Annotated in this window: 54 protein-coding genes (1 of these 54 only partly in view); 9 read left to right on the top strand and 45 right to left on the bottom strand. The window is 73.0% G+C overall.

Annotated features, from left to right (window positions below; all coding sequences use genetic code 11):
- The 8 genes from ASF78_RS16195 to hisD all read right to left on the bottom strand — a co-directional run.
- A protein-coding gene (locus ASF78_RS16195) for an imidazole glycerol phosphate synthase subunit HisH (RefSeq protein ID WP_235518635.1) crosses the window boundary here: on the bottom strand, positions 1 to 445 show its 5' portion. Its footprint begins 236 nt before the window's first position; only the first 445 of its 681 coding nucleotides appear in the window; its start codon is at positions 443 to 445; the stop codon falls past the left edge of the window.
- 59 nt (positions 446 to 504) lie between these two features.
- The gene (locus ASF78_RS16190; protein ID WP_056591633.1) at positions 505 to 996 is read right to left on the bottom strand and encodes a hypothetical protein; all 492 of its coding nucleotides are present in this window, start codon (positions 994 to 996) and stop codon (positions 505 to 507) included.
- On the bottom strand, positions 996 to 1610 hold the full coding sequence (hisB, locus tag ASF78_RS16185; RefSeq protein WP_056591630.1) for an imidazoleglycerol-phosphate dehydratase HisB: 615 nt from the start codon (positions 1608 to 1610) through the stop codon (positions 996 to 998). The genes ASF78_RS16190 and hisB overlap by 1 nt, the downstream gene beginning before the upstream one ends.
- Positions 1607 to 2722, bottom strand: a complete 1116-nt coding sequence (locus ASF78_RS16180; RefSeq protein WP_056591628.1) for a histidinol-phosphate transaminase — start codon at positions 2720 to 2722, stop codon at positions 1607 to 1609. The genes hisB and ASF78_RS16180 overlap by 4 nt, the downstream gene beginning before the upstream one ends.
- Before the next feature lie 9 nt (positions 2723 to 2731).
- Positions 2732 to 3727, bottom strand: a complete 996-nt coding sequence (locus ASF78_RS16175; protein ID WP_255354832.1) for an NAD(P)-dependent oxidoreductase — start codon at positions 3725 to 3727, stop codon at positions 2732 to 2734.
- Positions 3724 to 6279, bottom strand: a complete 2556-nt coding sequence (locus ASF78_RS16170) for an alpha/beta fold hydrolase (RefSeq protein ID WP_369816342.1) — start codon at positions 6277 to 6279, stop codon at positions 3724 to 3726. The genes ASF78_RS16175 and ASF78_RS16170 overlap by 4 nt, the downstream gene beginning before the upstream one ends.
- Positions 6273 to 7295: a 3-oxoacyl-ACP synthase III gene (locus tag ASF78_RS16165; protein WP_056591621.1), complete on the bottom strand. Its 1023-nt coding sequence runs from the start codon at positions 7293 to 7295 to the stop codon at positions 6273 to 6275. The genes ASF78_RS16170 and ASF78_RS16165 overlap by 7 nt, the downstream gene beginning before the upstream one ends.
- 76 nt (positions 7296 to 7371) lie before the next feature.
- A complete protein-coding gene (hisD, locus tag ASF78_RS16160) occupies positions 7372 to 8694 on the bottom strand; it encodes a histidinol dehydrogenase (protein WP_056591811.1) in 1323 nt (440 codons plus the stop codon).
- 111 nt (positions 8695 to 8805) lie between these two features.
- Between hisD and ASF78_RS16155 the strand changes: the two genes are divergently transcribed.
- Positions 8806 to 9036, top strand: coding sequence for an RNA-binding S4 domain-containing protein (locus ASF78_RS16155; RefSeq protein ID WP_056591618.1), 231 nt, complete (start codon positions 8806 to 8808; stop codon positions 9034 to 9036).
- A 4-nt stretch (positions 9037 to 9040) separates the two neighbouring features.
- Here the strand turns inward: ASF78_RS16155 and ASF78_RS16150 are convergent, their stop codons facing one another.
- Positions 9041 to 9538 (bottom strand): SRPBCC family protein, encoded by a 498-nt coding sequence (locus ASF78_RS16150; protein ID WP_056591615.1) that lies wholly within the window; start codon positions 9536 to 9538, stop codon positions 9041 to 9043.
- The gene (locus ASF78_RS16145; protein ID WP_056591612.1) at positions 9528 to 9851 is read right to left on the bottom strand and encodes a helix-turn-helix transcriptional regulator; all 324 of its coding nucleotides are present in this window, start codon (positions 9849 to 9851) and stop codon (positions 9528 to 9530) included. The genes ASF78_RS16150 and ASF78_RS16145 overlap by 11 nt, the downstream gene beginning before the upstream one ends.
- A 72-nt stretch (positions 9852 to 9923) precedes the next feature.
- Here ASF78_RS16145 and ASF78_RS16140 point away from each other — a divergent pair, with 72 nt between their 5' ends.
- Positions 9924 to 10490, top strand: a complete 567-nt coding sequence (locus ASF78_RS16140; protein ID WP_056591609.1) for a peroxiredoxin — start codon at positions 9924 to 9926, stop codon at positions 10488 to 10490.
- Here ASF78_RS16140 and dnaE read toward each other — a convergent pair.
- From dnaE to mraZ, 22 genes are all read right to left on the bottom strand, one after another.
- Positions 10471 to 14010 carry a DNA polymerase III subunit alpha gene (dnaE, locus tag ASF78_RS16135; protein ID WP_056591606.1) on the bottom strand — a complete coding sequence of 1180 codons (3540 nt, stop codon included), beginning with the start codon at positions 14008 to 14010 and terminating at the stop codon, positions 10471 to 10473. The two genes, ASF78_RS16140 and dnaE, sit on opposite strands and share 20 nt — an antisense overlap.
- A 10-nt stretch (positions 14011 to 14020) precedes the next feature.
- The gene (locus ASF78_RS16130) at positions 14021 to 14542 is read right to left on the bottom strand and encodes a GNAT family N-acetyltransferase (protein WP_056591603.1); all 522 of its coding nucleotides are present in this window, start codon (positions 14540 to 14542) and stop codon (positions 14021 to 14023) included.
- Positions 14539 to 15477: an RluA family pseudouridine synthase gene (locus tag ASF78_RS16125; protein ID WP_056591600.1), complete on the bottom strand. Its 939-nt coding sequence runs from the start codon at positions 15475 to 15477 to the stop codon at positions 14539 to 14541. The genes ASF78_RS16130 and ASF78_RS16125 overlap by 4 nt, the downstream gene beginning before the upstream one ends.
- The gene (locus tag ASF78_RS16120) at positions 15470 to 16093 is read right to left on the bottom strand and encodes a signal peptidase II (RefSeq protein ID WP_056591597.1); all 624 of its coding nucleotides are present in this window, start codon (positions 16091 to 16093) and stop codon (positions 15470 to 15472) included. The genes ASF78_RS16125 and ASF78_RS16120 overlap by 8 nt, the downstream gene beginning before the upstream one ends.
- Before the next feature lie 20 nt (positions 16094 to 16113).
- Positions 16114 to 16575, bottom strand: a complete 462-nt coding sequence (locus ASF78_RS16115; protein WP_056591594.1) for a TraR/DksA family transcriptional regulator — start codon at positions 16573 to 16575, stop codon at positions 16114 to 16116.
- Positions 16576 to 16738: 163 nt separating this feature from the next.
- Positions 16739 to 17422, bottom strand: a complete 684-nt coding sequence (locus ASF78_RS16110; protein ID WP_056591809.1) for a DivIVA domain-containing protein — start codon at positions 17420 to 17422, stop codon at positions 16739 to 16741.
- 129 nt (positions 17423 to 17551) lie between these two features.
- On the bottom strand, positions 17552 to 17836 hold the full coding sequence (locus tag ASF78_RS16105; RefSeq protein WP_056591591.1) for a YggT family protein: 285 nt from the start codon (positions 17834 to 17836) through the stop codon (positions 17552 to 17554).
- Between the two features lie 3 nt (positions 17837 to 17839).
- Entirely contained in the window at positions 17840 to 18334 is a 495-nt protein-coding gene (locus ASF78_RS16100) for a cell division protein SepF (RefSeq protein ID WP_056591588.1), read from the bottom strand.
- A 151-nt stretch (positions 18335 to 18485) separates the two neighbouring features.
- Positions 18486 to 19262: a peptidoglycan editing factor PgeF gene (pgeF, locus tag ASF78_RS16095; protein WP_082495126.1), complete on the bottom strand. Its 777-nt coding sequence runs from the start codon at positions 19260 to 19262 to the stop codon at positions 18486 to 18488.
- On the bottom strand, positions 19259 to 20524 hold the full coding sequence (gene ftsZ / locus ASF78_RS16090) for a cell division protein FtsZ (protein WP_056591585.1): 1266 nt from the start codon (positions 20522 to 20524) through the stop codon (positions 19259 to 19261). Before ftsZ ends, pgeF begins: the two co-directional genes overlap by 4 nt.
- Before the next feature lie 222 nt (positions 20525 to 20746).
- Positions 20747 to 21742: a cell division protein FtsQ/DivIB gene (locus ASF78_RS16085; RefSeq protein WP_082495125.1), complete on the bottom strand. Its 996-nt coding sequence runs from the start codon at positions 21740 to 21742 to the stop codon at positions 20747 to 20749.
- Positions 21739 to 23160 (bottom strand): UDP-N-acetylmuramate--L-alanine ligase, encoded by a 1422-nt coding sequence (murC, locus tag ASF78_RS16080; protein ID WP_056591582.1) that lies wholly within the window; start codon positions 23158 to 23160, stop codon positions 21739 to 21741. The genes ASF78_RS16085 and murC overlap by 4 nt, the downstream gene beginning before the upstream one ends.
- The gene (murG, locus tag ASF78_RS16075) at positions 23157 to 24293 is read right to left on the bottom strand and encodes an undecaprenyldiphospho-muramoylpentapeptide beta-N-acetylglucosaminyltransferase (RefSeq protein WP_056591579.1); all 1137 of its coding nucleotides are present in this window, start codon (positions 24291 to 24293) and stop codon (positions 23157 to 23159) included. Before murG ends, murC begins: the two co-directional genes overlap by 4 nt.
- Positions 24286 to 25533: a putative lipid II flippase FtsW gene (ftsW, locus tag ASF78_RS16070; RefSeq protein WP_056591576.1), complete on the bottom strand. Its 1248-nt coding sequence runs from the start codon at positions 25531 to 25533 to the stop codon at positions 24286 to 24288. Before ftsW ends, murG begins: the two co-directional genes overlap by 8 nt.
- A gap of 19 nt (positions 25534 to 25552) precedes the next feature.
- On the bottom strand, positions 25553 to 26989 hold the full coding sequence (murD, locus tag ASF78_RS16065) for a UDP-N-acetylmuramoyl-L-alanine--D-glutamate ligase (protein ID WP_056591573.1): 1437 nt from the start codon (positions 26987 to 26989) through the stop codon (positions 25553 to 25555).
- Positions 26990 to 28072 (bottom strand): phospho-N-acetylmuramoyl-pentapeptide-transferase, encoded by a 1083-nt coding sequence (mraY, locus tag ASF78_RS16060; RefSeq protein WP_056591570.1) that lies wholly within the window; start codon positions 28070 to 28072, stop codon positions 26990 to 26992. It abuts the gene before it with no gap.
- Positions 28069 to 29520 carry a UDP-N-acetylmuramoyl-tripeptide--D-alanyl-D-alanine ligase gene (gene murF / locus ASF78_RS16055; protein WP_056591567.1) on the bottom strand — a complete coding sequence of 484 codons (1452 nt, stop codon included), beginning with the start codon at positions 29518 to 29520 and terminating at the stop codon, positions 28069 to 28071. Before murF ends, mraY begins: the two co-directional genes overlap by 4 nt.
- A complete protein-coding gene (locus ASF78_RS16050; RefSeq protein ID WP_056591565.1) occupies positions 29517 to 31094 on the bottom strand; it encodes a UDP-N-acetylmuramoyl-L-alanyl-D-glutamate--2,6-diaminopimelate ligase in 1578 nt (525 codons plus the stop codon). The genes murF and ASF78_RS16050 overlap by 4 nt, the downstream gene beginning before the upstream one ends.
- Before the next feature lie 49 nt (positions 31095 to 31143).
- Positions 31144 to 33045: a penicillin-binding protein 2 gene (locus ASF78_RS16045; protein WP_235518632.1), complete on the bottom strand. Its 1902-nt coding sequence runs from the start codon at positions 33043 to 33045 to the stop codon at positions 31144 to 31146.
- A complete protein-coding gene (locus tag ASF78_RS16040; protein ID WP_056591562.1) occupies positions 33042 to 33464 on the bottom strand; it encodes a hypothetical protein in 423 nt (140 codons plus the stop codon). Before ASF78_RS16040 ends, ASF78_RS16045 begins: the two co-directional genes overlap by 4 nt.
- A complete protein-coding gene (gene rsmH, locus ASF78_RS16035) occupies positions 33461 to 34486 on the bottom strand; it encodes a 16S rRNA (cytosine(1402)-N(4))-methyltransferase RsmH (protein ID WP_056591559.1) in 1026 nt (341 codons plus the stop codon). Before rsmH ends, ASF78_RS16040 begins: the two co-directional genes overlap by 4 nt.
- 147 nt (positions 34487 to 34633) lie before the next feature.
- A complete protein-coding gene (mraZ, locus tag ASF78_RS16030) occupies positions 34634 to 35110 on the bottom strand; it encodes a division/cell wall cluster transcriptional repressor MraZ (protein ID WP_055921977.1) in 477 nt (158 codons plus the stop codon).
- 370 nt (positions 35111 to 35480) lie between these two features.
- Between mraZ and ASF78_RS16025 the strand changes: the two genes are divergently transcribed.
- From ASF78_RS16025 to ASF78_RS16015, 3 genes are read left to right on the top strand one after another with little or no spacing between them, the layout of a single operon-like run.
- Positions 35481 to 36482 (top strand): MoxR family ATPase, encoded by a 1002-nt coding sequence (locus tag ASF78_RS16025; RefSeq protein ID WP_056591557.1) that lies wholly within the window; start codon positions 35481 to 35483, stop codon positions 36480 to 36482.
- A complete protein-coding gene (locus tag ASF78_RS16020) occupies positions 36482 to 37723 on the top strand; it encodes a DUF58 domain-containing protein (protein ID WP_056591551.1) in 1242 nt (413 codons plus the stop codon). The genes ASF78_RS16025 and ASF78_RS16020 overlap by 1 nt, the downstream gene beginning before the upstream one ends.
- An 8-nt stretch (positions 37724 to 37731) precedes the next feature.
- Entirely contained in the window at positions 37732 to 40005 is a 2274-nt protein-coding gene (locus tag ASF78_RS16015) for a DUF3488 and transglutaminase-like domain-containing protein (protein ID WP_156374196.1), read from the top strand.
- Here ASF78_RS16015 and ASF78_RS16010 read toward each other — a convergent pair.
- Genes ASF78_RS16010 through ASF78_RS16000 form a run of 3 tightly spaced genes read right to left on the bottom strand, consistent with a single transcriptional unit; the run spans position 39950 to position 42168 of the window.
- Positions 39950 to 40354: a DUF3040 domain-containing protein gene (locus ASF78_RS16010; RefSeq protein ID WP_056591545.1), complete on the bottom strand. Its 405-nt coding sequence runs from the start codon at positions 40352 to 40354 to the stop codon at positions 39950 to 39952. The two genes, ASF78_RS16015 and ASF78_RS16010, sit on opposite strands and share 56 nt — an antisense overlap.
- A gap of 40 nt (positions 40355 to 40394) precedes the next feature.
- A complete protein-coding gene (locus ASF78_RS16005) occupies positions 40395 to 41666 on the bottom strand; it encodes a DNA polymerase IV (RefSeq protein ID WP_056591542.1) in 1272 nt (423 codons plus the stop codon).
- 43 nt (positions 41667 to 41709) lie between these two features.
- On the bottom strand, positions 41710 to 42168 hold the full coding sequence (locus ASF78_RS16000; protein ID WP_056591539.1) for an SAV_6107 family HEPN domain-containing protein: 459 nt from the start codon (positions 42166 to 42168) through the stop codon (positions 41710 to 41712).
- A gap of 98 nt (positions 42169 to 42266) precedes the next feature.
- On the opposite strand from ASF78_RS16000, the gene ASF78_RS15995 reads away from it, so the two are divergent.
- On the top strand, positions 42267 to 43145 hold the full coding sequence (locus ASF78_RS15995) for a spermidine synthase (protein WP_056591536.1): 879 nt from the start codon (positions 42267 to 42269) through the stop codon (positions 43143 to 43145).
- Between the two features lie 44 nt (positions 43146 to 43189).
- Here ASF78_RS15995 and ASF78_RS15990 read toward each other — a convergent pair whose 3' ends face one another.
- From ASF78_RS15990 to ASF78_RS15970, 5 genes are all read right to left on the bottom strand, one after another.
- The gene (locus ASF78_RS15990; protein WP_055921997.1) at positions 43190 to 43393 is read right to left on the bottom strand and encodes a cold-shock protein; all 204 of its coding nucleotides are present in this window, start codon (positions 43391 to 43393) and stop codon (positions 43190 to 43192) included.
- Positions 43394 to 43665: 272 nt separating this feature from the next.
- On the bottom strand, positions 43666 to 44601 hold the full coding sequence (locus ASF78_RS15985) for a PAC2 family protein (RefSeq protein ID WP_056591534.1): 936 nt from the start codon (positions 44599 to 44601) through the stop codon (positions 43666 to 43668).
- A 64-nt stretch (positions 44602 to 44665) separates the two neighbouring features.
- Positions 44666 to 45106 carry a response regulator gene (locus ASF78_RS15980; protein ID WP_082495124.1) on the bottom strand — a complete coding sequence of 147 codons (441 nt, stop codon included), beginning with the start codon at positions 45104 to 45106 and terminating at the stop codon, positions 44666 to 44668.
- A 14-nt stretch (positions 45107 to 45120) separates the two neighbouring features.
- Positions 45121 to 46692 (bottom strand): ATP-binding protein, encoded by a 1572-nt coding sequence (locus ASF78_RS15975; RefSeq protein ID WP_056591796.1) that lies wholly within the window; start codon positions 46690 to 46692, stop codon positions 45121 to 45123.
- Positions 46689 to 47870 carry a PP2C family protein-serine/threonine phosphatase gene (locus ASF78_RS15970; RefSeq protein ID WP_156374195.1) on the bottom strand — a complete coding sequence of 394 codons (1182 nt, stop codon included), beginning with the start codon at positions 47868 to 47870 and terminating at the stop codon, positions 46689 to 46691. The genes ASF78_RS15975 and ASF78_RS15970 overlap by 4 nt, the downstream gene beginning before the upstream one ends.
- Before the next feature lie 253 nt (positions 47871 to 48123).
- Here ASF78_RS15970 and ASF78_RS15965 point away from each other — a divergent pair, with 253 nt between their 5' ends.
- A complete protein-coding gene (locus ASF78_RS15965; protein ID WP_235518651.1) occupies positions 48124 to 50352 on the top strand; it encodes an AAA family ATPase in 2229 nt (742 codons plus the stop codon).
- 73 nt (positions 50353 to 50425) lie between these two features.
- Complete coding sequence (serA, locus tag ASF78_RS15960) at positions 50426 to 51625, top strand: phosphoglycerate dehydrogenase (RefSeq protein ID WP_056591530.1); 1200 nt, start codon at positions 50426 to 50428, stop codon at positions 51623 to 51625.
- 55 nt (positions 51626 to 51680) lie between these two features.
- Here the strand turns inward: serA and ASF78_RS15955 are convergent, their stop codons facing one another.
- Positions 51681 to 51881 (bottom strand): DUF5302 domain-containing protein, encoded by a 201-nt coding sequence (locus ASF78_RS15955; RefSeq protein WP_056591528.1) that lies wholly within the window; start codon positions 51879 to 51881, stop codon positions 51681 to 51683.
- A 113-nt stretch (positions 51882 to 51994) separates the two neighbouring features.
- Between ASF78_RS15955 and ASF78_RS15950 the strand changes: the two genes are divergently transcribed.
- Complete coding sequence (locus ASF78_RS15950; RefSeq protein WP_235518629.1) at positions 51995 to 53017, top strand: aldo/keto reductase; 1023 nt, start codon at positions 51995 to 51997, stop codon at positions 53015 to 53017.
- Here the strand turns inward: ASF78_RS15950 and ASF78_RS15945 are convergent, their stop codons facing one another.
- The 4 genes from ASF78_RS15945 to ASF78_RS15930 form a co-directional block, all read right to left on the bottom strand.
- A complete protein-coding gene (locus ASF78_RS15945) occupies positions 53018 to 53512 on the bottom strand; it encodes a hypothetical protein (protein WP_056591524.1) in 495 nt (164 codons plus the stop codon).
- A gap of 56 nt (positions 53513 to 53568) precedes the next feature.
- The gene (locus ASF78_RS15940) at positions 53569 to 55557 is read right to left on the bottom strand and encodes a S9 family peptidase (RefSeq protein WP_056591521.1); all 1989 of its coding nucleotides are present in this window, start codon (positions 55555 to 55557) and stop codon (positions 53569 to 53571) included.
- A 55-nt stretch (positions 55558 to 55612) separates the two neighbouring features.
- The gene (gene nrdR / locus ASF78_RS15935) at positions 55613 to 56125 is read right to left on the bottom strand and encodes a transcriptional regulator NrdR (protein WP_056591786.1); all 513 of its coding nucleotides are present in this window, start codon (positions 56123 to 56125) and stop codon (positions 55613 to 55615) included.
- Positions 56126 to 56563: 438 nt separating this feature from the next.
- Positions 56564 to 56962 (bottom strand): LysM peptidoglycan-binding domain-containing protein, encoded by a 399-nt coding sequence (locus tag ASF78_RS15930; RefSeq protein ID WP_056591518.1) that lies wholly within the window; start codon positions 56960 to 56962, stop codon positions 56564 to 56566.
- Positions 56963 to 57170: the final 208 nt, after the last annotated feature.

The following is a 57170-nucleotide window of genomic DNA, read 5'->3' as shown; positions in this document are numbered from 1 at the left end:
GGGGGGCGCGCGCATCGGGGAGGTGGAAGCCGGCACCGTCGAGCCCTTCGAACAGGGCGGAGCCGGCCGGCACCTGCACCGCGACCTCACCGGGCGGCGCGTCGACGGAGTCCACGACCCCCGCCCACTCCCCCAGGCCCTCCGTCACGGCACCGTCACGGACGACGTCGGTGAACATCACGTGCATGCCGACACCGAGCGCGAGCACCGCGCGGCCTCCGGCCAGCCGGCGGTCGACCACCTGGTCGGCACCGATCGCCCGCAGGGCCGGCATGACGTCCGCGGCCGGCGCGCGGCCGGCGATGACGAGCCCGTCGGCGACGAGGGCTGTCCGCTTGTCCGCGGTGACCACGACGTGCGCACCCGCGCTGGTCAGGGCCTGCGCGAGCGGTCCGTGGTCGTCGGCGCCGTGGTCGAGCACGACGACGAGGGGCTGAGCAGGCACCGGGACACGGTACCCGCGGCTCCGGCGCGGCATGCACGGACGCCGGTCCGCGAGACGACCTACTTGCGCTTGGCGGAGCTCGCGATCGTGCGCATGGCCTGCCAGCGGGACATGCCGACGCTCGTGACGACGCCCTCGACGTCACCCGCCTGCACGGAACCCAGGAGCAGGTCCTCCAGGACCGGCGGCGCGTCGGACAGGACGAGCCCCGCCGGCAGGTCGCCGTCGCGCTCCCCGCCGGCCCAGCGCGACGCGGTGATCTGCCCCTCGCGCCGCTCCAGCAGGATCACCGGGACGGTGCGCAGCAGCTTCGAGATCGCCGCTGCCCCGTCGGCCGCCGCCCGCGGGTCGCGCAGCGCCGCGATGGCACCGATCGGGGTCGGCACGACGTCGACGTCGACCTTCGCGATCGCGCACGCCGCGGCGAGCGGTGCCGGGGCGGCCACCTGCGTGATCACGAGGACCACCGACGGGTCCTCCGCCGGGCCGTCCAGCAACGAGGAGAGGTCGTCGGGGACCTCGAAGTCGTCGGGCAGGTCGTCGCCCGCCATCACAGGGCGCCCTTCGTCGACGGGATGCCCTCGACGCGCGGGTCGAGCGCGACGGCGAACCGCAGCGCCCGGGCGAGCGCCTTGAACTGCGCCTCGACGATGTGGTGGGGGTCCCGGCCCGCGAGCACGCGCACGTGGATGCTGAAGGCGGCGTGGTGCGCGATGGACTCCAGCACGTGCCGCGTGAGCGAACCCGTGAAGTGCCCGCCGATGAGGTGGTACTCCTGACCGGGAGGTTCCCCCGTGTGCACGAGGTACGGACGGCCGGACACGTCGACGACCGCCTGGGCGAGCGCCTCGTCGAGCGGCACCGTGGCGTCCCCGAACCGGGAGATGCCGCGCTTGTCGCCGAGCGCCTGCCGCAGCGCCTCCCCGATCGTGATCGCGACGTCCTCGACCGTGTGGTGCGCGTCGATGTGCGTGTCGCCCGTGGCCTTGACCGTGAGGTCGATCAGCGAGTGCTTGCCCAGGGCGGTGAGCATGTGGTCGTAGAACGGCACGGTCGTGGAGATGTCCGTGCGGCCGGTGCCGTCGAGGTCGAGCTCGACCAGCACGCTCGACTCGCTCGTCGCACGCTCGATGCGCGCGGTACGCCCCGCGTTCTTCGGGCTCACAGTCCTGCCACCTCCACCAGGGCGTCCTGGAACGCCGTCATGTCCTGCGGTGTGCCGACCGACACCCGCAGCCACCCGTCCGGCCCCACCTCGCGGATCAGGACCCCACGGTCGAGCAGACCCTGCCAGATCGAGCGGCGGTCGTCGAACAGGCCGAACAGCACGAAGTTCGCGTCGGAGTCCGCGACGGTCAGGCCGCGCTCCCGGAGCCAGACCACGAGGGCGTCCCGCTCGTCGCGCAGCGACCCGACCTGCGCCATCAGCGCGGGTGCGTGCCGGAGCGCCGCCCGGGCGACCGCCTGCGTCACGGCCGACAGGTGGTACGGCAGCCGCACCACGCGCAGGGCGTCGACCAGCGTCGGCGACGCCGCCAGGTAGCCGACGCGCGCACCGGCCAGGCCGAACGCCTTGGACATCGTCCGGCTGACCGCAAGGTGCGGGTGGCCGGGCAGCAGCTCGAGCGCCGACGGCGTGCCTGCGCGGCGGAACTCGCCGTAGGCCTCGTCGACGACGACGACGCACCCGCCCGGGACCCGCGCCGCGGCGTCGAGCACCGCCAGCACCGTCGCGGCCGGCAGCGCCGTCCCCGTCGGGTTGTTCGGACTGGCCAGGAGCACGACCGACGGCGCGTGCTCGGCGATCGCTGCGCGTGCGACGTCGGGGTCGAGGCTGAAGTCCGCCTCGCGCCGACCGGCGACCCACCCGGTGAACGTGTCGCGGGCGTACTCGGGGTACATCGAGTACGTCGGAGCGAAGGACAGCACGGTGCGACCCGGACCGCCGAACGCCTGCAGGACGTGCAGCATGATCTCGTTCGAGCCGTTGGCGGCCCAGAGCTGGTCCGACGTCAGGTCGGCGCCGGACTCCACCCGCAGGTAGCCGGCGAGGTCGGCGCGCAGGTCCTCGAAGTCGCGGTCGGGGTACCGGTTGAGGCCGGCCGCGGCCTGCGCGACGGCCTCCGCGATGTCGGCGACGACGTCGGCCGCCGGTGCGTACGGGTTCTCGTTGACGTTGAGCAGGTGCGGCACGTCGAGCTGGGGGGCGCCGTAGGGCTCGAGGCCGACGAGGTCCGGGCGCAGCGGCAGCACGCCGCGAGCGAGGTCAGAGGTCACCGGACGAGTCTAGGGAGCCGTCGCGGACGCCTGCCGCGCTGTCCACTCCGCCAGGCGGGCGAGACCGTCGTCCAGCCCGATCTGCGGCGACCAGCCGAGGGCCTCACGCGTGCGCCGCTGGTCGAACCAGTGCGCGGTCGAGAGCTGTTCGGCGACGAACCGGGTCAGCGGGGGCTCGCCCGCCAGCGGGAGCGCGCGCCACGCGGCGTCGAACAGCCCTCCCGCACCGCGGGCGAGGGCGGCAGGGACGTGCCGGTGCGGCACCGGCACCCCGCTGGCCGCACAGATGCCCGCGAGGAGCTCCACGACCGGGCGCGGCTCCCCGTTGGTGACGACGTACGCCTCGCCATAGGCGGCCGGGTCGGCGTGCAGGGCCGCGACCAGGGCGTCCACGGCGTTGTCGACGTACGTGGTGTCGATGAGCGCGGCGCCGTCGCCGAGCACCGGCAACCGCCCCGCCCGCGCACGGTCCACGATCCGGCCGACCAGCTGGGTGTCGCCGGGACCCCAGACGACGTGCGGTCGGACGACGATCACGCGCAGCCCGTCGGGGCCGTGCGCCGCGAGCGCCAGGAGCTCGGCGGTGGCCTTGGTGCGGGCGTAGTGGCCCCGCGCGTGCTCCGGGTCGGCGGGGCCGGCCGCCGCACCGGCCAACGAGCGACCCTGGTGCGCGACGGACGGCGTCGAGACGTGCACGAACCGTCCGACGCCCTCGGTCCGCGCGGCGTCGAGCAGGAGGCGGGTCCCGCCGACGTTGACGGTCTCGAACTCCTCGAGCGGTCCGACGATCGTCACCTTGGCCGCGAGGTGGACGACGGCCTCGCGGTCGCTGACCGCTGCACGGACGACGTCGGGGTCGGTGACCGACCCGGTCACGTCCTGCGCCCCGGCGACCTGGGACGGGCTGCGCTGCAGCGTGCGGACGTCGTGACCTTCGGCGACGAGCCGTGCGGCGACCGCCCGCCCGAGCATGCCGCTCGCCCCGGTGACCAGCACGCGGGTCACAGTCGGGCCTTCTCCCCCGCCAGCACGCGCTCGGCCCACGCGGCGACGCGGGACCGGTCGACCTTCGAGCTGTGCCGGACGTCCGTCGGGAGCTGCTCCACGACCAGCACCGCGGCGACGGTGGTGCCCGCCAGCGCTGCGCGGACCGACGCGGCCAGGCCGCGCTCGGCGACGACCGGACCGTGCGCGTACACCTCCGGCTGCACGACCACGACGACCTGCTGCGCGCCGCGCGGCCCCACCCCGACCACCGCGGCGGAGACCACAGAGTCGACCGTCTGCACCTGCTGCTCCAGCCCGACGGGTGTCCGCACACCGTCCGCGGTCACCAGGACGTGTGCGAGCCTGCCCTCGATCCAGAGCCTGCCGTCGGCGTCGAGGTGCCCGACGTCGCCGGTCCGGTGCCAGCCGGGGTCTCGCGCCGAGGCGTGCTGGGTGAGCCAGAGGGTGTCGTACCGGTCCTTGACGTGCGCGGCCGCGACGAGCACCTCGCCGGTGACGCCGGGCTCCTGGTCGGGCGCCCCCGTCGGTTCGCCGTCGGCGTCGAGCGTGCTGAGCGAGACGCGGACTCCCGCGACAGGCTTCCCGACGCAGACGCCGTCCCCGGGGCCGGCGTCGCGGAGCTCGTCCAGCGACACGTCGGCGACGACGAGCGCCTCCGTCATGCCGTACGGCGTGTGGGCCTGCGCGGCGGGCATCAACGCCGCCGCGGCCTCCAGCAGGTCGATGCCGACGGGGGCGCCCGCCGAGAGGAACAGCCGGACACCGGCGAGCGCCGCGAGCTCCGACCCGTCGGCCGTGCGGACGACCGAGCGCAGCGCGGCGGGCGACGCGAAGACGACCGCCGCGTCGATCGCCCGGACGGCCTCGGCCAGCGCACCGGCCGTGAGGGTGCCCGGTGACGTGACGTCCATGTCGGGGCTCGCACTCGTCGCACCCAGCGCGGGGCCGAGCAGGACGAACGGCGCGAAGGCCGCGACGAGGGGGCTGTCGGGGCCGATCCCGTAGGTGCGCGCCACGACGTCGCGCATCGCGGCGAGCCGGCGGTGCGTGTACACGACACCCTTCGCCGGGCCGGTCGACCCGGAGGTGAACAGGACCGCCGCGTCGGCGTCGGCGTCGGGCCACGGGAGGTCGTCGGTGGAGGCGCGGCCGAGGGCGGCGAGGTCGTCCAGGGACGCGTCGACGCGCAGGCTCCGCGCCACGCCCGCGCGTAGTGGTCCGGCGCTGACGAGGGTCGGCGCCCAGCGCAGCCACCGCGCGGCCACGAGCGCCTTCTCGATCCCGACGACCACGGTGGGGTCCGCCGCGCGCACCGCCCGGGTGAGCCCCTGGACTCCGAGCCCGGCGTCGGCGACGACGACGACCGCCCCGAGCCGCAGGCACGCGTAGAGCACGGCCGTGAGGTCCGCCCCGGGGGGCACGAGGAGGGCGACCCGGTCCCCCGGTCGCACACCGCTCGCGGCCAGGCCACGGGCCAGCTGGTCCGTCCGGGCGGCGAGCGCAGCCCAGCTCACCCGGCGGGAGCGCGGGCCGGCCAGCTCGATCAGGGCGGTGCCGTCGTCGTCGGCCCGCTCGACGAGGGTGGCGCCGAGGGCCCGGTACGGCTCGTCGGGCACCGCGGGTGTCGCCGGGACCTCGCGGGCGTCGAGCCAGCGCAGGACCGCCCCGGCGACGTCCTCGTCCTCGACCACCAGGTGGCCGGCACCCTCGAACCGGTGCACGTCCGCGTGCGGCAGCCGGTCGCGCAGATCGCGCAGGTAGCGCGCGGAGAAGACCGGGTCGCGCGGACCCCAGAGCAGCAGAGCCGGCACGTCGAGGCCTCGGACCCCTGCGGCGATCCGGTCGAGCTCGGGACGGCTCGGGTGGTCGGCGGCCGCGGGGATGTCCGCGACGAACCCGCCGATCCCGGCGCGCCGGTCGGCGGTCCGGTACGGCGCACGGAAGCCGTCCGCCACGGCGGGCTCGAGGCGGGGGTGCGCGAGCGCGAGCGTGGTCTCGAGGAACGCGGGAGTGGTGACCGTGCTCACCGGCAGGACGCCGCGGGCCGTCGCGACGCGCAGCGCGGCGGGCATGGCGTCGTCCACCTCGTGGTGCACGGCGGTGTTCGTCAGCACGACGCCCGCCAGCAGGTCCGGGTGGTCGAGCGCCCAGCCGAGGCTGACGAGCCCGCCCCAGTCGTGCCCGACGGTGACGACCGGACCGACGAGCCCGAGGTGGTCGGTCAGCGCGCCGAGGTCGGCGACCCGGTAGGCCAGGCGGTGCTGCTCGCCGGTCCGCTCGGAGTAGCCCATCTCCAGCTGGTCGACGGCGATCACGCGCCACGGCTGCTCCGACCGTGCGCCTGCTGCCACCAGGCGGCGCCACAGGAACGACCACGTCGGGTTGCCGTGCACGCACAGCAGCGTGCCGACGGGCTCGGCGCCCAGCGTGGAGCCGTTGTCGAGCAGGTGCCACGACCGCGACCCCACCTCGACCGTCCGCGACCAGCGCGGGTCGATCCCCCCGGCCGCGAGGACGTCCGCGGGCGGTCGCGACGCCGCGGTCACCAGACGATCTCGGCCATCGCGGTGTGCAGGCCCGAGCCGACGCCCATGCACAGCACCCGGTCGCCGGTGCGCAGCGAGTCGGCCTGGTCCGCGAGGGTCATCGGCAGCGCGGCCGGCCCGACGTTGCCCCAGCGCGGGAAGGTCGTCGGCACCTTGTCGACGTCCAGGTCCAGTGCCTCGACGATCGATCGGGTGTGCACGGACGAGACCTGGTGCGTGACGATGCGGTCGACGCCCGCCCAGTCCCACTCCGGCTGCGCCTCGTGCCACGCGTCCACGACCAGCTCGAGCCCGCCGGCGAGGAGCCCCGCGGGATCGGTCTTCATCCCCTCGACACCACCGACGCACAGCTCGTGGTGCTGCGTCGCCGACCGGGCGACCCCGCCGACCAGCCGGTGCGCGCCGGGATGCAGGTGCGCGGGACCGAGGACGGCAGCGGCCGCACCTGCCCCGAGCGTGAGGGTCGCGAACTCCTCGAGGAACTGCTCCCGGGTGGTCCCCGGCGCGGTCAGCCGGTCCAGCGTGGCCTCCTGCGTCGGACGCGGGTCCTCGCCGTTGACGATCACCGCGTACCGGATCTGCCCCGAGTCGATCAGCTGCGCGGCGAGCGTCATGCCGTTGACGAAGCCGAGGCACGCGTTCGTCAGGTCGAACCCGAGCGCGCTCGACGGCAGGGACAGGCCCGAGTGGATGCGGGAGGCGACCGACGGCTCGAGGAACGTCCTGGTCACGGACGTGTTGATGAGCAGGCCGACGTCGCCCGCGTCGATCCCGGCCTCGGCCAGCGCCTTCGCGCCGGCGGCGGTCGCGGCGTCGTCGAACGTCATCTTGTCGTCCCACCAGCGCCGCTCGTGCACGCCCGCGACGCGGGACAGCAGGCCGCCCGGGAGGCGCAGGCGCTTCAGGGTGGGGGCGAGGCGCTCGTCGAACACGGTCGACGGGACGACGACCGGCGCCTCGATGCCGACGACGGCCAGGAGCGCGACGTCACGGTGGCGGAACGTCGCGTTGCCTGTCACAGGCTGTCCTCTCGACGGGGGCGTGGGTCGTGGGCGCGCACGTCGGCGCGGTCGCTGGGTGTGCGCACGTGATGACTCAGAATCTGGCCCGCACCGCCTCGCCGTGCGCGGGGAGTCCTTCGGCGTCCGCGAGCGCGACGATCTTGTCCGCGACCTCCGCGAGCGCGTCGGCGTCGTACTCGATGACCTGCACGGCGCGCAGGAACGAGTGCACCCCGAGGCCGCTGGCGAAGTGCGCGCAGCCCCCGGTCGGGAGCACGTGGTTGGAGCCGGCCATGTAGTCGCCGAGCGAGACCGGCGAGTACGCGCCGACGAAGATCGCCCCGGCGCTCGTGACGCGCTCCGCGAGCTCGGCGGCGCCGACCGTCTGGATCTCCAGGTGCTCGGCGCCGTACGCGTTGACCACGTCGAGGCCCTGCTCCAGGTCGTCGACGAGGACGATCGCGGACTGCCCGCCCCGCAGTGCCGTCGTGACCCGCGCGCGGTGCATGGTGGCGTCGACCCGGTCGATGAGCTTGGCCTCCACCGCCCCCGCCAGCTCGACCGACGGCGTCACGAGGACGGCGGCCGCCAGCGGGTCGTGCTCGGCCTGGGAGACCAGGTCGGCGGCGACGTGGGACGCGTCGGCGGTGCCGTCGGCCAGGATCGCGATCTCGGTCGGTCCGGCCTCGGCGTCGATGCCGACGATCCCGCGCACGAGCCGCTTGGCGGCGGCGACGTACACGTTGCCGGGGCCGGTGACGACGTCGACGGGCTCGCAGAGCGTCTCGCCGTCCACGTCCTCGGCGCCTGCGGCACCGTAGGCGAACATCGCGATCGCCTGGGCGCCGCCGACGGCGTACACCTCGTCGATGTCCAGGAGCGCGCAGGTGGCGAGAACCACCGGGTCGGGCAGGCCGTCCTGGTCCTTCTGCGGGGGCGACGCCACGCCGAGCGAGCCGACGCCTGCTGCCTGCGCGGCGACCACGTTCATGACCACCGACGACGGGTACACCGCGAGCCCGCCCGGGACGTACAACCCGACGCGACGGACCGGTACCCACCGCTGGCGGACCTGCGCGCCCGGACCGAGCTCGACGGTGAAGTCGGCCGGTCGCTGGGCGCCGTGCACCTGCCGGACGCGCCGGATGGTCTCCTCGAGCGCCGCCCGGACGTCCGGGTCGAGCACCCCGACCGCGGCGGCGATCACGTCCGCCGGGACGCGCAGGTGTTCCGGGCGGACGCCGTCGAACCGCTCGGCCAGGTCGCGCAGCTCGGCGGCGCCGCGGGCGCGGACACCGGCCAGGAGGGGCGCGACGATCTCGGCGGCGTGCTCGACGTCGACCTCGGCACGGGGAAGCTCAGCCAGGAGCTCGCGGCGCGACAAGGAGCGACCGCGCAGGTCGATGCGGGTGATCACGTTCCCGAGCATAGGACGGACACCTGCGCGCGGCCTGACCACGACCACCGGATGGGCCGTGCGCTGCACCACAGTGCCTCGGACGAGCCACCAGCGAGGCAGACTGCTCCCATGACTGCTTCCTCGACCGAGGTGCCCATCTCCGACGACTCGATCCGGCTCGGCCAGTTCCTCAAGCTGGCCGACCTCGCCGACTCCGGTGCGCACGCCCGCGAGCTGCTCGAGGACGGTGCCGTCACCGTGAACGGTGAGGACGAGAAGCGCCGCGGCCGCCAGCTGGTCAAGGGTGACGTCGTCGAGGTGGACCTGCCGACGGGCTACAAGGAGGCCACGGTCGGCTGACCGGTCACCCCTCCCGGTAGCGCGGCAGCGCCGCCGTGAACAGGTCGTCCCACGCGCGGACCGCGCGGTCGGCGACGTAGTCGTCGAGCTGGTCCAGGGAAGCGTGCCAGCCGCCGCCGTAGCCGCGGGCCGCCGCCTCCTCCAGGTCGAGGTGCTCGAGCACGAGAACCGCCCCGTCGCCGTCCGCGCGGACCTCGACCGTCACCCGGCTCTCGGGCTCCCCGGGGAACTGCCACCCGACCACCAGCCGGCGCGGTGCGTCGCACTCGAGGACGTCGCCGACGGCGTTCTGCGACGAGCCGGCGACGTCGTCGCCCATGCGCAGCTCGTACCGACCTCCGACGACGAGGTCGCCGTAGACCGGGCCGAGCCAGCGCGCCAGCCGGTCCGGGTCGGTGACCGACGACCACAGGTCCTCGGGTGTCGTCGCGTAGCGCCGCTCGAAGCGGACCGTCACACCGTTCGGGGTCGCTGTCAGCACACCCCACACATCAGTCGTCATCTCGGCTCCTCCGCCCGCGGGCGATCTCGGTCTCCAGTGCGTCCAGGTGCCCGTCCCAGAACCTGCGGATGCCGCGCGCCCAGGCCTCGACCTGGTCGAACGCCTCGGGCCGGACCGAGTAGAGCCGGACCGCGCCCTGCGGCACCGAGTCCACGACGCCGGCCTCCCGCAGCACCCGCAGGTGGCGCGACGCGGCCGGCTGGCTGATGCCGAACTCCGCCCCGACCGCGGTCGCCAGCTGACCGGCGCTGCGTTCACCGTCGGCGAGGAGCTCGACCAGCCGCCTGCGGACCGGGTCCCCCAACGCATCCATCACCTGCACACGGCCGATACTTCCACTGTGGGTTATATAACGCAAGCGTCATATGCAGTAGTCTCGCCCCCCGTGGACCTCACCCGCCTGCCCGACGACCTGCCCGCACCCGCTGACGACAGCGCGGCAGACCACCTCGCCGGCGCTCGGCTCCCCGCGGTCGCCCTGCCCGCGACGGACGGGTCAGTGGTGGCGCTCGACCAGCTGGGCGCCGGGCGCACGATCCTCTACGCCTACCCGCTCACCGGCCGGCCCGGCACCGCCCTGCCCGACGACTGGGACGCCATCCCCGGCGCACGTGGCTGCACCGCCGAGGCGTGCGCGTTCCGCGACCACCACAGCGACCTGCTCGCCGCCGGCGCGTCCGCGGTGTACGGCCTGTCGACCCAGGACACCGACTACCAGCGCGAGGCCGTCGACCGGCTGCACCTGCCGTTCCCGATGCTCAGCGACGAGTCCTTCGCCCTCACGCGCGCGATGGACCTGCCCACGTTCGAGGTCGCCGGCCGGGCGCTGCTGCGCCGCCTCACGATGGTCGTGCGCGACGGGGTCGTCGAGAAGGTCTTCTACCCCGTCTTCCCGCCAGACCAGCACGCGGCCGAGGTGCTGGCGTGGCTGGTCAGGACGCCAGGCAGCTAGGCCCGAGCAGCGCCTTCAGGTCACCGAACAGCGAGGGTGACCGCTCGACGCGCAGCCCGTGGTCGAGTCGCATGACCGTCGCGCGCCCGGGGCTGGTGAGCCGGAGGTGCACCTCGGTGACGCCCGGGTGCGTGGACAGCACCTCGCGCAGCCGTTCGACCACCGGCGGTGTGCACCGGGAGACCGCCATGGACACGACGACCGGGGCGTCCGCCGCCTGCGACACGTCCGGCAGCGACACCTCCATGGCCTGCAGCTGCATGGTCTCGTCGCGCCGCCGCACGCGTCCCCGGATCACGACGACCGCGTCCTCGGCCAGCGCCGTGGAGTACGCCAGGTACGTCTCGCCGAAGAACATGATCTCGACCGAGGCCTCCATGTCCTCGATCGTGACCGCGGCCCACGGGTTGCCCTGCTTCGACATCTTGCGCTGCAGCGACGTGATGAGCCCGGCGATGACCACCGTGGAACCGTCCGGCCGCTGCTCGTCCTGCAGCAGCGTGGCGATCGACACATCGGCCGCGGCGGCCAGCACGTGCTCGAGCCCCGACAGCGGGTGGTCCGACACGTACAGGCCGAGCATCTCCCGCTCGAACGCGAGCCGCTGCTTCTTGTCCCAGTCCGGCAGGTCCGGCACGACCACCGCGAAGCCCTGCGCGCCGTCGTCACCGCCCATCAGGTCGGCGAACAGGTCGAACTGGCCCTCGGCCTCCTTGCGCTTCACGCCGATCACGGAGTCGACCGCCTGCTCGTGCACCAGCAGCAGCGCGCGGCGCGCGTGCCCGAGCGAGTCGAACGCCCCGGCCTTGATGAGCGACTCGATGGTCCGCTTGTTGCAGACGACGGCCGGCACCTTGTCCAGGAAGTCGGTGAAGGACGTGAACGCGCCCTTCTCCTCGCGCGCCCGCACGATCGCGTCGACCACGTTGGCGCCGACGTTGCGGATGGCCGTCAGACCGAAGCGGATGTCCTTGCCGACGGCCGTGAAGTTGGCCGACGAGGAGTTCACGTCCGGCGCGAGCACGGTGATGCCCATGTGCCGGCACTCGCCCAGGTACAGCGCCGACTTGTCCTTGTCGTCGCGCACGCTGGTGAGCAGACCCGCCATGTACTCGGTCGGGTAGTTCGCCTTGAGGTAGGCGGTCCAGTAGGAGATGACGCCGTACGCGGCGGAGTGGGCCTTGTTGAAGGCGTACCCGGCGAACGGCACCAGCACGTCCCACACGGCCTGGATGGACGCGTCGGAGTACCCACGCTCGCGCATCCCGGCCTGGAACGGCACGAACTCCTTGTCCAGGACCTCCTTCTTCTTCTTGCCCATCGCGCGGCGCAGCAGGTCGGCCTGGCCGAGCGTGTAGCCGGCCAGCTTCTGCGCGGCGCGCTGCACCTGCTCCTGGTAGACGATCAGGCCGTGGGTGATGCCCACGACCTCCTCGAGCGGCGCCTCCAGCTCGGGGTGGATGGGCTCCACCTTCTGCAGGCCGTTCTTGCGCAGCGCGTAGTTGATGTGGGAGTTCATCCCCATCGGGCCCGGCCGGTACAGCGCGATGACGGCCGAGATGTCCTCGAAGTTGTCCGGGCGCATCTGGCGAAGAAGCGACCGCATGGGCCCGCCGTCGAGCTGGAACACCCCCAGGGTGTCGCCGCGACCGAGCAGCTCGTACGTCGCCGGGTCGTCGAGCGGGACCTCCTCGATCTTGATGGCCGGCTTGCCGTTCATCTCGATGTTCTCGAGCGCGTCGTCGAGGATCGTGAGGTTGCGCAGGCCGAGGAAGTCCATCTTGATCAGGCCCAGGGCCTCGGACCCCGGCTGGTCGAACTGGGTGATGATCGCGCCGTCCTGCGGGCGCCGCATGATCGGGACGATGTCCACCAGCGGCTCGCTCGACATGATGACGCCGGCCGCGTGGACCCCCCACTGCCGCTTGAGGTTCTCCAGCCCCTTGGCCGTCTCCAGGACGCGCTGCGCCTCGGGGTCGGCCTGGACCACCTGGCGGAACTCGTCGGCCTCCGCGTAGCGCGGGTCCTGCGGGTTGTAGATGCCCGACAGCGTGATGTCCTTGCCCATCACGGCGGGCGGCATCGCCTTGGTGAGCTTCTCCCCCATCGCGAACGGGAAGCCCAGCACGCGCGAGGCGTCCTTGAGCGCCTGCTTGGCCTTGATGGTGCCGTACGTGACGATCTGGGCGACGCGGTCCTCGCCGTACTTGTCCGTCACGTACCGGATGACCTCGCCGCGCCGACGCTCGTCGAAGTCGACGTCGACGTCGGGCCAGGAGACACGCTCCGGGTTGAGGAACCGCTCGAAGATCAGCCCGTGCTCCAGCGGGTCCAGCTCGGTGATGCCCATCGCGTACGACGCCATCGACCCCGCCGCGGACCCACGGCCGGGTCCGACGCGGATGCCCTGGTCCTTGGCCCAGTTGATGAAGTCGGCGACCACGAGGAAGTACCCGGAGAACCCGAGCTGCGTGATGACGCCCGTCTCGTACTCGGCCTGCGTGCGGACGTCCGACGGGATCGTCCCGTGGTACCGCTTCTGCAGGCCGGTCTCGACCTCCTTGATGAACCAGGAGTCCTCGCTCTCCCCCGCCGGGACGGGGAAGTTCGGCATGAAGTTGGCGTCGGTGTTGAACTCCACCTCGCACTGCTCCGCGATGAGGACCGTGTTGTCGCACGCCTCCGGGATCTCCGACCAGGTGCGCCGCATCTCCTCGGCGGACTTCAGGTAGAACTGGTCGGTGTCGAACTTGAACCGGTCGGGGTCGGCCAGGGTCGAGCCCGACTGGACGCACAGCAGCACCTCGTGCGCGTGGCTGTCCTCGTGCTTCGTGTAGTGCAGGTCGTTCGTCGCGACGACGGGGGCACCGATCGACTCGGCGAGGCGCCGCAGGTCCTTGATGACCCGCGTCTCGATCTCGAGCCCGTGGTCCATCAGCTCGACGTAGTAGTTCTCCTTGCCGAACAGGTCCTGCATCTCGCCCGCGGCGCGCACGGCCTCGTCGAACTGCCCCAGCCGGATGCGCGTCTGCACCTCGCCCGACGGGCAGCCGGTCGTCGCGATGAGCCCGTCGCTGTACGTGCTGAGCAGGTCGCGGTCCATGCGCGGCCACTTGCCCATCTGCCCCTCGAGCGACGCCAGCGAGGACATCCGGAACAGGTTGTGCATGCCCTTCGTGGACTTCGCCAGCAGGGTCATGTGCGTGTACGCGCCGCGCGCCGAGACGTCGTCGGACGCCTGGTGCGCCTCGCCCCACCGCACCCGGTTCTGGTCGAACCGGCTGGTCCCCGGCGTGACGTACGCCTCGACGCCGATGATCGGCTTGATCCCGTGGTTCCTGGCCTTCTGCCAGAAGTCGAACGCCCCGAACAGGTACCCGTGGTCGGTGATGGCGACGGCCGTCTGACCGAGCCGGTTCGCCTCGGTGAACAGGTCGTCCAGGCGTGCCGCGCCGTCGAGCATCGAGTACTCGGTGTGCACGTGGAGGTGGACGAAGTCGGAACCCCCAGCTGATGCCATGCGGGCGATCCTACGTCGCCCCGGTGACACTCCCCGGCGCGTCGCGAGCTGTGTCGGGAGACGTGACGACCTTCACCGCGTCGCGGTGCCAGATGGCCTCGTCGAGGTACCGCTCGGGCCGGGCCACGTAGCCCAGCCGGTCGTAGAAGCCGAGCGCCTGCTCCTGCGCGCTGAGCTCGACGGACACCGTGCGGACGCCGTCCACGACCTCCCCGAACCGCTCGACGGCCTCCGCCTCGAGGGCGGTCATGAGCACCGCACCGACACCGAGACCGCGGGCGGCGGCGGTCACCGCGACCCGCCCGATGTGGGCAGGGTCACCGGAGTCGTGTGGCGGCAGGAGACGCGCCGTGCCCACCGCCGATCCGTCGTCGTCGACCGCGAGGACGTGCAGCGTCGAGGGGTCGTCGTCGAGCGCGTCCATCTCCCGCTCCGGTGCCACGTCCTGCTCCTGCACGAACACGGCCATCCGGATCGCGGTCATGGCCGCACGCTGCTCGGGTGTCTCCACCCGGACGACACGCACGCTCACACGTACCCGTCCTGCAGCACCGCCAACGACCGCGACAGGTCCTCGGGGTACTCGCTGGTCAGCTCCAGCCACTCCCCCGTGCTCGGGTGGTGGAAGCCGAGCCGCATCGCGTGCAGCCACTGCCTAGTCAGCCCAACGCGCGCGGCCAGGCTCGGGTCGGCGCCGTACGTGAGGTCCCCGACGCAGGGGTGCCGCGTCGCCGCGAAGTGCACGCGGATCTGGTGCGTGCGCCCGGTCTCCAGGTGCACCTCGACGAGGGACGCCGCGGGCAGCATCTCGAGCACCTCGTAGTGCGTGATCGACGGCTTGCCGTCGGCGACCACCGCGAACTTCCAGTCCGAGCTCGGGTGCCGGCCGATCGGGGCGTCGATCGTGCCCGTCGTCGGCTCCGGGTGACCCTGCACGAGCGCGTGGTAGACCTTCTCGACGGTGCGCTCCTTGAACGCCCGCTTGAGCACCGTGTAGGCGTGCTCGGACTTGGCGACGACCATCAGCCCGGACGTCCCGGCGTCCAGGCGGTGCACGATCCCCTGCCGTTCCGCCGCACCCGACGTCGAGATCCGGTAGCCGACGGCCACCAGCGCGCCGACGACGGTCGGGCCGGTCCACCCGGGCGACGGGTGCGCGGCGACGCCGACGGGCTTGTCGATGACCACCAGGTCGTCGTCGTCGTACACGATCCGCATGCCGGGCACCGGCTCCGCGACGATCTCGATGCTCTCCGCCGGAGCCACGTCCGGGATCTGGACCTCGAGCCACCCACCGGCGGACAGCCGGTCGGACTTCCCCAGCTCCTTGCCGTCGAGCTGCACGCCACCGGCCTCGGCGATCTCCGCCGCCCGCGTGCGGGACAGGCCCAGCAACCGGGCCAGCGCGGCGTCGACCCGCTCCCCGACCAGCCCGTCGGGCACGGGCATCGCGCGCGTGTCAGGCATTCTGCTCGGTGGCCGTCGTGGAGGGTTCGTCGGCCACGGCCACGGCCTCGTCGTCAGCGGCGTCGTCGTCCGTCTCCGTCTGGCCGTGCCCGTCGCGCGTGCCGTCGATGTGCACACCCAGCGCCGCGAGGATCACGACGAGGACCGCCGCCGAGACGATCGCGATGTCCGCGACGTTGCCGACGAACCAGTCCGCGTACGCGATGAAGTCGACCACGTGGCCCCGCGCGATCCCCGGCTCGCGGACCAGCCGGTCGACCAGGTTGCCGAGCGCGCCGCCGAGCAGCAGACCCAGCGCGACCGCCCACGCCCAGGACCCGATCCGGCGGCTGGCGCGCACGATCACGACGATCACGACCGTCGCGACGATCGTCAGCACCCACGTCATCCCGGTGGCGATGGACAGCGCCGCACCGGGGTTGAAGACGAGCTGCAGACCGAGCAGGTTCCCCACCAGGTCGCGCCGCTCACCCTCGACGAGCGAGCTGATCGCCCACGCCTTCGACAGCTGGTCGAGGACCAGCACGACGGCGGAGAGCGAGAAGAGCGTGATCAGCAGGGCACGCCGACGGGTGCTCGGTGGCGCGTCAGGCTGGTCGTCCGTGGTGGTGGGCACCGCAGGAGTCTACGTGCGCGTCAGCGACGCTCTTCGCGCTGCTTGCACTCCACGCAGAGGGTCGCGCGAGGGAACGCCTGGACGCGCGCCTTGCCGACGGCCTTGCCGCAGGACTCGCACGTGGCGAACGTGCCGGCCGAGATGCGCGACAGCGCGCGGGTGGTCTGCGCGAGCAGGTCCCGCGTGTTGTTCACGAGCGTGAGCTCCTGCTCCCGTTCGAGCGCGGACGACCCGGAGTCCGCCTGGTCGTCGCCGGCCCCGTCCCCGGAGTTGCGCAGGAGATCGGACAGCTCGGCGTCTGCAGCAGCAAGCTCGCTCGTCAGCCGGTCGATGTCGCTGGTGAGCTCTTCCGCGATGTCCTTGACCTCCCGAGCGGTCCACGGCTTCTCGCCGTCCCGCACCGGGAACTGCTTGACCAGCTTGCTCAGGTCCTTGATGTCGGTGCTGACGTCAACCGCGCTGAGCGCGTCGTTGATGGCCACGAGCGGGCCCCCCTGTCCTCGAAGTGTCGCGACTGTATGCGGGCGCAGTCCGGGACACAACACGCCACGCCGGGTGAAACCCGGCGTGGCGGTGTGCAGCTGTCGACCTGACCTGTGGTGATGCACTCGTGCGTCCCGGCGGGTGGTCGCCGGAACACCGTCGTCAGAGGTTCTGGCCGTCACCGACCGTCTGAGGCTGCCCCGAGCGTGGCGGCAACGCGTTGCCCCGGTTGTCGAGGTCACCTAGCAGGTTCTCCAGGTAGCTCTTGAGGCGGGTCCGGTAGTCGCGCTCGAACACCCGCAGCTCGTCGATCTTGCGCTCGAGGAGCGACCGCTCCTGCTCCAGCTGACCGAGCGTGCGCTGTGACGTCTCCTCGGCCTCACGGACGATGCGGTTGGCCTGGCTCTTCGCCTCGCCCACCAGACGGTCGGACTCCTCCTGGCCGCTGCGCACGTAGTCGTCGTGCAGCTTCTGGGCCAGGGCGAGCATCCCCGTGGCGGACTCGGGCTCGCTCGTACGCGGGCCGCTCTGCACCGGCGCGACGATCGGCGCCTGCTGGGCGACCGGCGCGGCGAGCACCGGCGCGGGGGCAGGGACAGGCTCGGGCGTGGGCTCGGGCTTCGGCGCCGGCACGGCCTGCTGGGCGCCTGCGCGGCTCAGCTCGGCGATGCGGCGCTCGGCCGCGGCGAGCTTCGTCTTCAGGTCGTCGTTCTCACCCTGCAGGTCGCGCAGCGTGTTGACGACCTCGTCCAGGAAGTCGTCGACCTCGTCCTGGTCGTAGCCCTCGCGGAACTTCGTGGCCTGGAACTTCTTGTTCAAGACCTCGTCTGCAGTCAGCAGAGCCATCGTCATCACCTCAGTCGGTAGTGCTCGGTCGGGCCGGCGGCAGTCCACCGACCGCCTCGGGCCACGGTAGCGGAGAATGCAGCGAGCGCACGTCCCGGCGACACGTGCAGAGACGCGTCGGGGGTCGGATCAGATGCTGCTGAGGACGCTCATCAGGATGGAGCAGCCCAGCACCAGCACCAGGAACGCCAGGTCCAGACGGACGGATCCGATCGCCAGCGGGGGCAGCACGCGGCGCAGCGCCTTGAGCGGCGGATCCGTCACCGTGTACGTCGCCTCGGCGATCACGAGCGCGATCCCGGAGGGGTGCCAGTCCCGCGCGAAGAACTGCACCCAGTCCAGCACCAGCCGGATGAGCAGCAGCAGGAAGAACGCGAGGACGACGTAGAACAGCAGGGCAGCGACGATTTGCACGCGTCAGCTCTGGTTGTAGAAGCCTGCGCGCGTCGGCGGCTCGGCGACGGGACCGGCGGCCTCGCCGGCGACCTCGACGTGGGCGGGCGAGAGCAGGAAGACCTTGCTCGTCACACGCTCGATCGCACCGTGCAGCCCGAAGATGAGGCCCGCGGAGAAGTCGACGAGACGCTTGGCGTCGGCGTCGTCCATGTCCGTCAGGTTCATGATCACGGGGGTGCCCTCGCGGAACGCCTCACCGATCTTGCGGGCGTCGTTGTAGGAGCGCGGGTGGATCGTGGTGATCCGCCGGAGCTCGCCCGCGACGGGAGCGGCCTGCGGCGCGGCCTGCGTGGGCAGGGGCGTGCGCGTCGGCCGGTGCAGCGGCGTGACCTGGGCCTCGTACTCCTGCGGCACCGCGACCTCCTGGTCGTCGAACTCCTCGAGGTACTCCTCGTGCTCCGACCGGTCGTCGGCCAGGCCGAGGTACAGCATCGTCTTGCGCAGCGCTCCGGCCATCGCGTTGGCTCCCTCCCCGGATCTCTCCGGACCATCCCGGAGCCCGTGCCGGTCCAGCCGGCGACGATGAGCTCCCTCTGACGGTCACGCTAGCAACGCCCCTGTTCCGCCCGCCTCGCGACACGCCCGACGGCCACGCGTAGTTGAGTGTTCACCTCGGATGGGTCGCCGTGACCGGTCGGACGACGCCCGCGAACCGGCCGGTGCGCTGCGAGCGCCGGAACGAGAACAGCGCCGGGTCGGTCCACGTGTCCCGCGCGAGGTGCACGACGTGCTCGACACCCACGGCCTCGAGGACCGCGGCGACGCCCGCGGGCAGGTCCAGCGCAGGGGTCCCCCACGACGTCGTCGCCCGCGTCTGCGGGTGCACGGACGCGACCTCGTCCTGCAACGCTGCCGGTACCTCGTAGGACTCTCCGGCGATCGCGGGGCCGATCGCCGCGCGAAGCCGTCGGACGGACGCACCGTGCTCGACCATCGTGGCGACGGCCGCCTCGAGGACACCGGCGACGAGCCCGCGGCGGCCGGCGTGCACGGCGGCCACGACCCCCGCCTCGGCATCCGCCAGCAGGACGGGCACGCAGTCGGCCACGAGCACCGCCACCGCCACCTCGGGCGACACGGACACCAGCGCGTCAGCCTCCCCCGCCGTCGTGGAGCCGGGGGCGGGCGGCTGTGACAGGACCACGACGCGGGAGCCGTGCACCTGCGTCGCGTACGCCACGGGCACGCCCGCCCACCGTGCGAGACCGGCCCGGTTGCGGTCCACCGCGGACGGGTCGTCGCCGACCGCGTAACCGAGGTTCAGCGCGTCGTACGGTGGTCGGCTGACACCGCCGACCCGCGTGCTGAACCCTGCGCGGACACCAGCACCCAGGTCGACCTCGAGGACCGGCGGGACGTCGGTCCCCGGTGGGCGCCCGCTCACTTGAGGAAGTCGGGCACGTCCAGCTCGTCGCGGTCGCGGTCGCGGTCGCGACGAGGTGCGTCCTCGGTGAAGATCCGGGGCACCTCGAGCGCACCGGTGATGGGCGTCGGCTCCGCCTCGGTGGACAGGAACGCCGGGACGTCGGGCTGCGTCGGCGCGGCGTGGTTCTGCGTGTACGCGCCGACCGGTACGAGCTGCTCCTCCGGGTCGAGGACGGGACGGGGCGCCGGGACGCGCGGAGCCACCGACGGCACCTGCCGCGCGGGGCTGCCGCTGATCTGACCCAGCGCTCGTGCGTCGCGGCGGACCGTCGGCGAGCCCGAGTCGAACCCGGCCGCGATGACGGTCACCCGGACCTCGTCGCCGAGGGCGTCGTCGATGACCGCACCGAAGATGATGTTGGCCTCGGGGTGCGCAGCCTCCTGGACCAGTCGCGCCGCCTCGTTGATCTCGAACAGCCCGAGGTCGGAACCACCCTGGATGGACAGCAGCACCCCGTGGGCACCGTCGATGCTGGCCTCGAGCAGCGGCGAGGAGATCGCCATCTCCGCGGCCTGCACCGCGCGGTCGTCGCCGCGGGCGAAGCCGATCCCCATGAGGGCCGAGCCGGCACCCTGCATGACCGACTTCACGTCGGCGAAGTCGAGGTTGATGAGGCCGGGCGTCGTGATCAGGTCGGTGATGCCCTGGACACCCGACAGCAGCACCTGGTCGGCCGAGTGGAACGCGTCGAGCACCGAGACGGACCGGTCGGAGATCTGCAGCAGCCGGTCGTTCGGGATGACGATGAGCGTGTCGACCTCGGCCCGCAGCGCCTCGATGCCCGAGTCGGCCTGCACGGAGCGGCGGCGACCCTCGAACGTGAACGGCCGCGTCACGACACCGATGGTCAGGGCGCCCAGCGAGCGGGCGATCCGCGCGACGACCGGCGCACCACCGGTGCCGGTGCCACCACCCTCGCCCGCGGTGACGAAGACCATGTCGGCGCCCCTCAGGACGTCCTCGATCTCGTCCTTGTGGTCCTCCGCGGCCTTCTTGCCCACCTCGGGGTCGGCGCCGGCGCCCAGTCCCCTGGTGAGCTCGCGGCCGACGTCGAGCTTGACGTCGGCATCCGACATCAGCAGGGCCTGGGCGTCGGTGTTGACGGCGATGAACTCGACACCCTTGAGGCCGACCTCGATCATGCGGTTCACGGCGTTGACGCCGCCGCCGCCGATGCCGACGACCTTGATGACCGCCAGGTAGTTCTGCGGAGCTGCCACGGTGGGTGCCTCTCGTTCTGTGCCGGTCGCGGCCGGGGCCACGGGGTCCGTCCGCGTCCCGCACGGCGGCGGACGAGCGTCGGGGTGAAACCTTCACCCTCTACTTGAGGGTTATAGTTATGTCAGGTGCGTTGTCAGTGCGTGACGCTAGGTGCCACCCGCACCTCGATCAACGACCGCGCCGCGCGTGTCGGCAGTTGTCGACGAAACTCGCCCGACTGCTCACCTGGTGATGGGCAGCCGGGGTGCGGACACGTCGATCACGGTGGCCCCGGCGGCCGCCGGTGACGCCCGCAGCGCCGAGAGCACCGCGATCTTCAGCGGCGTCTCGCCGGCACTCCCCCAGTCCACCTGCACCCCGTCGCGCAGCTTCATGGTCACCGTGTCCTGGGTGCGGGCCGAGACGTCACCCACCTGGGCGAGCAGGTCCGCGGGCAGCTGCTGGAGCACGCTCAGCACGGCCCCCAGCGTCCGCTTGTCCCCCACCGGCACGTCGACCACGGGCAGCCCCTCGGGTGCGGCATCGACCCGACCCACCTGGACACCGTCCATGTCGAGGAGCGCGAACCCCGCCTGCCCCGGCATCGCCGTGGCCGGCTGCTCGGGGACCGCGGCCACCGGCTCGCGGGCGACGAGCACCACGGCGACGCCCTGCGGCCACTCGCGGGTGACCCGCGCCTCCCGGACACCCGGCACCTCCAGCACCTCGTCGCGCAGCCCGACCGTGTCCAGTCGCGGCAGCGGCGTCGTGGCGTGCGCGCCGACGACCTCCAGCACCTGGTCGACCGCGACCACCGTGCCCGCGCCCTCGATGTGCACCTGCGCCGGGTCCAGAGCGAGCACCGGGGAGAAAAACAGCAGCCACCCGAGCGCGCCGACCACGACCGTGGAGCCGGAGACGAGCAGGAGCTGGCGCCGCGCCAGGTTGCGGCGGGCACGCGACCGCTCGGCGAACCGCGCCTCCGAGCTGGTGGACACCACGGGTGGCGCGACCGGGCCGGAGTATCGGCGCGCCCCGCCCGCGCTGTACGTCGTGACGGCGCGGCTGAAGGGCGCCGGCTCCTCCTGCGGCACGGTGGGCGTCGGCGCCGTGACCGGCTTGCCGCGGGGCACCGGCCTGGCGGCGGGGGTCGGGGCCGACGGGGGCGCGCTGCGACGCGGTGCGGCCGACCGGCCCGGGGCCGGGTTGCGCGGGCCGGCCGGACGGGACGGGCTCATGCGCCCGGTCGCTCGCGGCCGGCGAGCGCGTCGAGCACGACCGAGGCGAGCAGGGTCACGTCACCGGCACCGACCGTGAGCACGAGGTCGCCGGGGCGTGCCGCGGCAGCGGCGGAACGGGCCGCGTCGAACCGGTCGGGCACGAAGGACGCCTTGCCGGGCGTGGGGACGTTGTCCACGAGGAGGGCCCCGGTGACCGACGGGTCCGGGTCCTCGCGCGCGGCGTACACGTCGGTGACCACGACGACGTCCGCGAGGTCGAGCGCGGCTCCGAACTCGACGGCGAACGTACGGGTGCGCGAGTACAGGTGCGGCTGGAACAGGGCGACGACCCGGCCGTCGCCGACGACCGAGCGTGCGCCGCGCAGCAGCGCCGCGACCTCCGTCGGGTGGTGCGAGTAGTCGTCGACGACGCGGACGCCACCGACGGTCCCGCGGTCCTCGAAGCGCCGCCCGGTCCCACGGAACGCCGCGAGGCCGTCCGCGGCGTCCGGCACCCCGAGGCGCCGCGCGGTGGCCCAGGCGGCCGCGGCGTTCAGCGCGTTGTGCGCGCCCGGGAACGCGAGCCGGACCGTGGTCGTCACGTCGCTGGCGGTGAGCTCGAACGCCCAGCGGCCGGCGTCGGGGTACAGCTCGCCCACCCGGACGTCGGCGTCCGGCGCGACGCCGTAGGTGACCACCGTGACCTCGCGTGCCGCGAGCGGGTCGCGGACGCGGTCGACGAGCCGCGCAGCCCCCGCGTCGTCGGCACAGACGACGAGCGTGCCTCCGGGCCGGATGCGCTCGGTGAACCGGACGAAGACGTCCTCGAACGCCTCGGCGGACCCGTAGTGGTCGAGGTGGTCCGGCTCGACGTTCGTGACGACCGCGACCAGGGGCGCGTACGCGAGGAACGAGCCGTCGGACTCGTCGGCCTCCGCCACGAATGCCGGCCCGGCCCCGTCGCGGCCACCGCCGAGCGGCCCGTCGGCGGAGAGCACAGTGCCGCCGATCGCGAACGACGGGTCGGCGCCCGCGTGCAGGAGCACGGTGGCGATCATCGCCGACGTGGTGGTCTTGCCGTGGGCGCCGGCCACCGCGACCGCGTCCCGGTCGACCATGAGCGAGGCCAGTGCCTCCGAGCGGTGCAGCACCCGCAGGCCGCGACCACGGGCGCGGGCGAGCTCCGGGTTGGACTCCCGGACGGCCGACGAGATCACGACGGTGTCGACGTCGTCGACGAGCGAGGCGTCATGACCGACGTGCACGTCGACACCCGCCTCCCGCAGCGCCGGCAGCGCCGGGCCGTCGGCCGCGTCGGACCCGCTGACCGGGACGCCCCGGGCGGCGAGCAGGGCGGCGATCGCGGACATCCCCGCACCACCGACGCCGACGAGGTGGACCCGGCCGAGGTCGGTCGGGCGCAGCCCGGCCGTCATGGCAGCTCCTTCTCGACCAGCCTGGCCACCCGGGCGGCGGCGTTCCGGACTCCGACGCCGGCGGCCGCGCGGCCCATGCGCTCCCGCGTCTCCGCCGCGGCGTCGCCGACCAGCAGGACCGGCAGGTGTGCGCGGATCCAGTCGGGGTCGAGGTCGGCGTCGTCGACCAGGACGCCACCACCGGCCGCGACCACGGCCGCGGCGTTCAGCCGCTGCTCGCCGTTGCCGACGGGCAGCGGGACGTAGACGGCGGGGATGCCGAGGGCCGCCTGCTCGCACACCGTGCCGGCGCCGGAGCGCCCGATCACGACGTCCGCGACGGCGAGCGCCAGCTGCATCTCGGTCAGGTACTCCCGCACGTGGTACCGCTCGGCCCCGGGCACCCCGACCAGCGCGGTCCGGACGGCGTCGGACTTGCCGGCGCCCGTCAGGTGCAGCACCTGGACGCCCGCCGCCAGCAGGTCCGCCGCGGCACCCGCCACCGCGGTGTTGACGCTCACGGCGCCGAGCGACCCGCCGGACACCAGGAGCGTCGGGAGGGCAGGGTCGAGGCCGAGCTCCGCGGCGGCGGCGGCGCGCGTCCCCGCGCGGTCGTCGAGTCGCTGCTCGACGAGCTGTGCGATCGGCGCGCGCAGCGGGAGGCCGGTGACCTGGGCACCGCGCAGCGCCGTGCCCGGGAACGTCACGGCGACCGAGCGCGCCCACCGGGCCCCCAGCCGGTTGGCGAGTCCCGGGCGCGCGTTCTGCTCGTGGATGACGACAGGGATCCCCCGGCGACGGGCCGCGAGGTAGGCGGGGGTCGCGACGTAGCCGCCGAAGCCCACGACCACCTGTGCCCCGGAGTCGTCGATCGCCGCTCCCGCAGCGCGGACCGCGTCCCGCAGGCGCGCCGGCAGGCGGAACCAGTCGAGCGTGGGCCGGCGCGGCAGCGGGACGCGTGGGACGACGGCCAGCGGGAGGCCGTGCTCCGGGACGAGACGGGACTCGAGGCCCTCGGCGGTGCCGAGCACCGTCAGCCGGGCGTTCGGGTGGCGTCGTAGGAGCTCGTCGGCCACGGCGAGCAGCGGGTTGACGTGACCCGCGGTCCCGCCGCCCGCCAGCAGCACCGAAGGGGTCGGGTGAGCCTCAGCCACGGGACCGCCCGATCACGGCGAGCGACCGCCGGACCACGCCGGGCCGAGCAGCGAGAGCCTCCGCCGCACCCGGTTCCGAGCGTGCGAACGAGATGAGCACGCCGAGCGCGGCCATCGTCATGATCAGCGCCGAGCCACCCGCTGAGACCAGCGGGAGCGGGATGCCGATCACCGGCGCCAGACCGATGACGACGGCGACGTTGACCAGCGCCTGGCCGATGATCCAGCACAGGATCGCGCCGGTGGTGATCTGGACGAACGGGTCGGGGTGCCGGCGGATCACGCGGATCATCGCGAACGCGAGCAGCCCGAACAGGCCGAGGACGAGCAGCGTGCCGATGAGTCCGAGCTCCTCACCGAGGATCGCGAAGATGAAGTCGTTGTGGGCAGCCGGCAGGTAGGACCACTTCTCCCGGCTCTCCCCGAGGCCCAGCCCGCCCCAGCCGCCGCTGGCCAGTCCCCAGCCACCGTGCAACGTCTGGTAGCACGACGACGCGGCGTCGCACTCGTCCGAGAGCCAGGACATGATCCGGTCCTTGCGGTTCGTGCTGCTGACGGTGAGCAGGAACGTCAGTCCGCCCGCGAGCAGCGCGGCGAGGCCGAACATCCGCATCGGCACCCCGGCGACGAACAGCGCGCCCGCGACCAGCAGGATGAGTACCAGCGCGGTCCCGAGGTCGTGCCCGGCGAGGACGACGAGGATCGCGATGCCGGCCACCGGCACCGCGGGGATCAGGGCGTGCTTCCACTCGCGCAGCAGGTGCAGCTTGCGGGTCAGGACGGCGCCCAGCCAGATGGCGAGCGCGAGCTTGATGGTCTCCGACGGCTGTGCGGAGAAGCCCGGCAGGCACACCCAGTTGTTGTTGCCCCCCTCGCCGCCGCAACCCAGCGGTGTGAAGACCGCGAGCTGGAACACGATCCCGAACGCCAGCGCCGGCCAGGCGATCGCCTGGAAGAACCGCACGGGCGCCCGGGACAGCCCGAACAGCAGGGGCAGGCCGATGAGCGCGTACTTCGCCTGGTCGAAGAACACCGCGTAGGGAGAGTCCCCGTCGTCGAGCGACTCCACGCTCGAGCTGGACAGGACCATCACCAGGCCGATGACGAGCAGGAGCGCCGTCGCGCCGAGGAGCACGTAGTAGCTGGTGACCGCACTGTTCCACTGCCCGAGCAAGGAGCTGCTGGGAGGTGCGGGCTCCGCCGGCCGACGCGGGCTGGGGCGGGGGGTGGTCGTCGTCATCGCTCCCCCTCCCGACGCGTCACTCGTCCCCGCCGAGCGCACGCACGGCGTCGGCGAACGCCTCGCCCCGCGCGGCGTACGACGTGAACTGGTCCATCGACGCGCAGGCGGGGGCGAGCAGCACGGTGACCGAGGCCGACGCGCCGGGGTCGACGGCGAGCCGGCTGGCCTCGTCCACGGCACGGGTCATCACCGAGCCAGTCTCACCGGCGTCGACCTCGACCACGGGGACCTCGGGTGCGTGTCGGGCCAGCGCGTCACGCAACGGTCCCCGGTCGACACCGATCAGCACCACCCCGCGCAGGCGGTCGTGCCGGGCTGCGACGAGCTCGTCGAACTGTGCGCCCTTGGCCAGGCCGCCCGCGATCCACACGACGCTGCCGGCCGGGAACGCCCCGAGGGCCGCGGCGGCCGCGTGCGCGTTCGTCGCCTTGGAGTCGTCCACGTACGCGGCGCCGTCCACCACGGCGACCGTGGCGAGGCGGTGCTCCCCCGGTCCGTAGGCGCGCAGGCCCTCGCGGACCGCCGCCGGCGCGACGCCGTGCGCGAGGGCGAGCGCGGCAGCGGCGAGCGCGTTCGCCACGACGTGCGGCGGCACGGTGCCGTCCGGCCCGGCCAGCTGCGTCAGGTCGTCGAGCGTGCCCAGCTCGGCCGCGTGCGTGTGCCGCAGGCGCGCGAACCCGCGGTCGACCAGCACGTCCTCGACGAGGCCGACCTGCCCGACCAGCGGCGTGCCGATCGTGAACCCGACGGCGACGCAGCCGTCGACGACGTCCGCCTCCCGGACCAGGTCCTCGGTGGCGGGGTCGGCGAGGTTGTACACGCACGCCACCTGGGCGCGCTCGAAGATGCGGCCCTTGTCCGCGGCGTAGGCGTCCAGGGACCCGTGCCAGTCGAGGTGGTCGGGTGCGACGTTGAGGACGGCGGCCGCCTGGGCGGACATCGAGGACGTGTGGTGCAGCTGGAAGCTCGACAGCTCCACGGCGAGCACGTCGAGAGTCGGGTCGATGGCCGCGAGCACGACGGGGGTGCCGACGTTGCCGACCGCCACGGCGTTCTCCCCGGCCGCGCGCAGGATCGACTCCAGCATGCCGACGGTGGTGGTCTTGCCGTTGGTCCCCGTCACCGCGAGCCACGGCGCCGGCCCGCCACCGGCCGCGCGGTCGACGCGCACGTGCCAGGCGAGCTCGACCTCGCTCCACACCGGCACGTCGTGCTCGCGGGCGGCGGCGAGCAGCGGGTGGTGCGGCGCCAGACCTGGTGACGCGACGACGAGGTCCGCCCGGTCCAGCACGGTCCCCTCGAGCAGCTCCGCTGAGCCGATGACGTCGTCCGCGTGGTCGTCGACGGGCACCACGCGCGCGCCGCGGGACGCCAGCACCTCGGCCGCGGCACGACCGGAGACCCCGAGCCCGGCGACGACCACGAGGGCGCCCTCCAGCACGAGCGAGCCCACCTACCCGGCCACCCACTCGGCGTAGAAGATCCCGACGCCGAGCGCGACGAACAGCCCGGCGATGATCCAGAACCGGATCACGATGGTCACCTCGCCCCACCCCGACAGCTCGAAGTGGTGGTGCAGCGGTGCCATCTTGAAGACCCGTTTCCCGGTCATCTTGAAGAAGCCGATCTGGATGACGTCCGAGAGGACGACGAGCACGAACAGCCCACCGATGATCGCGGCGAGGATCTCGGTGCGGGACAGGATCGACAGACCGGCGAGCGCCCCGCCGAGCGCGAGCGAGCCGGTGTCTCCCATGAAGATCTTGGCCGGGCTGGCGTTCCACCACAGGAACCCGAAGCACGCCCCGGTGATGGCCGCGGCGACGACCGCGAGGTCCATCGGGTCGCGCGTCTCGTAGCAGCCGGGTCCGGCGCTGGCGAGGAACTGGCAGCTCTGGTTGAACTGCCAGACACCGACGATGACGTAGGCGCCGAACACGATGAGCGAGACGCCCGTGGCCAGGCCGTCGAGTCCGTCGGTGAGGTTCACCGCGTTCGACCAGGCGGTGATGAGGAAGTTGGCCCAGACGACGAACAGGATCGTGCCGACCGTCACGCCCCAGAACGCGAGGTCGATGTTGGTGTCCCGGACGAACGAGATCCGGGTCGAGGCCGGCGTCCGGAACTGGGCGTTCGGGAACTGCAGCGCCGCGACCGCGAACGTGATGCCGACGATCCCCTGGCCGACGATCTTCCAGCGGGCGTTGAGGCCGAGGCTGCGCTGCCGCGAGATCTTGATGAAGTCGTCGAGGAATCCGACGACCCCGAGGCCGGTCATGAGGAAGAGGACCAGCACGGCCGACGCGCTCGGCGGCGTCCCCGTGACGATCAGGCCACCGACCCACCCGAGCAACGTCGCACCGATGATGACGACGCCGCCCATGGTCGGGGTGCCGCGCTTGGTGAAGTGCGCCGTCGGCCCGTCCTGCCGGATGAACTGGCCGTACTGCTTGTGGACCAGGAACCGGATGAACAGGGGGGTACCCAGCAGCGCGATGAGCATCGCGAGCCCACCGGAGATCAGGACCGCCCTCATCGGACGTCCCCCTCGACGAGGGTGTCGCCCAGCTTCCACAGCCCGGCGCCGTACGACGACTTCACGAGCACCACGTCACCGGGCCGCAGCTCGCTCTCCAGGAAGGCCGTCGCGACGGCGAGGTCGTCCGCGAGCACGACCTCGTCACCCCACGACCCCTCATGGTTCGCGCCGTCGCGGATGGCCCGCGCGCCCTCGCCGACCACGATGGTCAGGCCGATGTTCAGCCGGACGCAGAGCCGCCCGATGGCGTCGTGGGCCTCGCGCGCGTCGGGACCCAGCTCGAGCATCTCGCCGAGGACCGCGATCGAGCGTCGGTCCCGCCCGGCCAGGACGGCCAGCGCCTTGAGCGCGGCCCGCATGGAGTCCGGGTTGGCGTTGTAGGAGTCGTCGACGACGGTGACGCCGTCGGACCGGTCGACCACGTGCATGCGGTGCGGGCTCAGGGCGTCCGCGGCGCTGAGCCCGGCTGCCACCTCGTCCAGGTCGAGCCCGACGGCGAGCGCGGCGGCCGCGGCCCCGAGGGCGTTGTGCACGTGGTGCTCGCCGACCAGTCGCAACGACACCTCGACGGTGCGCTCGGCCTCGCCGCGCTGCACGAGCGTGAACGTCGCCCGCCCCGTCCGGTCGAGCCGCACGTCGCGCACACCGACCGTCGCGTCCGGTGCGGCGCCGAACGTCACGACGTCTCCGGGTGCGAGCGAGGCCATCGCGGACACGCGCGGGTCGTCCGCGTTGAGCACGGCCACGCCGTCCGCGACCAGACCCTGCACGATCTCGGCCTTCGCGACCGCGACCGCGTCGATGCCGCCGAAGCCGCCGAGGTGCGCGTGGCCGACGATCAGGACCACCGCGACGTCCGGCGGCGCGATGTCGGTGAGGTACGTGAGGTGCCCCGGGCCGCTGGCGCCCATCTCGAGCACGAGGAAGCGGGTCGACTCGTCGGCGCGCAGCACCGTCAGCGGCAGACCGATCTCGTTGTTGAACGAGCGGACCGGCGCGATCGTCGGCCCGACGCTCCCGCACAGCTGGGCGAGCAGGTCCTTCGTCGTCGTCTTGCCGACCGACCCGGTGATGCCGACGACCCGCAGGTCGCTGCCACCGGGCTCGAGCGCGACCTCGCGCAGACGCTCCAGCACCGCGCGCGCCAGGTCGCCGAGGGCCTTCTCGACGTCGGCCACGACGACGCTCGGCAGCACGTCACCACCCGCCCCGACGACGTCGCGGGCGGCGAGCACGAGCGCGGCCCCGCCGGCGACCGCCACGGCGGCGTAGTCGTGACCGTCCACGTGCTCCCCGGGCAGTGCGACGAACAGGCCCCCGGTGACGTCGTCACGCGAGTCGACCACGACGGGTCCGCTCACGACGAGCGCGGGCTCGGTGGCCGCGGCGCCGCGCAGCACACCCCCGGTCGCGGCCGCGATCTCGGCCGCCGTCAGGGCGATCACGCGTGCTGCTCCCGCCGGCTGGTGCGCGCTGCGGTCAGCACGTCGCGGTCGTTGTAGCGGTGGAACACGCCGGCGATCTCCTGTGTCGGCTCGTGCCCCTTGCCCGTGATGATCACGGTGTCCTGCTCGGAGGCGAGGTCGAGGGCGTCGCGGATGGCCTGCGCGCGGCTCGTGGCCTCGTGCACGTCGACCAGGTCCGGCCGCACCGACCGGACACCGTCGAGGATGGCGGATCTGATGGCCGCCGGCTCCTCGGAACGAGGATTCTCGTCGGTGACGACGATCACGTCCGCGAGCCGGGCGGCGATCTCGCCCATGATCGGGCGCTTGCCCTGGTCGCGGTCGCCGTCGGAGCCGAAGACGAGGACGAGCCGGCCGGGGGTGATCGGGCGGACCGCGTCGAGGGCGAGGACGAGCGCGTCGGGAGTGTGCGCGTAGTCGACGATCGCGAGCGGGAGGCCGTCGCCGCGCTCGATGACCCGCTCCATCCGGCCCGGGATCTCGTGCGCGCCGGCCACCGCCGCGATCGCCACGTCGAGGTCCACCCCGGCCGCGTGCGCGAGCACGACGGCCAGCGCCGCGTTCGACACGTTGACCTTGCCCGGCAGCGGGCTCGCGGCGGTGTGCAAGGCGCCGTCCGGTCCCCGCAGGGTGAAGGTCGACCCGACGCCGTCGAGGCCGATGTCCGCAGCGGTGACCGCCCAGTCGGCGTCCGCACCCTCGGGAGCGCCGACGTGCGTCGCGACGGACTCCACCGGGATCGGCGACTCTGCCACCAGCCGGCGGCCCCACTCGTCGTCCACCACCACCACACCGCGCCGTGCCTGACCGGTGGCGAACAGCCGGGACTTGTCCCGGAAGTAGCCCTCCATGTCGCCGTGGAAGTCGAGGTGGTCCCGCTGCAGGTTGGTGAAGCCGACGACGTCGAACGTCAGCCCACCGACCCGGCCGAGCGCGAGCGCGTGCGAGGAGACCTCCATGGCGAGCGCCGTCGCACCCCGCTCGACCGCCAGCGCGAGGATCGCCTGCAGGGCGGGTGCCTCGACCGTGGTCCGCGGGCTCTCCACCGCGTCCTCGCCGATGCGCAGCTCGACGGTGCCGAGCACGGCGGTCGTCGGGTGCGCGGCGCGCAGCGCGGCGTCGAGGAAGTAGGCGGTGGTGGTCTTGCCGTTGGTGCCCGTGACGCCGACCGCGACCAGACGCTCGCCCGGGGCGTCGTGCGCCCACGCGGCGACCGGCCCCGCGATCGCCCGCGGGTCGTCGGCGACCAGGACGGGCACCCGCCGGTCCAGGGCCGAGCCCTCCAGCAGAGCGGCGCCGGCCTCGTCCGTGAGGACCGCCACAGCCCCCGCGTCGACCGCCTGCGGGGCGTACGCGGCGCCGTGCACGGTGAAGCCCGTGACCGCGACGAACACGTCACCGGGGACCACGTCGCCGCTGGCCAGGCTCACGCCGGTCAGCACGGCGTCGGCCGGGAGCGGTGCACCCCGCGTGACCAGGCCGAACGTCGAGACGAGGTCGGCGACCAGGTGGGCCGCGGGATGCAGCGGACGCATCCGAGCGGGGGTCGTCATGGGGAGAATCTACCCCGCGCGCCGCTCCGCCACGCCCGTTGCGGCTCGGTCACCACGTCGTCGGGAAGAGCGTCCCCGTGGTACCCGACGGCGCCACGCCGAGCTCGCTGAGCGTGTAGCCCGCCACGTCGCTGAACACCGGCGCCGCGACCGTGCCGCCGTAGACCGAGGTCCTCGGGTTGTGCAGGATGACGGCGACGGCGATGCGGGGGTCGTCGGCCGGCGCGACGCCGATGAACGACGCCGTGATGCCCTGCACACCGCCCACCCAGTTCTGCGCCGTCCCGGTCTTGCCGGCCACCTGGTAGCCGGGGATGGCCGCGTTGGAGCCGGTCCCGTCGTCGACCACGCTCTGCATCATCGTGAGGACCGTCTTGGCGGTCTCCGGCGAGACGACCTGCGTCGACGCCGCCGCGGGCGCCGGGGTGTAGGTGCCGTCCGGCGACGTCCAGCCCTTGACGATGTGCGGCTGCACGCGGACGCCGCCGTTCGCGATCGTCGCGAAGACCTGCGTGGCCTGCAGCGCGGTCACCGATACGGCCTGGCCGAACAGGACGGCGAACTTGTCCCGTCGCTGCCAGCTGTCGACCGGGTGCAGGATGCCCTTCGACTCCCCCGACATCTCGATCCCGGTCTGTGCACCGAAACCGAACTTCGCCAGGTAGTCGTAGCGCGTCTGGACCGGCAGGTGCTGACCGATCATCACCGTGCCGGTGTTCGAGGACTCCGCGAGCACCCCGGTGGTGGTGAGCCGCAGGAGGCCGTGCTCGTGCGAGTCCTTGAACGTCTCCTTCCCGTCGGGCGAGTACGTGTACGGGACCTCCCACTGCGAGAGCGGGTCGGCGATCTTGTTGTCGAGGATGGCGGCCATCGTGATGACCTTGCCCGTCGACCCCGGCTCGAACACGTCCGAGACGGCGCTGGACAGCGAGCCCGACGCCTCGCCGGGATGGTTCGGGTCCACGGAGCCGGAGTCGGCGATCGCATAGACCTCGCCCGTCTTGACGTCCGTGACGATCAGCGAGCCCGACGACGAGCCGGTGGCCGCGACCTGCGCGTCGAGCGCCGACTGGGCCTTCCACTGCACGTCGGACAGCAGCGTGAGCTGGACGGTGTCGCCCTGCGTCGCCGGCGTGATCTCGGAGTAGCCGCCGGGGATCGCCTGGCCCTTGCGCCCGCGCTCGTAGATCTCCTGGCCGGGGGTGCCCGTGAGCCGCTCGTCCAGCGACGCCTCGAGCCCGGCGAGCCCGACACCGCTGGAGTTCACGAAGCCGATGACGTTGCCCGCCAGTGTGCTGTTCGGGTACACCCGCTCCGCGACGCGGTCGACGTTGACGCCGCTGAGACCCAGCTTGCGGATCTCGCGCGCTCTGTCCGGCAGCACGTCCTTGCGGATGTACACGAACCCCCGGTCGCCCACGAGCGCACCGCCGAGCTCGGCGGGGTTCATGTCCAGCAGCGGCGCGAGGATCGCGGCGACGCCCGCCGCACCGTCCGGCACGGGCGGGTTCTCGGTGCCCTTGAACTTCGCGACGAGCACCTGGTTGACCGAGATGTTGTACCGCTCGACCGACGTCGCCAGCGGGACCCCGTTCGCGTCCGTGATCTCGCCGCGGCTGCCGATCAGGTTGATCGGGCTCAGCCGGGAGTTGCGTGCCTCCTCGGCGATCGCTGCTCCGCGCAGTCCCTGGACGTACACCAGGCGCCCGCCGAACACGGCGAGCGCCACGATGACCAGGGCGGCGAGGAACGCCATCCGGCCGCGCGAACCCGGTTGGACGGGCCCGGCCGGTGGCGTCCCGTTGCCGGGACGCGCAGGGGGCACCACGACCGTCCGCGGACCGGCCGTGGCGCGCTGACGCGGGACCGTCGTCCCGGTCGTGCGGTTGCCCGCCGCCGGACGTCGCGTCTGCTCGGTGCGCGCGCGCGGGCGCGCGACCGGTGTCGTCATCCCCCGGCTCCCGCCGGCTCCGGCACGCCCTGCACGCTGCCGTCCGACAGCCGGAGCCAGCCGGTGCCGTTCGTCGGGACCATGCCGAGCGCGGTGGCCGCCGCGGCGAGCTGGGTCGGCGACGCCTTGGCGTCGAGCTGCGCCGTCAGGTCCTGCTGGTCCTGGTTCAGCCGCCCGAGCTCGTTGGACAGGTCGTACTCGGCGTACGCGCTGGCCGCCATCGAGGTGTTGAGGAGGAGCGCGGACAGGAGCGCTCCGGCGAGGACGGCCATGCAGGCAAGGATGAACGGCACTCGCGTCCGGGCGTGCTCCGGCGCGCGGACGACCCGAAGTCGGGGTGCGGCCGCAGGCGCCGTCGTCGGGCGCGGGCGGGACGGTGCCGGGTAGGCAGTTGCTCGGGCAGCGGTCTGGGCGCTCATGCTGCCCTCCTTCCGGTCTGGCGTGGCGTGAGGTGGTCGGGCGTGGGACGGACGCGCTCGGCGGCGCGGAGCCGGACCGACTGCGACCGCGGGTTGTGCGCGAGCTCGGCCTCGTCGGCCTCCTCGGCACCGCGGGTGACGAGGCGCAGGAACGGCGCGTGCGTCTCGGGTTCGACGGGCAGGTCCGGGGGTGCGCTGGACGTCGCTCCGACCGCGAGCGCCCGCTTCACCGCGCGGTCCTCCAGCGAGTGGTACGCCTCGACGACGATCCGGCCGCCCACGGCGAGCGCCTCGATCGACTGCGGCAGCGCGCGCTCCAGCACCTCGATCTCGCCGTTCACCTCGATCCGCAACGCCTGGAACGTGCGCTTGGCCGGGTTGCCGCCGGTCTTGCGCGTCGCCGCGGGGATGTTGGCGCGCACGATGCTCACCAGCTCACCGGTGCGTTCCAACGGTCGCCGTGCTCGCTGCGCGACGATCGCCCGGGCGATCCGCGGCGCGAACCGCTCCTCGCCGTAGACGCGCAGGATCCGGGCGAGCTCGCGCTCGTCGTAGGTGTTGAGCACGTCCGCCGCGGTCTGCCCGGTCGTGGCGTCCATGCGCATGTCGAGGGGCGCGTCGGCCGAGTAGGAGAAGCCGCGGTCGCGCTCGTCGAGCTGCAGCGACGAGACGCCGAGGTCCATGAGCACGCCCTGGACGCCAGCCCTGATGCCCAGCCGGTCGAGCACGTCGTTGATCTCGTCGTAGACGGCGTGCACGCCGGTGAAGCGGTCACCGAACGGCGCCAGCCGCCGGCCGGCGAGCTCGAGCGCCTGCGTGTCGCGGTCCAGGCCGACGACCCGGACGTGCGGGAACGCCTGCAGGACGCCCTCGGTGTGGCCGCCCATGCCGAGCGTCGAGTCCACCATCACGGGGTTCTCGACGTCGAACGCCGGCGCCAGCAGGTCGAGGCAGCGCTGCAGCAGCACCGGGGTGTGCCGGGAGGCTGCGTCCGACGGCTGGCCGGTCGTGTCGTCATTCATCGCTGCTCCCCTCCCCAGGTGGCACGGATGTGGTCAGGCGGCCCCTCCGCCGTCCGACCAGATCCCCCACCGACCCTCTGGCGCCGGGGAAGTGCGCCAGAGTTTCGGGAGGAGGTCTTGCCGGGCGGTGCGTGCGGGGTCTGCTCTCTAGAACGGGCCGTTCGGGAAGACCTCCTCCGCGGTGTCGGCGTACCCGGCCTCCTGCTCGGCCAGGTACGTCTCCCACGCGGTGAGGTCCCAGATCTCGACCCGGGTACCGGTGCCGATGACGGCGACGTCGCGCTCCAGCCCCGCGTACTTGCGGAGCATCGGCGGGATGGAGATGCGTCCCTGCTTGTCGGGCAGCTCGTCACTGGCACCGGACAGGAAGACGCGGAGGTAGTCGCGAGCCTGACGGCTGGTCACGGGGGCCTGCCGGAGCTGGTCGTGCATGCGCTGGAACTCCTGCATCGGGAGCAGGAAGAGGCAGCGCTCCTGGCCGCGGGTCATGACCAGACCCGGGGCGAGCTGACCGCGGAACTTGGCCGGGAGGATGAGCCGGCCCTTCTCGTCGAGACGCGGGGTGTACGTGCCCAGGAAGGGCGCGAAGGAGCCGAAGACGCCGGCGGACGACTCATGCGTCACCCCGCCTCCCTCCGGTTCCTCGGTACTCCCTCAGGTGCGGGTTTTCCCCTCCTCACCACGTGCCTCCACGCTACTCCACTTCCCTCCACCAGCAACCGGAAGGATCCACTATTCACCCGATCGTAGGGCTATAACTGCAGGTCACAGCGGTGGTGCAGAGTGGAGGGAGATTCCGTGAACGCCACGCACCGGGGCGTGTCGAACCGCAGTTCAGAGGCCAGATCCAGGAGCGATCGGACGAATCCCCCACGTTTCGCGGGCGTCTGCGGCTGGGCCGCGCGGGTGGTGGAGCGAAGTGGGGGTCCGATGGGCGATGAACTCCTGCCGCCCGCCCTTTACGATCGGACCCAGATCCGCCAAAGGAGGCGTCATGCTGCAGGCCGTCCCGTCCTCGAGCGAGCTCGAGGACGTCGTCGACACCACCCACCGGATGCGCACGGCCGTGGAGGGCGTCGTCACCGGCCGACCCGAGCTCGTCCGGGTCACCGTCGCCGTGCTGCTCGCCGAGGGGCACCTGCTCCTGGAGGACGTGCCCGGGGTCGGGAAGACCACGCTCGCCAAGGCGCTCGCCAAGACGATCGACTGCACCGTCGGGCGGATCCAGTTCACGCCCGACCTGCTGCCGTCGGACCTCACCGGCGTCAACATCTTCCGGTCGCAGACGCACGAGTTCGAGTTCCGGCCCGGGCCCGTCTTCGCGCACGTCGTCATCGGCGACGAGATCAACCGCGCGTCGCCCAAGACGCAGTCGGCGCTGCTCGAGTGCATGCAGGAGGCGCAGGCCACCGTCGACGGCCGCACCTACCCGCTGCCGCGGCCGTTCCTGGTCGTCGCCACGCAGAACCCCGTCGAGATGGAGGGCACCTACCCTCTGCCCGAGGCGCAGCGGGACCGGTTCATGGCTCGCCTGACGGTGGGCTACCCGAGCATCGAGTCCGAGCTCGACATGCTCGACCTGCAGGAGACCTCCGACCCGCTCGACACCCTGCGACCGGTGACGGACGCCGCGCAGGTCAAGGAGCTCATCGAGACCACACGCCGGCTCTTCGCAGCACCGGGCATCAAGAGGTACGTGGTCGACCTGGTGACCGCGACCCGCGAGGACCCGGGCCTGCGTCTCGGTGCGTCCCCCCGAGCGGCGATCCAGCTGCTGCGGGCCGCCAAGGCGCTGGCCGCGATGGACGGTCGCGACCACGTGCTGCCCGACGACGTCCAGCAGCTCGGCGTGCCCGTGCTCGCCCACCGGCTCCTGCCCAGCACCGAGTCCCGCCTGTCCGGGCGCAGCACCTCCGACATCGTCACCGACATCCTCGACAGGGTCCCGCTCCCGTCCGCGGCGGCCACCGCGCGCTCGCGTCGCGCGATCGGCTGATGCGCCTTCGTCCGACGCCTCGCGGTCTCGCCCTCGGGATCGCGGGCATCGTCGCGCTGCAGCTCGGCGTCGTGCTCGGGGCGGTCGACCTGGTCCGCATCGGCACGCTCGCGCTGCTGCTCGTCGTGGGCGCGGCCGTCGCCGTCGGGGTGCTCGACCCGGGCCGGGGCAAGCACCGGCTCAGCGTGCTGCGGCACGCCGTCCCGAACCCCGTCCACGCGGGTGAGGAGGCGCAGATCGAGGTCGTGATCACGGCGACCGACCCCGCCGCCCGCGTCCGGCTGGCCGGGCTGAAGTTCGCGGAGCAGGCGGCCACCGAGCTGTCCGGCGGCCGGCCGCTGCGTGCGCGGGTGACCCGTGCCCCGCGTCGCGTCACCGTGACGTACTCGGTGCAGGCCGCCCGCCGCGGTCGCTGGCCCCTGGGTCCGCTCGTCGTGACCCGTGGCGACCCGTTCGGCGTCGTGCGCACCTCCGCGACCCTCGGCGAGCAGGCCGAGGTCTCGGTGTGGCCGGCGGTCGTCCCGCTGCCCACCCCGAGCGACGTGCTGGTCGGCGAGCCCGACCGCGTCGCCCTGGGTGCGCGGAGCCCGTCGACCGACGACGCCTCCCTGCGCGACTACCGCGAGGGTGACGACCTGCGCCGCGTGCACTGGAGCAGCAGCGCCCGCAAGGGCGCCCTCATGGTCCGGTCCGACGAGCGCGCCGGGATGCGCCCCGTCTCGGTGCTCCTGGACCTGCCTGCCCGCGCGACGAGCCTGGAGTGGTCGATCTCCCTGGCCGCGTCCATGTCGCTGGCCATGCTCGACGGCGGGCACCCCGTCCGCCTGGTCAGCGGTGGGACCGCAGCGGCGTCCCCGCTCGGCTTCGTCCACGACCGCTCCGGCCCCGGCGCACGCAGCGCCCTGCTCGACCGCACCATCGACCTCGAGGCGCCCCGCTCGGCCGTCCAGGGCGAGGCCGCGCTGGTCTCAGCCGCGCACCTCCTGCACACCACGGAGGCAGGCGGCGAGATCGTCCTCGCGGTGCTGGGACCGCTCGGAGCCTCGGCACGGGCCGCTCTCGCCCACGTCGCCGACAACGCCCTCGCCTGGGCCGTCGTCCGCGCCGACACCCCGGCGCAGGAGGCGGAGGCCGAGCACACCATCAAGGCGCTGCGCCGCGCCGGCTGGCGGGCGTGCCGGGTGACACCCGGCGAACCGGTCGTCGACTGCTGGTTGCGCCTCCTGGGGTCGGCCCAGTGACCGGCCGCGTGCAACGCATCCCCCGCGGCCCCCGGTCCGCCCTCGGGTCGGCCCTGTGCGCCGCCGCGACCTGCGCGAGCCTGTTCGCGCTCACCGGCCTGATCGTGCGCGGCGGCTGGCTCGTCGCGACCTGGCTGGTCGTCCTCGTCGTCGCCGCCGTCGTGATCGGCGTCCGCGCCGTGACCCGCTCCTGGTGGGCCCCCACGCTCGCCGGCACGATCGTCTCCGCCGGCATCGTCCTCGTCCGGTACGGAGCTCCTCCCGGGCGCCTCCAGGTGCTGCCCGACGCGGACTCGCTGGACCGGACCCTGGCGACCGCGCGCGAGGGTGTCACGGTCATCAACGCGTCCCTGGTGCCGATGGTCGGCGTGCGCCCCACCGAGCTCCTGGTCGTCGTCGGCGCCGTCGCGGTCTTCCTGCTGGCCGACCTCCTCGCGATCGGTCTCGGCACGCCGGCGCTGTCCGGCCTCGCGTTCGCCGCCCTGTGGACCCCCGCGATCATCCTCGGCTTCCCCGCGAGCGGCTGGTCGATCGCCTGGACCAGCCTGTTCTACCTGCTCCTGCTCGCCCTCAGCGCCGCGCCCCCGTCGGCGCACAGCGACCGGGGGCGACGGGCCGGCGTCGCGGTGCTCTGCTCGGTGTCCCTGATCGTGGCCACGCTCATCGCCGGACCAGCGGTCGCCGCGTTCCCCGGCTGGGCGACCATGAGCATGCCCAGCTTCGGCACCGGTCCCGTCGGACCCATGTCCCTGAGCGACGACCTCGACCTGCGCGAGAGCCTGGGCACCCGGTCGGGGCAGGTCGTGCTGCGCTACTCCGTCACGCCGGTCGAGGCCGACCCGCAGGCGGACCCCGCCCCCTCGCCCAGCGCATCGACCGCCCCGGCGGTCTCGGCCAACGACGTCGGGCCGCTGCGCGCCTTCACGCTCACCACGTTCGACGGCAACTCCTGGGATCGCGCCGACTCGCTCGAGCTGACGTCGTGGGATCCCGCGACGCTCCTCGCGTCCGACCCGGAGATCCGGGGATCGGCACCCGACGCGCAGCGCGGCTCGCTCGCGAACGTCCAGGTGGAGGTCGCCAACCTGCGCGAACGCCGTCTGCCCCTGAGCACCTTCCCGCGCACCGTCGACGTCAGCGGCGGGTGGGAGTACGACCCCGTCCGCGACGAGGTGGTCGGCCGGCGCGGCACGTTCGACGGCATGACGTACGGGATGCAGGTCGAGATCCCGTCGCTCACGAAGGAGGACCTCGCGGACGCCGAGGTGGGCGACCCCGGCGACGACGGACTGTCGCTCGAGGTGTCCAGCACCAGCCACTCGGAGGACGTCGCCGAGGCGGCGCAAGAGATCACCGCCGATGCCACGACCCCGTACGAGCAGGCGATGGCGCTCCAGACGTTCTTCCGCGCCGGGACGAACTTCACGTACGACACCCGCGTGGCACCGTCCCGGTCCGACGACGCCGTCTGGGACTTCCTGCAGTCCACCCGCGGGTACTGCGTGCAGTTCGCCACCTCGATGGCGATCATGGCTCGGACGCTCGACATCCCCGCCCGCGTCGCCGTCGGGTTCCTGCCCGGCGAGTCCGACCGCAACGGCAGCTACGTCGTCTCCGGCCAGCGGTCCCACGCGTGGCCGGAGCTGTACTTCGAGGACTACGGATGGGTCCGGTTCGAGCCCACCCCCGCCGTGCAGACGAGCGCACCCCCGCGCTGGGCCGACCCGTTCACCGGCGTGTCCGCGCCCGACAGCCGGCCAGACGAGGCCATCCCGCTGCCGGCATCCAGCGCCACGTCGACGAGCGCTCCGGGAGGACAGTCGTCCTCGACCGGCACGCAGGACGAGGAGCAGGGCTGGCTGCCGGTCGCGATCACGGTCGCGATCGTGCTCGCCGTCGCCTCGCTCGGTCTGGCGCTCGTCCGGCGCCGCAGCATGCTGCGCGCCGACCTGACACCCGAGCGTGCGTGGCTGCGCGCCCGACGGCGGCTCGGTTCCCGAGGCGTCACCTGGACGGATGCCGACTCACCGCGCACCGTCGTCGCGTCGGTGCACGAGCAGCTGCGGCAGGCGGCAGGAGCCCCGCTGACCGGGACGTCCGCCGAGGCGCTGGAGTCGTTGGCCAGGACCGTCGAGCGCGAGCGCTACGCGCGGGTCCAGCCTGAGGTGGACCCCGCCGTCCTGGCCGGGTGGGTCGACGAGATGATGAGCGGGGTCGAGACCCTGCTCAGCGACCGCTCTCGCCGCGGCGCCGTTCCCAGCGCTCCTCGAGACGAGACATGAAGCTCGACTTCTGACGGGCCGACGGCGTCGTCGGCTTGACCTGACCGTCGCTCTGCACGACCCCGCGCGGCCCGGACCGGTGACCCGACGAGCGGTGCGGTGCGGCGAACGCGAAGGCCACGGCAGCGAACATCACGACGAAGCCGATGACACCGAGCCACGGAAGGCTGTTCGCGGCGCCGAGCACGAGAAGGAGCAGACCGACGGACGCACCGACTCCCGCGATGACGTACCGGCCGAACGGGCGGTGCCCGCGCTGGGTCAGCGTGTTCGCGAGCCGAGGATCGTCAGAGGTCAACTGCCGTTCCATCTGCTCGAGCACGCGCTGCTCGTACTCGGAGAGAGGCATCCTGACCCCCGTTGTCAGCTATGTGGACCTGTCTTCCGGCTCAGGATAGATCCGCCGGAACGATGGTGGTAGTCGAGCGGGAGGATACTCCACCTGGCTGAGAGGCTCCGGCCCCGATCGGACCACTCTCGAACCCCTCGTCCAGCTCGCCCAGGGCGCGTTCCGCGTCCCACCAGGCCCGCACAGGCACGTCCGACGCCTCGTCGGGCGTGGGCTGCCGGATGCTCGTCGGCGCGCGGGACAACCCGTCGGCGCGCACCCCGACGAGCCGGACGTGCGCACCCCGCAGGTCGACGCCGGCCACCAGTCCGCGGGCCGCGAGGAACAGCTCCCGACCGATGTCCGTCGGCGTCACGAGACTGCGCGACCGGGTGAGCGTGCGCCGGTCGGTGGTGCGGATCTTCACGGTGATCGTGCGGCTGACCAGGCCGTTCGCACGCAACCGGACCGCGCACCGGTCCGCCAGCTCATGGGCCTTCTCCTCCACCGCGGCGAGGTCCGCCACCGGCGTCCCGAAGGACTCCTCAGCGTCGATCGACCCCACGTCGCGACCCGGGCTGACCGGCCGCGGGTCCCTCCCCCACGCCAGGTCGACCAGGTGCGCGCCCGCCACCCGACCCACCGCGTGCTGGACGACGGACACGTCGGCGTCGGCCAGCTCCGCGACCGTCCTGATCCCCCGACCCGCCAGAGCGGTCTCCGCCTTTTCACCCACGCTCAAGAGCGCCCCGACGGGCAGGTCCCGCAGGAAGTCGACGGTCGCCGCGCGAGGGACCAGGAGGACGCCGTCAGGTTTGGCACGACCGGACGCGAGCCGGGCGACGAGCTTGGTCGATCCGATCCCGACGGAGCAGGTGAGGCCGAACTGCTCCCGGACCTGTCGACGGATCAGGTCGGCGATGACGGTGGGTGGTCCCCATCGGCGGCGCGCTCCCGCCACGTCCAGGAAGGCCCCGTCGACACCGACCTGCTCGACCAGTGCGGTGACGTCCCCGAGGACCCTCATGACGCCCGCGGACACCTCGCGGTACGCGTGGTGGTCCGGCGGGACAACCACGGCCTGCGGGCACTGCAGCAACGCCGTCGCCATCGGTGTCTCCGGGTGCACGCCGAACGCCCTCGCCTCGTACGTCGCCGCGACGACGACACCGGTGGCGCTGCCGACGACGACCGGCAGCCCACGCAGCTGCGGCCGGCGAGCGAGCTCCACCGAGGCGACGAAAGCGTCCAGGTCGACGTGCAGGATCGAGCAGCCGGCCTCCTCGTGACCGCGGTCCTGCTCGGTCCGTGCCGACCGGGGTGCACGGTTCATGGCGTCGCGGGGTCGTCCGACCCACGTGGTCCGTCGTCGGTGCTCATGACGCCCGCTGGACGCGCATGCTCAGCGTCCGCCCGACGACAGCGCCCGCGCCGCCGTGCACGAGATCGCGTGCCGCGTCGACGAAGTCCTCCGCCGCGCACACCGCCTCCTCGGCCCGCGCCGGACCGACGAGCTCGAACCGTCCGGCGTCCACCGCCGCGCGCAGGGCCGCGGACTCCGCGAAGTACGTCGACCAGGAGCCCAGCTCCGGGGCGACCACGCCGAGCATGCTCCAGACGGTGCGCGGCGCCCGGCGTCCGGACGGCGTCCCCCGGGCGGCGACCACCGCGGCCCCGGCGCGCAGGGCAGCGAGGTGCGCGTGCGAGAGCTGCTCCCACGGCTCGGACGAGAACTGCGCGGCCACCAGCTCGGCGTCGGCACGGCCGAGCAGCTCGCCGACACGCGCGGGCAGGGGTGCCGCGGTCGAGTCGTGCTGCTCGGTCTGCTGGCGCATCTCGCCGGCCCCTCTCTCCGCTGTGAACTCCGTCCCACCAGTATCGAACAGGTGTTCGATGGCGTCAAGCCTCCCGCCCGCGCCGTAGCGTGGGAGCCATGGCTGCCCGCGACCGTCCCGCCCGACGCAGCCCAGACTCGCACCGACCACCCACACGCACCCCGGCCCGCGGGCTCTGGCCCACCGGCCCGGTGGCGATCCCGACCGGCACCGTCGAGCTGGTCCGCGACCTCGACGATCCCGACGGTGTCACCGTCCTGGTCAACGGCGTGCCGAGCTCGTACGTCGACCTGGTCGACCCGACCCGGCTCGTGTTCGAGTACATGCAGCAGATGGCGGCCGTCATCGACCGGCTCGGCGACACCGGCGGACCGCTGGACGTCGTCCACCTCGGCGCGGCAGGGTGCGCCCTGGCACGCGCGGTCGACGCGACGCGCCCCGGGTCACGGCAGCTGGCGGTCGAGCTGGACACCGCGCTGCCGGAGCTGGTGCGGGGCTGGTTCGACCTGCCGCGCTCCCCCGCGCTGCGGATCCGGGCGGGCGACGCCCGGGCGGAGCTGTCGAGGCTGCCCGACGCGTCCGCGGACGTGGTCGTCCGCGACGTCTTCGCCGGCGACGTCACCCCCGACCACGTCCGCACGCGGGAGATGGTCGCGCAGGTCGTGCGGGTGCTCCGCCCCGGCGGCGTCTACCTCGTCAACTGTGCCGACCGACCGCCGCTCGCGGGTGCGAAGGCGGAGGGCGCCACGCTCCGGGACGCGTTCGCCGACGTGGCCGTCATCGCGGAGCCGGGGCTCCTGCGCGGCCGCGGCTACGGCAACGTCGTCCTGGTGGCCACCGACGACCTCGACCTCCTGGGCTCGCCGCCCCTCGCCCGCGCCGTCCGCAGCCTCCCCGCGCCCGCTCGCCTGCTGCACGGCGCCGAGGTCACGGCGTTCGTGGGGAACGCCGCACCCCTGCGGGACCCGGAGGCATGACGAAGGGCCGCACCCGGAACGGGTACGGCCCTTCGGACGTCAGCTCAGATCGGGCGGACGCTCTCGGCCTGCGGCCCCTTGGCGCCCTGCGTGATCTCGAACTCGACGCGCTGGCCCTCGTCGAGGCTGCGGTAGCCCGAGGAGTCGATCGCGGAGTAGTGGACGAAGACGTCGGCACCGCCGCCGTCCTGGGCGATGAACCCGAAGCCCTTCTCAGCGTTGAACCACTTGACAGCACCCTGTGCCATGTTCGTTTCCTTCTGTCCCACCGGTGACGGCGCGGACCTTCTGCCTACGCCGTGCCGCAATGCCTCACGTCCTGCACCGGGTGGCCCAGCCGAGGACGACTGGTCGGTACCGACCCCCGGGCCGTGGCCCGGCTGACGGCGCCTGTCGAGCGAGCCGGTCAAGCGAGTACGTCACTGCAACGTGTGCATCCTTCCATCGGGCACGTGACCCGCGCCACGCTTTCGCCCTTCCGGCTCACACGGTTTGACAACGATCCGGTAAAGGTCCGGTCTCAGGCGGGACCGCTGTCGTCGCCCTGCTGCGCCAGGAACCGCTCGAACTCGGCTCCCAGCTCGTCGGCGGTCGGCAGCTCGGTCGAACCCGCGAGCAGGCTCGTGCGCCCGATGTTGCGGGTGAACGAGTCGTACTGCTCCTCGAGCGCGTGCACGACGGCCGCGACGTCCTCCGAACCCGTCACCTGCCGGTCGATCTCCTGCATCGCCTCGTCCGCCGCCGCGGTCAGCGCCGCGACCTGCAGGTCGAGACCCGTCGCGCGCTCGACGTTGGACAGCGCCGCCTGGCTCGCCTGAGGGAAGGCCGACTGCGCGAGGTAGTGCGGGACGTGCACGGCGAACCCGACGGCGTCGTGGCCCGACTGGCCCAGGCGCAGCTCGAGCAGCGCGCTCGCGCTGGCGGGGACCTGGACGGTGCCGAACCACGACGTGTGGTCGGCGACGAGCTCGGGCCGGGTGGCGTGCGCCGTGACCGACAACGGGCGCGTGTGCGGGATGCCCATGGGGATGCCGTGCAGGCCGACCGTGAGCGGCACGTCGAACCGCTCCACGATCTGCCGGACCGCGGCCACGTACCGCTCCCACTGCACGTCGGGCTCGACGCCGTGCAGGAGCAGGAACGGAACTCCCGCGGCGTCCTGCACCAGGTCGACGACGAGCTCGGGCTCGGCGTACGACGCCCACGTCGTCTGGTCGAACGTCATCACGGGTCGTCGCGACCGGTAGTCCAGCAGCTGGTCGACGTCGAAGGTCGCCAGGCGCGTCGTCGGCAACTCGTCGACCAGGTGCTCGGCGGCCAGCTGGCCGGCGTTGCCCGCGTCCACGAACCCGCGCACCGCGTGCACGAGGACGGGACCGGCGCCGTTCACCGTCCGCGCCTCGACCTGGGCGGCGACCTCGGGGTCGACGTCGTAGATCTCGCTCGGGTTCAGCATGGGTGTGCGCTCACTTCCGTCCGGGTTACCGGGACAACGCCCACCCGCCACGAGTTCTTCCCGGTCAGCGACCTGGAAGTCGCACCACTTCCACGAAGAACTCGTCGATCTGGCGGACGACCTCGATGAACCGGTCGAAGTCGACCGGCTTGGTGACGTAGGCGTTGGCGTGCAGCGAGTAGCTGCGGACCACGTCCTCCTCCGCCTCCGAGGTGGTCAGCACGACGACCGGGATCGACCGCAGGTTGGCGTCCGCCTTGAGAGCCTGCAGGACCTCGCGGCCGTCCATGCGCGGCAGGTTGAGGTCGAGCAGGACCAGGTCGGGCGTCGGGGCGTCCACGTGCTCGCCCTCCTTGCGGAGGAACTCGAGGGCGCTCACGCCGTCCGAGACCACGGAGAGGCGGTTCCGGAGCTTGTTGTCCTCGAACGCCTCCCGCGTCATGAGCACGTCGCCCGGGTCGTCCTCGACAAGGAGCACGTCGATGATCTTGGTGCTGTTCGGCACGAGCTGGTCTCCGTTCAGGGGGTGTGGTCGTCGGCAGCGGGGAGGGTCCAGTGGATGCTGGTGCCCTCGCCGTCGGGCTGCTCGATCCAGATGCGACCGCCGTGGAACTCGACGATCTTCTTGCACAACGAGAGCCCGATGCCGGTGCCCTCGTAGATGTCCTTGGCGTGCAGTCGCTGGAAGATGACGAACACCCGTTCCGCGTACTGCTGGTCGATGCCGATGCCGTTGTCTCGACACTCGAGCTCCCAGGAGTCTGCCACGCGACGCCCGCTGAGGTGCACGGTCGGGGGCCGTGACGGGTCGCGGAACTTGATCGCGTTCCCGACCAGGTTCTGGAAGAGCTGGACCAGCAGCGGGCGCTCGCCGCGCACCGTCGGCAGCTCGTCGTGCGTGACGACCGCCCCGGACTCCGCGACGGACTCGCTGAGGTTGTCCAGGGCCGTCGCAAGAGCGTCCGCAAGGTCGACGTCGCTGACCTCGCCGCCCACCCGTCCCACGCGGGAGAAGCCGAGGAGGTCCTGGATGAGCTGCTGCATGCGCTTGGCGCCGTCGACCGCGAAGGCGATGTACTGGTCGGCGCGCTCGTCCATCTGCCCGCCGTAGCGCTTCTGCAGGAGCTGCGTGAAGCTCGCGATCTTGCGCAGCGGCTCCTGCAGGTCGTGCGACGCGACGTACGCGAACTGCTCCAGGTCGCGGTTGGACCGGCGCAGCTCCTCGGCCTGCTCGGTGAGCAGCTCGTGGGCCAGGGCGATCTCCGCGCGCGACGACTCCAGCACCTGCACCTGGTCGACGAGCGCGACGCGCATCCGCTCGACGTCGTCCGCGAGCGAGGCGATCTCGCCCGGGCCGACCGACGCGACGGGATGCCGCAGGTCGCCCGACGAGACCGCGCGCGCGTCGGCGGCGAGCGAGTCGAGCGGCTCGAGGATCCAGCGCCGGAGCGTGACCCACAGGGCGATGCCCAGCGCGACCGCCGCGAGGACGAGCAGCACCACGGTCCCGGCGGCCACGTACGTCCACACCCCGAGCTCGCCGACCGCGTCGGCGCGCCGTTCGCGCAGGAGCTCGATGTAGTCCTCCGCTGCCGCGCGCGCCTCGTCGAAGAGCACCCGGCCCTGCTCGATCTCCTCCGTCGTGATCGCCCCGACGCCGCCCGTGCGGACCTCCTCCATGACCGGGATGGCGAACTCCTCGTTCCACCGCCGGCCGGCGTCCGCGGCCGCCTGCGCCGCCGCCGTCAGCTCCTCGTCGCCGCCCTCCGCCTCGCGCGCGGCGAGCGTGCGGAACGAGAGGTCGTCGGCCGCGGACCGTTCGTACGGCTCGAGCGTGACGGGGTCCCCGGTCAGGGCGAACCCGCGCACCGCGGTCTCGGCGTCGACGAGCTGGATGAACGCACCGTCGGCCTCCGTGATCGCGCTGAAGTACCTCTCGGTGACCGCCTCCTGGAGGTCCACCAGCCGGACGAGGACCAGCACCGTGCCGAGGACGACGACCAGGAGGGCGACGCCGGACGCGATGATCACGGTCCGCAGCCGACGGCGCAGCGTCGAGGAACGCCGCGCGGGCGTCGGGGCTGCGGTCACGCGCGCCACCCGAGGACGACGACGGCGGCGTCGTCGACCAGGTCGCCGCCGTGGAGCTCGCGGACGTCGTGCAGGACGCGCTCGACGAGGTCGCCCTGGGCCGCGACCGCTCCGTCGACGATGCGCAGGAGGCCGGTCTTGCCCAGGCGGTCGGACCCGCCGCCGATGGTCGCCTCGAGGACGCCGTCGGTGTACAGCAGGATGCGCCAGGAGGGTTCGAGCTCGAGCCGCACGGGCGCCCAGCCCCCGGGGACGGGGATACCGAGGGCGCGGCCTCGCCCGTGGGTAGGCAGGAGCGCCGACGGCTCGCCGAGGAGCAGCGGCACGGGATGGCCGGCGAGGTAGAGGTCGACCGAGCTCCGGTCCGCGGTGACGTCGAGCATCGAGACGGTCGTGAAGATCTCGGGCCGGGCGCGCTCCGAGATCAGGACGCGTTCGAGCAGGCCGAAGAGGTCGACCGTCGGCACCTCGGCGAGCACCAGCGTCCGCCACGCGGTGCGCAGCGTCGCCCCGAGCGCCGCCTCGTCGGGCCCGTGCCCGCAGACGTCGCCCACGAGCGCGAGGACCGAGCCGTCGGGCCGCTCGACGACGTCGTAGAAGTCGCCGCCGAGCACGCCGTCACGGCCTGCGCGGTACCCGACGCGCACCTCGAGCTGCTGGTCGACGACCGAGGGCGTCGGCAGCAGGGCGCGCTCGAGCCGGTTGACCTCCTCGGCGCGCACGAGGCTGCGGTAGAGGGCGCGGTCGGTGTCCTCGAGACGGCGACGTTGGATGGCGTAGCGCACGGAGCGACCGAGCGTCTCGCCGTCGACCTCTCCCTTGACCAGGTAGTCCTGGGCTCCCGCGGCGACGGCCGCGAGCCCGATGTCGGTGCCGGCCAGGCCGGTGAGCACGACGACGGCGGGTGCGTCGGCGGCCAGCAGGCGCTCGAGCGCGGCGATGCCCATCGCGTCGGGCAGCCCGAGGTCCAGCAGGACGAGGTCGACGTGGAGCCGGTCGATGGCTTCGTCGAGCGTGCGGACCCAGAGCAGGTCGACATCGAGGCCCGCGTCCGCGAGGTGCTCACGGACGAGGATGGCGTCGCCCTCGTCGTCCTCGACGAGCAGCAGCCGGACAGGTGCGGAGTTCGTCACCGTGCCGCGGCGGATGTCGTCGGGGGCGGTGCGTGCGTCGCTCAACGGGCCTCTCCTCCCGACGGTTCACCTGCCGCTTCCTGACAGGACACCCGAATCGTAGGGGTCGCAAACCGCTGTCGCGCGCCATCTCACCCGGTCGGCGGGAGGGCCCACCCGGTCGGCTGCGTGCGACGGGGCCGCGGAGGTCGGATAATGGACGGCCGCTCCGAGCGTCGCGCCGTCCCTCGACGCACGCCGGGCGGAGGTACGCGTGGCCGGTGTCCCCGGCGGAACGGAGATCGCCCAGGTGGCAGGCATGGACAACGAGCTGGCCGTCGAGCAGGGCGTCGTCGACCAGCTGTACGGCCGGCTCGACGACCTGCGCGCACAGACGCGGGCGCGTCTGGCGGACGTCCGGCGGGAGGGCCCGTCGGGCTCGCCCCAGAACCGCAGCGAGCGGGACGCGTTCGCGACCCTCTACGAGGACCGGATCGCGCAGCTCGAGGCCGTCGAGGAGCGTCTCGTCTTCGGACGGCTCGACCTGGACGACGACAGCCGCCGCTACATCGGCCGTCTCGGCCTCACGGACACCGAGCAGACCCAGCTGCTCACCGACTGGCGCGCACCCGCGGCGCAGGCGTTCTACCGGGCCACCGCGGCGCACCCCGACGGCGTCGTGCGTCGCCGGCACGTGGTCACCCGCGGACGGACGGTGACGAGCGTGGAGGACGAGGTGCTCGACCTCGACCTGCTGACCGGGGACGCGGGAGAGCGCCTGAGCGGGCTGTCCGGCGAGGGCGCGCTCCTGGCCGGGCTGGCCGCGGGCCGCACCGGCCGGATGGGCGACATCGTCGCGACGATCCAGGGCGAGCAGGACGCGATCATCCGCTCGGAGCTCGGCGGCGCGCTCGTCGTCCAGGGCGGCCCGGGTACCGGCAAGACGGCCGTGGCCCTGCACCGCGCGGCGTTCCTGCTCTACGCGCACCGCCGCCTCCTGGAACGCTCGGGCGTCCTGCTGGTGGGCCCGAGCCGTACGTTCCTGCGCTACATCGACCAGGTGCTGCCGTCCCTGGGCGAGACGGGCGTGGTCACCACGACCGTCGCGGAGCTGTACCCCGGCATCCAGGCGACGGCCACGGAGGACGAGGCCGTCGCGGAGCTCAAGGGCCGCGCCCTGTGGGGCAGCGTGATCGCGCGTGCCGTGCGCGACCGCGAGCGGATCCCTGCGCAGCCGGTCCACGTGCGCGTCGACGGCCACGACCTCGTCATCCGGCCGAACGACGTCGCGTCGGCGATGGCCCGCGCCCGGCGCAACCACAAGCCGCACAACCAGGCCCGTGTCTCGTTCGTCCGGGACATGCTGAGCAGGTTGGCCGAGCAGTACGTGCAGCAGCTCGGCCAGGAGGTCCCCGCCGACGAGCGCAGCGAGATCATCGAGGAGCTGCGCACGACGCGGGAGATCCGGGTCGCGCTCAACCTGGCTTGGATGCCGATCACACCCCAGAAGCTCGTCTCCGACCTCTGGTCCAAGCCGCACCGGCTCGCGTCCGCGGCACCGCAGCTCAGCCCGCAGCAGCGGGCGATGCTGGTCCGGGAGCCGGACGCACCCTGGACGCCCGCGGACGTCCCGATCCTCGACGAGGCGGCCGAGCTGCTCGGGGAGGACGACCAGGCCGCCCGGGCCGAGGCGCGCGCCGCGACCGAGCGGCGCGCCTCCGAGCTGGCGTACGCCCGGCAGGTGCTCGAGTCGACGGGCAGCGGCGGGATGGTCTCCGCGGAGATGCTCGCGGACCGGTTCGCGACGACCGGGCCGACCCTGACGACGGCCGAGCGGGCCGCGGCCGACCGGTCGTGGACCTACGGCCACGTGGTGGTGGACGAGGCGCAGGAGCTCTCGGCCATGGCATGGCGGTCCTTGCTGCGGCGCGTGCCGACGAGGTCGCTGACGATCGTCGGCGACGTCGCCCAGACCACCGCGACCGCCGGGGCGCGCAGCTGGGCGGCCCAGCTGGACCCCGTGCTGCGGTCGTCGTGGCGGCTCAACGAGCTGACCGTGAACTACCGGACCCCGGCCGAGGTCGCCGACACGGCCCGGCGGGTGGCCGTCGCGGCGCACCTGCCCGTGAGCCCGCTGACCTCGGCGCGCGAGGTGGACGACTCGCTGGTGGTGACACAGGTCCAGGACTTCCCCGCGGCGGTCGCCGAGACGACCGGAAAGCTCGTCGCCGAGGTCACCGATGCCACAGGTGCCGGGCGGATCGCGGTGATCGCCGTGGACGCGCGCCTCGACGCGATCGGCACCGCCCTGCGGGAGGCCGGGCTGCGCCCCGCGCTCGGCACCGGCTCGAGCGCGGCCGACCTCGACGCCCCGCTCGTGGTGCTCAGCCCGCGCGAGGCCAAGGGCCTGGAGTTCGACGTCGTCGTGCTGGTCGAGCCGGCCGAGGTGATCGAGGCCAGCGCCGGTGACCTGTACGTCGCCATGACCCGGCCCACCCGTGCACTCCACGTCCTCCACGAGCGCCCGCTGCCGGCAGGGTGGCGCTGAGCAGCAGGTCCCGCGCGTGTCCGAGGGCCGGACCGCTGTAGGCCTGGGGGTCCCGGGGGCGCACCATAGGGGCGTGCTGAAGGCCCTGCTGCTCGAGAACCTCCACCCCCAGGCTCGCTCGATCCTCGAGACGGCCGGCTTCGACGTGACGACCCGCACCGGGGCGCTCGACGAGACCGAGCTCGTCGAGGCGCTCGACGGCGTGCACCTGCTGGGGATCCGCTCCAAGACGCACGTCACCGCGGAGGTGCTCGCGGCGTCCCCGTCCCTCGTGGCGATCGGGGCCTACTGCATCGGCACCAACCAGATCGACCTCGCCGAGGCGGCGGCGCGCGGCGTCGCGACGTTCAACGCGCCGTTCTCCAACACGCGCTCGGTGGTGGAGATCGCGATCGCGGACATCATCTCGCTGACGCGCCGTCAGACCGAGCTCGACCGGGCCATGCACGACGGCATCTGGAACAAGTCGGCGACGGGTGCGCACGAGATCCGCGGCCGCACGCTCGGCATCATCGGCTACGGCAACATCGGGACCCAGCTCTCCGTGCTGGCGGAGAACCTCGGCATGTCGGTCGTGTTCTACGACACCGCCGAGAAGCTGGCCCTCGGCAACGCCCGCCGCATGAGCACGCTCGACGAGCTGCTGGAGACGGCCGACATCGTCACGCTGCACGTCGACGGCCGCAGCGGGAACGCCGGGCTCTTCGGGGCGAAGCAGTTCGCTCGGATGCGCCCGGGCGCCGTGTTCCTCAACCTCTCGCGCGGGTTCGTCGTCGACTACGCCGCCCTGCGGGACGCGATCGTCGCCGGGCACGTGGCCGGGGCGGCCGTCGACGTGTTCCCCGTCGAGCCGAAGCGCAAGGGCGACCCGTTCGAGTCCGAGCTGCGCGGCCTGGCCAACGTGATCCTCACGCCGCACACCGGCGGGTCCACGGAGGAGGCGCAGGAGGCCATCGGCCAGTTCGTGTCGAACAAGGTGCGTGACTACCTGGCGACCGGGTCCACGACCCTGAGCGTCAACCTGCCGAACCTCGCGCTCGAGCAGCAGCCCGGCGTGCACCGCCTCGCCTACCTGCACCGCAACGTGCCCGGGGTGCTGGCTGCGGTCAACGCGACGCTCGCCGAGCACGGCGTGAACATCGAGGGTCAGCTCCTGGCGACCCGTGGCGAGCTCGGCTACGTGGTCACGGACGCCGGCGCACGCGTCGACCCCGCGGTCGTCGAGGCGCTCTCGAACCGCCCCGAGTCCGTGCGCCTGCGCCTGCTCTCCTGACGCACCGCTGAGGGCCCCGACCAGCACCCTGGTCGGGGCCCTCAGTCGTGCGGGCTCAGGCGGAGCCGGACTTGCGCTGGAAGCGACGCTGCGACGGACCGGCGGTCTCCGAACCGTGCACCTGACCGGTGTTGGTGGTGCCGTCCGCGGTGCGGTGCTGGTTCGACTTCTTGCGCTCGAGCGCCTCGCGGAACTTCGCCTTCGTGTCGTCGCTCACCGCCGCCTCCGTGGTCGCCTTGTCGTCGTCCTGGGCCATGGGGGTCTCCTTCGATGCTGTGTGCCGTCGGACGTCTGCGCCCGCGACCTGCTCAGCCTTGCCGACTCGGGGCCGCGGCGCCACCTCTTCTCATGCCGGGTAGCGTCGGGACGGTGTCGTCGGCCCCTGCTCTCCCCCACCGTCGCGCCGGTGGGCTGTCCTGGCCCGTCGTCTCCCTGGGCCTCTGGCAGAACTTCGGTGCGGCGACGCCGTTCGCGGACCAGCGCGCCCTCGTCCTGCACGCCGTCGACCGCGGAGTCGTGCACCTCGACCTCGCCAACAACTACGGCCCGCCGCCGTTCGCCGCGGAGGAGTCGGTCGGCCGGCTGCTCGCCGGCGACCTGCGGGGGCACCGCGACGAGCTGCTTGTCACCACGAAGGCGGGCTACCGCGCGTGGCCCGGGCCGTACGGCGAGCACGGCTCGGCGAAGTACCTGCGCGCCTCCCTCGACGAGTCGCTGCGCCGGCTGGGGGTCGACTGCGTCGACGTCTTCTACAGCCACCGGTTCGACCCGAGCACTCCCCTGGAGGAGACCCTCGGCGCGCTCGACCGTGCGGTGCGGTCGGGCAAGGCCCGCTACGCAGGGATCTCGTCGTACTCCGCGGACCGTACGGTCGAGGCGCTCTCCGTCGCCCGGTCCCTCGGGCTGCGCCTCGCTGTGCACCAGCCCGCCTACTCGATGCTCAACCGGTGGGTCGAGCAGCCGGGCGCCGACGGTCGGTCGCTGCTGGACGTGGCCGACGACGCGGAGCTGGCCGTCGTCGCGTTCTCGCCCCTCGGGCAGGGCATGCTCAGCACGCGCTACCTGGACGGGGTCCCCACCGACTCCCGAGCAGCGCGCGGCGGACCGCTGCGCACCGAGTGGCTCACCGACGAGGTGCTCGACCACGTGCGGGCGCTCGACGCGGTCGCACGGGCCGGCGGACGGACCCTGCCGCAGCTCGCCCTCGCCTGGGTGCTGCGCGACCCGCGCGTGACGTCCGTCCTGGTCGGGGCCCGCACCACCGACCAGCTCGACGAGAACCTCGCCGCCGTCGCCCTCCCGCCACTGAGCGACGACGAGCTCGCCGCGATCGAGCCGCACGCCGTCGACGCCGGCATCAACCTGTGGGGCGTCCGGTCGAGCGACCGCTGATCAGCCCGCCGTGCGCTCCCAGCGGGCGATCGAGGCGAACTCACCGAACGCCGGGAACGGCTCCCGCAGCTCGGGGTGGTCGGCCGGGTCGAACGTCGACTCCGTGACCGTGCGCGTCGGGTCGTCACGCGTGTACGCCTCCGTCCGGAGCAGGCCGGCCGGGTTCGTGACGACCCACTCCTGGGCCACGATGGTCCGCTGGTCGACGATCTCGCGCACGAACGTCTGCTCCAGCCAGAGCCCGTCACCGTCGGGGTGGGCGGTGAAGACATAGGTCGACACGTCGCGGCGCTCCTCGTCGAGGAAGAACACCGTCACCACGGGCGGTCGCTGCACGACGTCGAGTGCAGCGACGGGACGTCCGTCCTCGGAGATCATCGCGGCGTACATCTCGCGCGCCTCGTGCCGCGCCCGCGCCTGGTCCTCGGTGAGATCCTCTCCGAACGTGCCCAGGTACCGGTGCCAGAGGGTCCCGTACGTCACGGTCGTGCTCATCAGGGGTAGACCTCTCCAGCCCGAGCTGCCCGGGAGTGCCGTCGAGCGACCGCCGCTCACCCCGTGACAGGCAGGTGCGTCGACCACCACCGCAGCACGTGCTCGAAGCGGACCGCACGGTGCTTCGGGTTGCCCGACCGCGTGAGCTCGTGCCCCTCGCCGGGGAACAGCAGCAGCTCCGCGTGCACCCCGCGCCGCTTCAGCTCGACGAACCAGCGCTGACCCTGCTCGACCGGGCACCGCCAGTCCTGCTCCGAGTGGATGACGAGGGTGGGTGTGCGGACCCGTCCGACGTGCACCATCGGCGACTGCGCGGCCAGCGCCTCCGGCTCGTCGGCGTCGTCCCCGAGGTACTCCAGCCCGAAGAACCAGCCGATGTCGCTGGACCCGACGAAGCTGATCGGGTCGAGGAACCCGCGCTCGACGATCGCCGCGACGAACCGGTCGGTGCGCGTCGTCAGCCACGCGGTCAGGTAGCCGCCGTAGGAACCGCCCATGACCCCGACACGCTCCGCGTCCAGCGCGGGATCCTCGAGCGCGGCGCCGAGCAGGGCGAGCACGTCGTCGGTGTCGACGGTCCCCATGGCCCGGTGGATCGCGAGCCCGTGCGCCCGCCCGTACCCGGAGGAGCCGCGCGGGTTGCCCAGCACGACGGCGTACCCGGCCTCGGCCAGCACCTGCACCTCGTCGAAGAGTCCGTGCGTGTACTGCGCGAACGGACCGCCGTGGATCATGAGGATCGTCGGGTGCGGTCCGGCGCCGTAGCGCTCGGCGTCCGGCGTGACCACCCAGCCGTGCACCGCGTAGCCGTCCGGGGCCGTCGTGACGAGCTCGACCGGGGTCCTCGTCCGCCCGGTCGAGCGGAGCGCGGCCGAGAGGTCGGTGCGCGCCTCGATCGCGTCCGAGGACACGTCGACCCGGAAGACGTCACCGGCCGAGGTCGGCGTCGCCGCCGTCACCACGACGTGCCCGGACCCGGGTGCGACGGCCGCGCCGGACACGACGTGCGTGCCTCCGACGAGCGTGGTCGCGGTGCCGTCCGCCCTGACCCGGACCAGGTGTGCGGCGCCGCGACGCTCGACGACGACCACCGCGTCCCCGTCGAGCTCCGCCACGATCGCCGTCACCTGGTCCTCGTCCGGATCCGTCAGGCGCTCGGGCACGGCGTCGGTGCGGTCGAGAGCCAACCGGTAGAGACCCGTCTGCGTGGCGACGAAGTCACGGCCCGTCGGCCCGAGGTCGCTCGCGAGGATCCACAGGGTGCTGCCGTCGGCGGACGGGAGCACGGCGTCGACGCCGAGCGTGCTGTCCGCGTCGGCGTCCGTCACCGGCACCGGGGTGCCCGCACCGCCGGTCGGCGAGGCATCGACACGCACCGCGTCGCTGCGCAGGTCGGACTCGCGCGCGGCGTGCCGGGCCGAGACGCCCACCAGGGCGTCACCCGACGGCAGCCACCGCACACCGCTCACGCCGACGTCGCCGGCGGTCAACGGCACCGGCTCGGACAGCACGGACGGACGATCGCCGTCGACCGGGACGTCCACGACGAACACGTGCTGAGGGCGGTCCCGGAAGAAGCCCACGCCGTCCGACCGGTACTTCAGCTCGGTGATGTGCCGCGGGTCCTCGTTCCCGGGCTTGCCGTCCGCGGCGTACCGACCCTCCTCCGGCACCCGCGCCACGTACGCGATGCGCGTCCCGTCCGGGGAGAACCGGGGCTCGGACGCGCCCAGGGGCGCTTCGGTGAGCCGGATGGGCTCGCCGCCGGTCGACTCGACCACGTGCACCTGGGGTTTGCCCTCGGGCTCTGCCCGCAGGAACGCTACCCATCGGCCGTCCGGGCTCACCTCCGGCGCGGTGTCGCGGTGACCGCGGGTCAGCACGCGCGGCTCGTCGCCGCCCTCGAGATCGACGGACCACAGCTGGCCGACGTACTCGTCGGACGTCAGGTCGGGCCGGACGACCGACACGACGGCGCGGGTGCCGTCGGCCAGGACCGTCGGCGCACCGGGAACACGGAGGAGCTCGAGATCGGAAGGACGCACCCGACGAACCTACGTGGTGGCGGCGACACGTGCAGCCGTCGGCGGGACGTGCCGCTCAGGTGGTGCGGATGTCCTCGCCGGTCGGCGAGGACTCGTCTTCGGCACCCTCGCCCGGCTCGGAGTCGCGCTCGGCGCGCAGCACCGTGATCGCCGCCTCGAAGTCCTCGAGGGAGTCGAACGCCTGGTAGACGCTCGCGAACCGCAGGTACGCGACCTCGTCCAGCTCCCGCAGCGGACCGAGGATCGCGAGACCGATCTCGTAGGCGTCGATCTCTGCCGAGCCGGCTCCGCGGAGCGTCTCCTCGACCTTCTGGGCGAGCAGCGCCAGGTCGTCCTCGCTCACGGGTCGCCCCTGGCAGGCCTTCCGGACGCCACCGGCGATCTTCTCCCGGCTGAACGGCTCGGTGGCCCCGGAGCGCTTCACGACCGACAGGCTGGCCGTCTCGACCGTGGTGAAGCGACGGTTGCAGTGCGGGCACTGTCGGCGCCGCCGGATGGTGGACCCGTCGTCCGAGGTCCGCGAGTCGACGACCCGGGAGTCCGGGTGGCGGCAGAACGGACAGTGCACGGTGTCCCCCTTCGTGCTGGCGCGTCGACGCCGCGACATCTGGCCAGACGTCTGTCGGTGGCGATCGGGTCGAGAACGCCCCCGTGACGCTAGGCCACCCGTCCCGGCGTCGCAAGGCGCCTCGTCGAGAGCCTGTGGACCGCTTTCGATCTGCCCCCGGACCGTCTTCGGTCCGCTCTCGGTCCGTCCTGCGTCGAGGTCGCCGGCGTCGGTCGCACATGGCGCGAGCCGGACGCACGAGAGCGGCCACCCGAAGATGGCCGCTCTCGCGGGGACGCCCCCGTCCCAGGTCACGGGCCGACTCGCCTCGGCGCCGCGCTGTACTGCGGTGAGCTCGAGAGCCCACACCCCCGGCAAGCCCCCCAGCTCACCTTGTGAGGTAAGGCTAACCTAGCCCCCGGCTCATCGGATGGCAACCCGCGGCAGCGGTCCCGGGACTCAGCCAGCGGGGACGACGATCACCTGACCGGCCATGAGACCGGCTTCGGGGAGCTCGTTCAGGCGGACCAGATCCACCACCACGTCCCGGACGTCCTGCGACGGGGCAGCCACCGACTCGGCGATCTGCCACAGCGTCTCCCCCGGCTGCACGACGTGCCGCACGACCTCCTGGGCGGCGACGGGGCCGTCGGCGGAGGCCTGGCTCCCGACGAGCGTGACGAGCGCGACGGCGACCGCAGCGAGGATCCACAGCACGGCACGACCCCGGGCGGTGAGCCGGAGGTGCGCGTCGGCCGACACGGTCCGCACAGGTGCGGACGCCGGACGTGACACCCGGTTCGGCACCCGGTCCGACACCCTGTTCGGCATCGCCGGCCCCATGACCATCGCGCTCATCACGTCCCTCGTTCCTGCTCGGCCCGGATCCCGGGGTACCGCTCTGTCGTCGCATCGCCGTCGAACGTCTGTTCGTCGAACGTCTGTACGATGTCTACCAGCATCCACCGAAACTGTCGAGACACGATCGAACAGATGTTTGATCTTCAGCCGCGACTTCCCTAGGCTTGCGACGCAGCACAAGCGCACCACGAGCCACTGACACGCC

The sequence above is a fragment of the Cellulomonas sp. Leaf334 genome (assembly GCF_001424195.1).
Taxonomy (GTDB): Bacteria; Actinomycetota; Actinomycetes; order Actinomycetales; family Cellulomonadaceae; genus Cellulomonas.
Note: the sequence above shows the minus strand (reverse complement) of the source record. Positions and strands in the feature narration are given on the sequence as shown.

Coding starts and splice junctions, on each gene's coding strand:
- ASF78_RS16085 (WP_082495125.1), bottom strand. CDS start 21,742: ATGAGCCCGTCCCGTCCGGCCGGCCCGCGCAACCCGGCCCCGGGCCGG.
- ASF78_RS15995 (WP_056591536.1), top strand. CDS start 42,267: ATGGCTGCCCGCGACCGTCCCGCCCGACGCAGCCCAGACTCGCACCGA.
- ASF78_RS16100 (WP_056591588.1), bottom strand. CDS start 18,334: ATGGCCGGAGCGCTGCGCAAGACGATGCTGTACCTCGGCCTGGCCGAC.
- ASF78_RS16020 (WP_056591551.1), top strand. CDS start 36,482: ATGCGCCTTCGTCCGACGCCTCGCGGTCTCGCCCTCGGGATCGCGGGC.
- mraY (WP_056591570.1), bottom strand. CDS start 28,072: ATGAGGGCGGTCCTGATCTCCGGTGGGCTCGCGATGCTCATCGCGCTG.
- ASF78_RS15985 (WP_056591534.1), bottom strand. CDS start 44,601: ATGCTGAACCCGAGCGAGATCTACGACGTCGACCCCGAGGTCGCCGCC.
- ASF78_RS16040 (WP_056591562.1), bottom strand. CDS start 33,464: ATGAGCGCCCAGACCGCTGCCCGAGCAACTGCCTACCCGGCACCGTCC.
- murC (WP_056591582.1), bottom strand. CDS start 23,160: ATGACGGCCGGGCTGCGCCCGACCGACCTCGGCCGGGTCCACCTCGTC.
- ASF78_RS16150 (WP_056591615.1), bottom strand. CDS start 9,538: ATGACGACTGATGTGTGGGGTGTGCTGACAGCGACCCCGAACGGTGTG.
- ASF78_RS15955 (WP_056591528.1), bottom strand. CDS start 51,881: ATGGCCCAGGACGACGACAAGGCGACCACGGAGGCGGCGGTGAGCGAC.
- ASF78_RS16125 (WP_056591600.1), bottom strand. CDS start 15,477: ATGCCTGACACGCGCGCGATGCCCGTGCCCGACGGGCTGGTCGGGGAG.
- ASF78_RS16110 (WP_056591809.1), bottom strand. CDS start 17,422: ATGGCTCTGCTGACTGCAGACGAGGTCTTGAACAAGAAGTTCCAGGCC.
- ASF78_RS16025 (WP_056591557.1), top strand. CDS start 35,481: ATGCTGCAGGCCGTCCCGTCCTCGAGCGAGCTCGAGGACGTCGTCGAC.
- dnaE (WP_056591606.1), bottom strand. CDS start 14,010: ATGGCATCAGCTGGGGGTTCCGACTTCGTCCACCTCCACGTGCACACC.
- ASF78_RS15965 (WP_235518651.1), top strand. CDS start 48,124: ATGGACAACGAGCTGGCCGTCGAGCAGGGCGTCGTCGACCAGCTGTAC.
- ASF78_RS15945 (WP_056591524.1), bottom strand. CDS start 53,512: ATGAGCACGACCGTGACGTACGGGACCCTCTGGCACCGGTACCTGGGC.
- ASF78_RS16000 (WP_056591539.1), bottom strand. CDS start 42,168: ATGCGCCAGCAGACCGAGCAGCACGACTCGACCGCGGCACCCCTGCCC.
- ASF78_RS16005 (WP_056591542.1), bottom strand. CDS start 41,666: ATGAACCGTGCACCCCGGTCGGCACGGACCGAGCAGGACCGCGGTCAC.
- ASF78_RS16155 (WP_056591618.1), top strand. CDS start 8,806: ATGACTGCTTCCTCGACCGAGGTGCCCATCTCCGACGACTCGATCCGG.
- ASF78_RS16050 (WP_056591565.1), bottom strand. CDS start 31,094: ATGACGACCCCCGCTCGGATGCGTCCGCTGCATCCCGCGGCCCACCTG.
- ASF78_RS16190 (WP_056591633.1), bottom strand. CDS start 996: ATGGCGGGCGACGACCTGCCCGACGACTTCGAGGTCCCCGACGACCTC.
- ftsW (WP_056591576.1), bottom strand. CDS start 25,533: ATGACGACGACCACCCCCCGCCCCAGCCCGCGTCGGCCGGCGGAGCCC.
- ASF78_RS16145 (WP_056591612.1), bottom strand. CDS start 9,851: ATGGATGCGTTGGGGGACCCGGTCCGCAGGCGGCTGGTCGAGCTCCTC.
- ASF78_RS16045 (WP_235518632.1), bottom strand. CDS start 33,045: ATGACGACACCGGTCGCGCGCCCGCGCGCGCGCACCGAGCAGACGCGA.
- ASF78_RS16010 (WP_056591545.1), bottom strand. CDS start 40,354: ATGCCTCTCTCCGAGTACGAGCAGCGCGTGCTCGAGCAGATGGAACGG.
- ASF78_RS15990 (WP_055921997.1), bottom strand. CDS start 43,393: ATGGCACAGGGTGCTGTCAAGTGGTTCAACGCTGAGAAGGGCTTCGGG.
- ASF78_RS15930 (WP_056591518.1), bottom strand. CDS start 56,962: ATGAGCGCGATGGTCATGGGGCCGGCGATGCCGAACAGGGTGTCGGAC.
- rsmH (WP_056591559.1), bottom strand. CDS start 34,486: ATGAATGACGACACGACCGGCCAGCCGTCGGACGCAGCCTCCCGGCAC.